Here is a 56,042-nt window from a genome sequence, read left to right on the forward strand (position 1 = left end):
CTCATCGACGGACAGGACGTGCGCGATGTGAACCAGGAATCGCTGCGCCGGTCGATTGGCATGGTGACCCAGGATCCGTCCTTGCTGCATCGTTCGATCCGCGAGAACATCCTCTATGGCCGTACGTCGGCCAGTGAAGAAGAGTTGCTGGAGGCGACGCGCAAGGCCCACGCCTTCGGTTTCATTCAGAGGCTGGAAGACAGGCGCGGCCGCAAGGGGTTCGACGCCTTTGTCGGTGAGCGTGGTGTCAAACTGTCCGGCGGGCAGCGTCAGCGCATTGCAATCGCGCGTGTGCTCCTGAAAGACGCCCCGATCCTCGTTCTGGACGAAGCGACCTCGGCCCTCGATTCGGAAGTCGAGGCCGCCATTCAGGAGAACCTGCAAGGATTGATGACAGGCAAGACCGTGATCGCGATCGCACACCGCCTGTCGACCATCGCGGCCATGGACCGACTGATTGTCATGAACAGGGGGCGGATCGTTCAGCAGGGGACACACGAGACGCTCCTGGAAGATGCAGACGGCCTTTATGCGCAGCTCTGGCACCGCCAGTCCGGCGGATTTCTGGAACCGGAAAGCGAATTCGCCTGAGTTGAAGTTCGCCGCAGCAGCTCAGCTCAATTCCTGCTGATCCAGTGCCTTTGCCGAGGCGTAGAACCGACGAAACAAGGCAGTGCAAAACCAGGGGGCCAATCTTGAAATACGTCACGGCATACATCGCAACAGTGCTCGTTTTTCTTGCCGTGGACTACGTCTGGCTGACGCAGGTATCCACCCGGTTCTACCTTGATCGCATTGGCCACCTGATGATGGAAAAGCCCAACATCGCTGCCGCGAGTGTTTTCTATCTGGTGTATGTCGTCGGCATAGTGATCTTCGCGGTTGCCCCCGCGCTCAAGGCAGACAGCCTCACGACCGCCATTGTTTTTGGAGCGCTGTTCGGGTTTTTCACCTACGGCACTTACGACGTCACCAACTACGCAACGCTCAGGGAGTGGCCGGTTTCCGTTGTTCTCGTCGACGTTGCCTGGGGGACGGTCCTGTCCGCGGTTTCGGCTGGTGCGGGCATCACGATCACCCGGCTGATGTCCTGATCTGCTAGACGCGAAACGCAGCGCACAACAGTCTCGTCAAAAATATCAAGACTACGTAGTTCTCCGAGGACTGGCCGTTACTGAATTTTTACGTGCAGAGCGGTAGTGTTTCATCTTGCGATAACGGCGCTGATCAACAGCGGCCGTAAGCGGGGCTGAAAAATTACTGTCGGGGTTTCCACGTGACGCTTTCAATCAAGGGCCGGTTCGTCGCCATGGTTCTGACGGCTGCCGCCATCATGATGGCCGGTACCGCATTTGCTTTCTATACCTTCCGCCAGGCCTTCATGGAAAAGATCGGCACACCCGCCGGTGCGCAAGACTTTCTGACAGGCAATGTTGCCGGCAAGATCGACGGGCTTATCCTGGATCAGATGATCACCATCGGTTTGGTCGTGCTGCCGGTCGGTCTGGCCTTTCTGGCATTTGCCGTCATTCTGGCCGTGGGGCTCGCCCGGCCGATGAACCGGTTGCAGACTGGTCTCGACATGCTGTCCGAAGGCAATCTCGATATCCAGATCGACGGTGCCCATCGGAGCGACGAAATCGGAGCCATTGCAAGGTCCGTGACCGCTTTCCGGGCCAACCTCGCCGAACGGGCCAAAGAGCAGGCGAGGCAGGAACTTGCCCACCAGGAAGCCCTCAGCGAAGAGCGCAAGGCGCTGATGCAGGATGTCGCCGATGATTTCGAGAAGTCCGTCATCGGTGTGGTGTCTGCCTTGTCGACGGCAGCCAGAAGCGTTGAAGGCAATTCGGCGGATCTGAACAGGGCGGTGAACTCGTCCATGCAGGCCGTCCAGGAAGTACATCAGGCAACATCGGAAGCCAGCAGTTCCGTCGCTTTCGTGACGAGTTCGGCTGACCGGCTGTCCGGTTCGCTGAGCCGTGTGCGCGAGGACGTCGACCAGGCAACGGACATTGCCAGCACCGCGGTGGCGGAAGCCCGGAAAACCGACGAGATTGTCGGTCGGCTTGCGGAAACGGGCCGTGCCATCGGCGAAATCGTCGAGTTGATCAGCCAGATCGCGAGCCAGACCAATCTGCTCGCGCTCAATGCGACCATCGAGGCCGCAAGGGCTGGCGAAGCCGGGCGGGGATTTGCCGTCGTTGCGAATGAGGTGAAGGCCCTTGCCGAACAGACGACCAGGGCGACCGAAGACATCTCCGCGCAGGTGACAGCGGTGCAGGAAGTCGCGGAGCTTTCCGAAACCGCCATCCGTTCGATCGCGGAAACCATTGGCCGCGTCAGCGAGATTTCCGGAAAAATCCGCGAAGCGGTCGAGGAACAGACAACGGCCACCCACGAGATCAGCAGCAATGCACTGACGGCGCGGACCAGTTCCGATCAGGTGGCCGAAAACGTCGACACCTTGAGCGATGTTATGGAAACCAGCCGGACGGCTACCGATGAAATGAACGGTGCTGCTGCCGAACTGGGGCAATTGTCAAACAGCCTGCAAGAACAGGTTCGGCAATTTCTGCAAAGCGTGCGGGCTGCCTGAGAGGGCGCCGCGGAACGCTTTGTGTATTGGTATAAATGACAGTAACCCAATAAAATAACTTGCAGTTTAGAGATTGGTTCAGTTTTGCTCCCGTAGAGTAAGCGTAACGAATATCTTGGCTGAAGACGGAATATGGCAGAATTCTTAGCGAATGTGCCGGGTCAACATCTCCTGCTCGCATTGGGAGCCGCTCTGGTTCTCATGGCCGTATGCTATTTATGCGGCCGAAAGCAGCGGGACGGCTCGGCTCCTTCCAACGTTTCCAGATTTGGCAATGATGCCGCAATCCTTCAGCTTGTCGTGGAGCATGCCCATGAAGGACTGGTCATGCAGGACATCGACGGGCACATCGAATGGACGAACCCGGCCTATTCACGCATCACCGGTTTCAGCGCTGAGGAAATTCGCGGCCGGCGGCCTCAGGAATTCATCTTGCCGCCGGAAAACCAGCTCTCCCCGGACGAGATCGAAAACTTCCGCTACGACCTGACGAAGTTCCGGTCGGGAACCGAAGAGCTGATCCTCAACCGGCGCAAGAACGGCGAATTGTTCTGGAACCAGCTGACCTTTGCTGTCGTCGAGGGAAAGACGCTGGAAGAAACCAAGATCATTCTGATTTGCCGGGATGTAACCAGCCAGGTTGAGCATGTGAAGGAGCTGGAGAACGCGCGCATCCGTTTGAAACATCAGGCGGAGCATGACGACCTGACCGGCGTTGCCAACCGGGCCAAGCTGAATGCCTACCTGAAGGAGCGCGTTGCAGAAGGTACGGCCGGCAACGCTCAGATCGGGATCATTCATTTTGATCTGGACCACTTCAAGGACATCAACGACAGCCATGGACACGGAGCAGGCGATGCCGTGCTGCGCCATGTGGCCATGGTGATGAGCCGTGTGCTGGGCGACAAGGGGGTGGTCGCACGTATCGGCGGGGATGAATTCGTCGCGGTGGTCGCGGACCCGTCCGGACCAGGCGAAATGGAAGATCTGGGCAACCGGATCCTTGAGGGACTGGCCAAGCCGGTGAGAGTGGACCGTCACGAGTTGCGGGTTGCCGGCAGTGTCGGGCTAGTGCTGGCGAAAACGGCGACTGCGAGTGCGTCGGAGCTGATCAATTGTGCCGATATTGCTCTTTATGCCGCCAAACGTTCGGGCCGTAGCCAGATCTCCTGGTACACGGATGCGCTTGGAGCGGCACATCGCCACCGGCGCATGATCCAGGCACAGCTGGACGAGGATCTTGAAAACGGCGGTCTGTCTTTGATGATGATACCGCAGTACGACCTGGAGAGCCGGCGGATCATCGGATACGAAGTTACTGCCTGCTGGCTGCATCCTTCCGAAGGGCTCGTGGACCCGGTCAGCCTTCTGTCGACGCACGAAGATGCCAAGAGAATCGCCCAGATCGAGCGTTTCGCGCTGCTGGAGGGGCTTTCCCAGGTCAGGCGACTTCGAGAGCTCTCGAATACGGCGTTCTTCCTGTCGGTGAACCTGAGCGGAGCCAGCCTGAAGGAAAAGGGCTTTATTGAACAGCTTCATCAGGCTACCTGTGAGGCCGGTTTCAGGACCGACGACATCGTGGTCGAGCTGGACGAAAAAATCATCCGTTTCGACGAACCGGACGGCCTCGCCGGATCCGTCGACCTTCTGAGGGAAATCGGCTGCAGGGTTGCCCTGGACAAGTTCGGCGGCGGACATGGCGGCGCCGGTCAGCTTATCTATCTGAACGCGGATCAATTGAAGCTGTGCCCGATGCTCATCGCGGGGCTTGAGGACAGCAAGGAAAAACGGCAGCTGGTTCAGTCGGTCATCCGGCTTGCCGGCAATCTGGGGCTGAAGATTTCCGCGGCGGGTGTCGATACGACAAAGCAGGTCGATCTGCTCAAGCAATTCGGCTGCACGACGGTGCAGGGCAAGGTCATTGCAGATCCGTTGTCGCCGCATGAAGCGGAAATTCACATGCGCGAGTTCGAGCTGCTGGAGTATCAGTCCTAACCTCTCTGCCGCGGGGAGAGGTTTGGGGGTTCTGTGGCCGATGGGCAACAGATCGATATTTCGTGCTGCAATTTGACGCATTTTTGCTTTTCAAGTTCTCCGAAAGCAGGTACCAACATCCCCAGTCAACTCATGGTGGTTGGCTTTGTTTCCCCAGCAGCCGCCCGGCTGCGCAACCAGGAGGGCACTAAATGACAGATCGCTGCATGATCCACCCATATGCCGCTCTCCAGGCTTGCCCAGGTATCACTGTCCGCTTCCGCTAGGAAGCCACAGACCTTCTTCAAATTCCTGACTTTTGCGGTGACCGGCTGAAGCCGTTCCCATTGAGCTGCATGCGTTGCCGCGCATGTCTGCCGTCACCACGTTTACGATCCCATTTCGGAGATGATCCGATGTCATTCCATTTCACGCCGGACCTGTCCCCAGCGACAGGCCGTCCGGATATTGAAGTGTCTTTACCAGAAGAGCCACGACAGGCTTTTCCCCGCCGTGCGATGCGTGCCGCTGTCGCCGCCGGCGTCTTTCTGGGAACCACTTTTGCGATCGCCGTCGTGTTCTTCATTCCGGTCATCGTCTTCAATCTGAGCCCGATCGAGGCTCTGGAAATCGCCGGCCGTCATATTCCGGTGACGCAGTTCGCCGATGAACTCGGCGCGCTTTTCTGGGGCACCTTCATCGTGGCTCTCGCCTTTACAAGTTTCATCGCCAGTCTGCTGCTGTTCGCGACTGGCCGCATAATTCGCCCGCATAGAAAACCTGTGCGCACTGACGATGCCCTGGTGCATCTCAATGTGTTACGGTTGAGCGGGGCCGAGAGGTAATCATGTTCGAGCGTTTCGAAAAACTCGTGGACCCCTTCGAGAAGACTGTTCTCGAAGTGCCCCCGAAGGGCTTCTGGGCCTTCTGTTGGTACTACACCAAACCTGTCTGGCCGATCCTGGCCGGTGTGTCGCTACTCGGCACGCTGGTTGCGATCGTGGAAGTCTATATCTTCACGTTCCTGGGCGACCTGGTCACCTGGCTGGAAAAATCCGATCCGGATACATTCGTCAGTCAGAACTGGCGCACGCTCCTCTTCATGCTGGTGATCCTGCTGGTGCTGCGCCCGCTGCTGGAGGTTATCTGGCAGCTGCTGTTTCACCAGGGACTGATGGGCAACTATCCCATGTCCATCCGCTGGCGGGTGCATCGATACCTGCTGCGCCAGAGCGTGTCGTTCTATCAGAACGATTTCGCGGGCCGGATCGCAACGAAACTGATGCAGACGGCGCTTGGCGTGCGTGAAGTCGTCTCGCGCATGGCCGATATCATGGTCTATGTCGCGGTCTATTTCACCGCGGCCGTGATCGTGGTCGCGGGAGCCAATATCTGGCTCAGCCTGCCGTTCCTGGTGTGGATCTCTGCTTATCTGCTCACGATCCGCTTCTTCATTCCAAAGTTGCGGGACGTGTCGAAGGAGCAGGCCGATGCGCGCTCCCTGATGACCGGTCACGTGGTTGATGCCTATACCAACATCACCACGGTGAAGCTGTTCTCCCATGCTGAGCGCGAAGAAGCCTATGCGCGTACGTCGATGCTTGGCTTCCTGAAGACGGTCTTCCTGCAGATGCGGCTGGTGACGGGACTGAATATCGTCCTGGTGTTCATCAACATGCTGCTGCTGACCTCCATCGGTGGTCTTTCGATCATTCTGTGGCAGGCCGGCACTGTGACCATCGGCGAAGTCACCATTGCGGTTGCCTTCGTGCTGCGTCTTCAGGGGATGTCCCACTGGATCCTGTGGGAGCTTGCAGGATTGTTCGAGAACATCGGCACCGTGCAGGATGGCATCTCCACCATTTCGCGGGAACGCGAGGTGATGGACGTCAAGAACGCCAAGGCGCTCGAGGTCGGGCAGGGCGAGATCCGTTTCGATCGCATCCGGTTCCATTATGGCAAGGAAGCCGGCGTGATCGAGGACCTCAGCCTGACGATCCATCCGGGTGAGAAGATCGGTCTGATCGGCCGGTCGGGTGCAGGCAAGTCGACGCTGGTCAACCTGATCCTGCGCTTCTACGACCTGGAAGGCGGCCGGATCCTGATCGATGGCCAGGACATCGCCAATGTCCGTCAGGACGACATCCGGGCCGAGGTTGGCGTGGTGACGCAGGATACATCGCTGCTGCATCGGTCGATCTTCGACAACGTGGCCTATGGCCGTCCGGATGCGACGCGGGAAGAGGTGCTGGCAGCGCTTGAAAAAGCACATGCACTGTCCTTCGTCGACGAACTGGAGGACATGGAGGGCCGCAAGGGTCTCGATGCCCATGTCGGCGAACGGGGCGTCAAGCTGTCCGGTGGTCAGCGCCAGCGGGTGGCCATTGCCCGAACCCTGCTGAAGGATGCACCGATCCTGGCTCTCGACGAGGCGACATCCGCTCTCGACAGTGAAGTGGAGCTGGCCATTCAGGAGAGCCTGTTCGATCTGATGCAGGGCAAGACGGTGATTGCGATTGCCCACCGTCTGTCCACGATCGCGGCCATGGACCGGCTGATCGTGATGGACAAGGGTCGAATCATCGAGGAGGGGTCCCATCAGGAACTTCTGGAGCGAGGCGGACTTTACGCACAGCTCTGGGAGCACCAGTCGGGGGGCTTTCTGTCCTCGGTTCAGGCCGCCTAAATCCAAAGACCAATGGCAAGAGCGGGATTCAATCGGATTCCGCTCTTGCACTCATTCCCCAAAAAAGGGCAGAAAAGCGGCGCGGCGGTTGTTTTGCCTGCGACATATGCGTTTCGAGGCGTTTGTTGAACTGGACAAGCGTTTCGAAGGGTGCAAAAAGACAAGCCGCTTGGCCGGTGCGGAATAGCCCGTATCCGGCCCCCGATGAGCCCGGCATGGTTCCGTTCCCTTCTTGGGCAAAGAAGGGGTCCCGGACGTGATGCGGGCTTTCGGTACAGGTTGAACAGGTTTCGAGAGGACGCGACCTTGGCACATACGGATCAGGCGGAACCGACCCGCCGCGATTTCCTCTATATTGCGACCGGCGCCATGGGCGTCGTTGGCGCTGGCGCGCTGGCATGGCCGTTCATCGATCAGATGAACCCTGATGCCTCCGCATTGGCTCTGGCTTCCATCGAGGTGGATATCTCTGCCGTGGAAGAGGGGCAGTCGATTACAGTCAAATGGCGCGGTAAGCCGGTATTCATCCGCAACCGTACCGAAACGGAAGTGGAAGAAGCCAAGGCTGTTCCCCTGACTGATCTTCCCGACCCGCTTGCACGAAATTCTAACCTGCCGGCGGACGCGGAAGCGTCTGACGCCAACCGTGGCGTCGAAGGCAACGAGAAATGGCTCGTCCAGGTTGGTATCTGTACCCACCTCGGCTGTGTGCCGATCGGCAGCTCCGGCGACTTCGGCGGCTGGTTCTGCCCGTGCCATGGGTCTCACTACGACACCGCCGGCCGTATCCGTAAGGGCCCGGCTCCCGAGAATTTGCTGATTCCGCCGCTCGAGTTCGTCAGCGACTCGACGATCAAGATCGGCTAACGGCATAGATTTTTAGGAGACAGCCATGGCTGGACATTCAAACTATGTACCGCAGAGCGCTCCGGCAAAGTGGCTGGAAAGCCGCCTGCCGGTCATCTCGCTCGTTCGCGGCTCTTTTGTTGATTTCCCGACGCCGAAGAACCTGAACTACTGGTGGACCTTCGGTGGCATCCTGTTCTTCGTGCTGATCTCGCAGATCATCACCGGAATCGTGCTGGCGATGCACTACACGCCAAGCACCACTGCAGCCTTCAACAGCGTCGAGCACATCATGCGCGACGTGAACTTCGGCTGGATGCTGCGTTACCTGCATGCAAACGGCGCGTCGATGTTCTTCATCGCCGTGTACATCCACATCTTCCGTGGTCTTTATTACGGTTCCTACAAGGCACCGCGCGAGATCTCCTGGATCCTCGGCGTGATCATCTTCCTGATCATGATGGGCACCGCCTTCATGGGTTACGTGCTGCCGTGGGGCCAGATGTCCTTCTGGGGCGCAACGGTTATCACCAACCTGTTCTCGGCCATTCCGCTGGTCGGCGAAGAAATCCGCACCTGGCTGTGGGGTGGTTTTGCGGTCGACAACCCGACCCTGAACCGCTTCTTCTCGCTGCACTACCTGCTGCCGTTCATGATCTTCGGTGTCGTTATCCTGCACGTGTGGGCGTTCCACACCACGGGTAACAACAACCCGTCGGGCGTTCAGCCGAAGACCAAGCAGGACACGGTTCCGTTCCACCCGTACTACACGATCAAGGATCTGTTCGCGATCATCGTGTTCATGATCCTGTTCGCATGGTTCGTCTTCTACGTGCCGAACTACATGGGTCACCCGGACAACTACATCGAAGCAAACCCGCTCGTGACCCCGGCGCACATCGTTCCGGAATGGTACTTCCTGCCGTTCTACGCGATCCTGCGCGCTGTCCCGGACAAGCTCGGTGGTGTTGTTGCCATGTTCGGTGCCATCGCGATCCTGTTCGTCCTGCCCTGGCTGGACACGTCCAAGGTTCGCTCCGGCACCTACCGCCCGCTGTTCAAGCAGTTCTTCTGGATCTTCGCTGCCAACGCCGTTGCGCTTGGCTACCTCGGCGCCATGCCGGCCGAAGGCACCTATGTTCTGCTCGCCCGGGTCTGCACCGTCTACTACTTCGCCCACTTCCTGATCATCCTGCCGATGCTCGGGTTCCTGGAAAAGCCGCGGCCATTGCCGGCCTCGATTTCCGAAGCGGTTCTGAAGGGCGGAGCCGGCAAACCGGCTGGTGCGACTTCAGCACCGGAAACGAAGTAACGCGGCCCGGATCAGGAGTTAATTGAGACAATGAGCACCATGATCAAAATGGTTCGTTCCTTCGCTGCGGTGGCGGCTGTCGCCATCGCGACCCCGGTCTTTGCAGCAGGCAACGCTCCGCACATCGAGCGGCAGCAGTGGTCCTTCTCGGGTCCGTTCGGTTTCTACGACCGTGGCCAGCTGCAACGCGGCTTCAGGGTTTACCGGGAAGTCTGCGCTTCCTGTCACGGCCTGAAGCAGGTTGCCTTCCGCAACCTTGCCGAATTCGGCGGCCCAAGCTTCACCGAAGATCAGGCAAAGCAGATCGCATCCGAGTACACTGTCGTTGACGGTCCGAACGACGACGGCGACATGTATGAGCGTCCGGGTATCCTGGCGGACAAGTTCCCGTCTCCGTTCCCGAACGAGCAGGCTGCACGCGCCTCCAACGGCGGCGCTTACCCGCCGGACTTCTCGCTGCTGGCAAAGGCCCGTGCGGCGCACCGCGGTTTCCCGTGGTTCGTCTTCGACGCCTTCACCCAGTATCAGGAGCAGGGGCCGGATTACATCTACGCGCTTCTCACCAGCTATCCGGAAGAAAACCCGGCATGTCTGGGTGAGGACTTCACCGGCAACTTCAACCCGGCATTCCTGGGTGGTTCCGTTACCGCTGAAGCTTGTGCGCACGAGCATCTGACAGGTGGTCCGATCGGCATGGCCGCACCGCTGTCCGACGAGCTGGTCGAATACACCGACGGCACTCCCATGACTGTCGACCAGTATGCGCGTGACGTTTCCGCATTCATGATGTGGGCCGCCGAGCCGCATCTGGAAGAGCGCAAGAAGATCGGCTTCCGGGTCATGATCTTCCTGATCGTCTTCGCCGGTATGCTCTACTTCACGAAGAAGAAACTGTGGCGCAACGTTGAGCATTGATTGATTGCCGCCTAAGTGCATGATGAAAGCCGCCGGACCTTCCGGCGGCTTTTTCTTTGAGGGGTAATGCAATGCGCCGCGCATTGATGTTTCTGGCAATTGTCCTGCTTCCTGTCCCCGCAAATTCGCAATCGGCCGCAACCCACATGGTCGAGGTTCTGGACATGCATCTAGCCATGCGCGCCGCACTGCGCGCGGTCGAGGTCTGCAACGAGGCCGGTTTTCAGGCTGGAGCTTCCGTGGTGGACCGTTTCGGCGTCGAGCAGGTGACACTGCGCAGCAACATGGGCGGTGCGCATGTTGCCGAAACCGCCCGTCGCAAGGCCTGGACCGCCGCTTCTTTCAATCTGCCCAGTTCGGAACTTGGTTCGCTCGCCGGACCGGGCGAAGAGACCAGTCTTGCAGCTATTCCCGGAGCGTTGCCTCTGGCTGGGGGGCTGCCCATCGTCTCGGCCACCGGAATGCTTCTCGGAGCGATTGGCGTTGCCGGGGGTGGTGGCGGTGAGAACGAGGCGAAATGCGCCAAGGCCGGGCTTGACGCCATCGCGGATCAATTGAAATAAACCATCGCTGATGCGGGCCTGTGTCCCGCAGGAATTGATTTTGAACCTGTTTGGAGTGGTTATGGCAGACGCAGTATTGGGCATTATCGGCGGGTCTGGAATCTACGACCTTCCGGGTCTGGAAAACTCCGAATGGATCGCCGTCAACAGCCCGTGGGGCACGCCGTCCGATGAAGTGCGCATCGGCACCATTGACGGTCTCAAGGTGGTTTTCCTGCCTCGCCATGGGCGCGGACACGTCTATTCGCCGACAACCATCAACTACCGCGCCAACATCGACGTGATGAAGCGCTGCGGTGTCACCGATCTTCTGTCTGTCTCTGCCTGCGGATCGCTCAAGGAAGAACATGCTCCGGGCACCTTCGTATTGGTGGACCAGTTCATCGACCGGACGTTTGCGCGGGAGAAGAGTTTCTTCGGTACCGGCTGTGTCGCGCATGTGTCCATGGCGACCCCGGTCAGCCCGAAGCTGGTTGATGCAGTGGCGGCAGCCGCGCAAGCGGAAGGCCTCGCCTATGCCAAGGGCGGCACCTATCTGGCCATGGAAGGCCCGCAGTTCTCTTCTCTTGCGGAAAGCCAGCTCTACCGGTCCTGGGGCTGCGACGTCATCGGCATGACCAACATGCCGGAAGCAAAGCTTGCCCGCGAGGCCGAGATTTCCTACGCCACCATCGCGATGGTCACCGACTATGACAGCTGGCACCCGGACCACGGCGAAGTCGATATTCAGGCCATCATCAAGGTTCTTCACGAGAACGCGGAAAATGCCCAGAGGCTTGTTGCCCGTGTCGCAAGGGATCTGCCGCGCGAACATCAGTCCTGCCCGGCCGGGTCGGATACTGCGCTGGAGTTTGCCATGATGACCGCACCGGACAAGCGCGACCCGGCGCTGGTGGCGAAGCTCGACGCTGTCGCTGGACGGATCCTGAACCGGACCTAATCGGATTGCCGGCCGAAAGAGCTGCCGGCATAACCCCTTGAGACAAAGCGAAATTGCTTCGACCGGCAGGTCAAACTTGCTATAACCACCGGCCGGGGCAGATGCCTGGAACTATTTTAACAGAGAGATATCCCGATGACCGCACAGACCATTCAGGATGAACTTGTCAGTGCTATCCGCACGATCAAGGACTATCCGAAAGAGGGCATCCTGTTCCGGGATATCACGACACTGCTCGGCGATGCCCGTGCGTTCCGCCGGGCGGTCGATGCCCTGGTACAGCCCTGGGCCGGCTCCAAGGTCGATCAGATTGCGGGCATCGAGGCGCGCGGTTTCATTCTCGGGGGCGCGGTGGCGCACCAGGTGTCCGCGGGCTTTGTGCCGATCAGGAAGAAGGGCAAGCTCCCGCACGAAACCGTCCGGATCGCCTATTCCCTGGAATATGGCCTGGATGAGATGGAAATGCACAAGGATGCGATCAAGCCGGGTGACCGCGTCATCCTGGTTGACGACCTGATTGCTACCGGAGGCACGGCAGAGGCTGCCTGCAAACTGTTGCGGTCCATGGGGGCCAACATCGAGTCGGCGTGCTTTATCGTCGATCTACCAGATCTCGGCGGGCGCAAGAAACTGGAAGCGATGAACGTTCCAGTGCGCACCCTCGTGGAATTTCCGGGTCACTAGGTCTGTCATGGCGGGAGGAGCCGAGGGCAGGGACGCGATACCGGACTTTTCAGAGAAATTTCAGAAGGATTTCGAGACCCTTCTGAAATGGCGACGGGACGTGCGCCGTTTCAAACAGGAGCCGTTGCCGGAAGGTGCTCTCGACCATCTTCTGCAACTGGCGGACCTCGCGCCCTCTGTCGGCAACAGTCAGCCCTGGCGAATTGTTGTCGTCGACAGTGCTGAGGCGCGCGGACGGATCATCGCGAGCTTCGAAGCCGAAAATGAAGAAGCCGCCAGGACCTACAGTGACGACAAGGCGCTTGCGTATCGCCAGCTCAAGCTGGCGGGGCTGAAGGAAGCCCCCGTGCATCTGGCGATTTTCTGCGACGACGACCCGGAACAGGGCCACGGACTGGGCCGGCTGACCATGCCGGAGACGCTGGCCTATTCCACGGTCAGCATGATCCATACATTCTGGCTGGCGGCTCGTGCCGAAGGTGTCGGGGTTGGCTGGGTGTCGATCCTTGATCCGGACGCGGTGACAGAGGCACTGCAGGTTGACGCCGGTTGGCGCCTCGTGGCTTATCTATGCGTCGGTTATCCGGAAGAAGAGCATGTCGATCCGGAGCTGGAGCGAGCGCGTTGGCAGGCGCGCACGCCTCTGGCATCCCGCGTCATTCACCGATAGGGCATCCTGCGGCCAGACGACCGCAGAAAGGATGCTCGCAAATTATGGAAGCGATCGGCAGATGGCTGTTCAATTGGCGACGATTGAATGGCGGCTGATCTGGAGGCAGGGCAGACCATGAGCGTGATCATCCGACGGATCAACGATGAAGACAAGGAAGCTGTGTTCCAGCTTCTGGCGGACCGATGGGCAGGGCCCGAAATGCTATTGGACGGCGAGATCGTCGATGCGTCGAGCCTGCCGGGGTATGTTGCCTACGCAGGCAATGATCTTGTGGGGCTCGTCACGCTGATCAAGCGGGAAAGCGAATGGGAAATCCTCACGCTGGACTCGCTCAGCCGCTGGGGTGGCACCGGAACACTGCTGCTGAACGCGGTGGTCGATGAAGCAAAGGCGTCCGGCATCAACCGGTTGACCGTCCGCACATCCAACGACAACCTCGACGCCTTCCGCTTCTATCAACGGCGCGGTTTCCGTCTGGAGCGGATCGCGCAAGGTGTCATCGACGCCGAGCGCGAAAAGAAGCCGGAAATCCCGCTGCGTGGCGACTACGGTATCGAAATCCGCGACGAAGTCCTGTTTGCCCGCAGCCTTTGAGGGGCTAGCGACATTCCCTTTCCTTTCCACCTTTTCAGCATCAGTCTTGCCAGCCCGAACACTCGTCCGTGCTTCCTGTTATTGCCGGACGATCGAGCCGACAGCGTTGACCAAAAGTCTTGAGGCGGTCAGCGCAGTGAGGCCGTCGATATCGTTCGGCGGGTAGAATTCGACCAGGTCAAACCCAACAATCCTTGCGCGCCTGCCCAGGCCCGCAATCAGATCGATCACCTGCGTGTAGGTGAGGCCGCCGGGCGTGCGCGCGGCCACGCCGGGCATGATGGCCGGGTCGAGGCCGTCACAGTCCAGCGTGACGACGCAGCGCGCACCTTGTGGAATATGCTTCAACGCGGCCGAGATACCTTCTGCGTGGACCTCGCGCGCTGTGACAAAGCGGCTGCCGTAGGTTTGTGCAGCCTCGATTTCGTTTTTGCCGGCACTGCCGACGGCACGCAGGCCAACTTGAACGAGGCCTGCAACATGCGACATCTCGCTGATGCGGCGCATCGGGCTGGAGTAGCCGTAGCGCTCGCCGTCGACCTCGTCGCGCCAGTCGATATGGGCATCTATCTGCAGTACCCATAGGGGCCCCTGATCAGCGAAGGCGGCAAGGAAGGGGATCGGTAGGGAATCATCACCGCCAAGCAGGATCGGAACGGCTGGCAGTGCCAGGATCGAGCGTGTTTGTGCCTCGATCCGTGCCCGGTTGCCTGCGTTGTCATGCAGCCGGGTGTCGATATTGCCGATGTCGATGCAGCATACCGGGTGACCTTCGAAAAGCGGTCCGCCGAGATCGAAGTCCCAGTGGCCGACGAGACCGGCATCTTCCTGACTGGCTGCGCGAATGGCATCGGCTGCCCCGGTGTACCCGCTGCTGTCCTTGCCCGGGTAAGTGCTGCCATGTTCGGCACCGAAGATCACAGCACGCGGTGTCCGGTTCTCCGGAAGCTGTGCGGGAAAGTCGAGAAAAGGCACTCGGTCGGTCCTGTTCGGTTTCTTGCGGGCGGTATGCTGCAGAAAGGTAAATTGCCAGGCGTTTGAGAACGCTTTCGATGCCTTACAGCATCGGCCTCAGCTTAATCGAAGACCGGGTTCTGCCAAAGTTCAAGGACAAAAACCGGCTCCCGCGCCAGCTCTCGCCGGATGGGGAGCGGAATTTGCATTGCGGCGCACAATAGTTATACTTGCTCATTCCCAAGTTCATTTTTCCTGAACGGAAAAATTCCGCACATTTGTGCTCAGAATTCCTGAGGAGGATAATTTATGCCCGTCGCCAGGTCCTTGGAAACGGCTGAGGAAATTTCAGATATTGCTTTCGGATTTATGGGCTCAAAGGCTCTTTTTTCTGCACTTCATGTAGATTTGTTTTCACTGCTTTCCGAAAAGACCTTGACGCCGCAGCAAGTTGCTGAAGAAAGCGAGCTTGATCTTGATCGCGCCACAACACTGTTGACCGCGCTTACGAGCCTCGGGCTGGTGCGCCGGGAGGGAGCAGGCTTCACCAATTCGCCCGCAGCGGAGGCGTTTCTGGTGAAAGGACGGAAGTATGATTTCGGCGACTATCTGCGGTTTCAGATCGACAAGCAGATGTACCCCTTCATGACACAGCTCAACGACGCCCTGACGGATAGTCTTGAGGACGACCAGGTTGCTTCCTACGAGACCTGGTTCAGCGACCCGGAGGAAGCACGGCTTTATTCCCGGTCCCAGCATGCAGGCTCGCTTGGGCCCGGGCGAGGACTTGCCAAGCTTGTGGATCTGTCCGCTGCCAAGCAGTTGCTGGACGTTGGCGGTGGTACCGGGGCCTTCTCGATTTCGCTTTGCAAGGCGTATCCGGGACTGCGATCAACCGTTCTGGATTTTCCGAATGTCGCCAAGGTGGGTGAAGAGTTCATTGCCGAAGAAGGCCTGCAGGACCGCATCCGCTATGCGCCGGGCAATGCCCTGAAGGACACATGGCCGGACAGCGCGGACGCAGTGCTGATGTCCTATCTCTTCTCCGGTGTCCCGGGCACGGCCATTCCCGGGCTTGTGCGCAAGGCGTTCGAGGTTCTGACACCGGGCGGCGACTTCATGGTGCATGACTTCATGGTCGACGAAAACCGCGACGGGCCGAAGCTGGCCGCGCTCTGGCAGCTTCAGCACACCGCCTTCAACCCTGAAGCCCGTTCGATCACGAGTTCCTACGTTGCCGGCCTGATGGAAGCGGCCGGCTTCACGGATATCGCGGTTGAAGTGATGATCCCGGGAATGACGATGCTGGTGCACGGCCGCAAGCCGGAATAGCATCACGCGGCAAACTGCGGCAAACTGCGGCAAATGGGCATGATGTCCGTTTGCCGCAGTGCCTGGAACAGGCAAACGGATTAGGGACAAAGTCTACGTGTTTTCCCTAAGATCCGGAGAAGAGATGTCTGCTTCATCTGCCCCCAAGGAAGTCCTGGTGCTACGGCTGCTTCTGGCCGTGCCCGTCTTGAACCTGTTTCTCAAGGAAGCGCTTTATGGCGCGGAAGATGCCAAATACTGGTTCATCGCCAATCTCGCGATGATCTGGGCGGTGTCGATCTATGCTTTCGGATACCCGGCGATCATCCTGCCGGCGCTGACCATGGTGCCGATGGCCTTCTTGTGGATCCTGGACGTCTGCCGCTGAGGCACAGCTCGCATGCGAGTCACGGCAAGACAGGATTACCGCAAAGCGTGCTGCCGTCTTGAGGACGCAGCACGCTTTTGCGCTTTAACAGGGCCGGCTGATTGTCCGGTTAGCGCTTGCGACGTTCGACGAAGACCGTGCCCTTGAAGGAGAACACCAGCGTGCCGTCCTGATTGAAGGCCTGCATGTCGGAATGAACCAGACCCCAGTCCGGACGGGTCCGGCTTTCGGTCTTGCCGGTGACGACACGCCGGTAGCGCAGGGTGTCACCAACAAAGACCGGCCTGATCCACTTGAGATCCTCGAACCCGGGCGAGGGGCCGATATTGGCTGGTGTTTGCCCTGCTGCCAGCGCTTCTTCCTGAAGAGCCTTATGCCTTGCGACCCAAAGCTTCATGAACACCGCTGCGGTGTGCCAACCGGAAGCGCACAGGCGACCGAAATGGGTCTGCGCGGCGGCCTCCTCGCTGAGGTGAAAGGCCTGCGGATCGTATTTTTCCGCAAAACGCACGATGTCTTCCCGGGTGAAGGTGTGTTCCCCGAGGTCAAGCGTGTCACCCACTTCAATGTCTTCGAAAAAGGCACTCACCGGGCGATCTCCCGTCTCGCGAACAGGTTCGGATTTTCCCAGACGAGCACTTCAATACCCTTCTGGTTCTTGGCCGTCACGCGAATGTTGACGAGCCCAAGGTCCGGTTTCGACCGCAAGTCTCTCGTGTCGAGTATTTCGACCTGGGCCGTTAGGCAGTCACCTGGATGAACGGGACGCTTCCACTGCAGCTTGGTGATACCCGGTGAGCCACGGCCGCTTGTCCTGGTCAGGAGATTTTCGGCAAGCAGGCGCATCACCATCGAACCTGTATGCCAGCCGGAGGCGGCGAGCCCGCCCAGGATGGATGCTGTGCCGGCCTCTTCGTCGAGGTGGAAAGGCTGCGGATCGAACTCGGCAGCGAAATCGATGATTTCGTCCCTGCTGACGGTGAGGGAGCCCAGCTCGAAGACCTGACCAGGTTGGAAGTCTTCAAAATAAAGGAGATCGGTCATGAATTCCGGTGGTGTTGGCACTCCGCGGAAACGCGATGCTCCGCGTTCCCGCCTTGAGATTGGAAGAAAAGATCAGTCGTAATAGATCTCGTTATCATCCATGTAGACGTTGCTGGCTTCGCAGATATCGATGTCGATCGGATCGTCGAGAACTTCGGTATCGTCGTCGGCCAGCCAGCCGACCTGGAAGGTCTGCGCACAGTTGCCGGTGTCGGCGGCGAACTCGGCTTTCGCGCTTTCACCCGGCGAAAGCGGTCCGGACAGCCAGTTGTCCGACCAGCCGTCGCCGTCGTTGGTGTAGAAGCCGACGACAACGTTGTCTTCGGTGTTGTTGTAGATCTGGAAGTACCCTTGCGAGCCGGTTCCCTGTGCGACGGCTGCAGTCGCAGACGCCAGGAGGGCAAGGCCGAGAGTGGCAGATTTCAGTAGCTTCATGGCACGTTTCCCAGGTGGGCAGACTTGCTGCCCGACAGTGTTGCGTTCAGAAGCTAGTCCCAGCCGTATCGGAAGTAAAACTAAATCCGCCAGCCTTCGTTCCTGCCTGGATCGCCGGTTATACGGTCACGTATTTGCGCCAGTTGTGCTCTTCCTGGAAGCCCAGAACCTCGCGGATCTTGCGGTTCGAAAACAGGGCCTCATGCTCGCCGAGTTCCCGGCTCAGCGGCACGTCGGGGAAGAAGCGCTTGAGGATTTCCGCATTCGGAATATCGACGGAATTCGTGTCGTTGCCGGCGTTGAAGACCTGGTAGCCGAGCCCGTCCTTTTCGAGGCAGCGGTCGACGATCTGACCGAGGTCGCGGGCGTCGATATAGCAGAAGATGTTTCTGCGGCGCTGTGAAGGATTGGCAAAGAAATCCGGGAACCGGTCGTATTCGTGCGGCTCGATGACATTGCCGATCCGCAGCGCATAGATATCGAAGCCGGACCGGCGCTGGAAGGCGCGGGCGGTCTGTTCGTTGACCACCTTGGAAAGCCCGTAACTGTCCATCGGGTCGACGTCATAATCCTCTTCCACGGGCAGCACCTTCGGGTCGACCACGCCATCGGCGAAACAGACGCCGTAGGTGGTTTCCGAAGAGGCGATCACGATCTTGCGAATGCCGAGCTTCACGGCGGCTTCAATGACGTTGTATGTGCCGATCGTATTGACTTCGAAGGTTCTGTTGTCCGGATGAATGAGAATGCGCGGCACGGCCGCGAAATGGACCACTGCGTCGAAAGTTGGCACCCCGTTGCCCGGTTCCAGTTCATCGAAATTGGCGTAGCTGGTCATGACGTTGAACATTTCACCCGATGAGGTGATGTCGGCAATGAGGTTGTCGACACCGGGATGATCGAGCGGTTTCAGGTCGACATTGACGACGCGATGTCCCTGCGCCAGCAGGTAGGGAATGACGTGCCGTCCGGCCTTGCCGGAACCGCCGGTGAACAGAATGCGTTTCTGGGTGGTCATGGTTCAACTCCCCTGTTTTTGAGTTGCGTACATCATGGCCATTCCGACGCCGGAGGCCAGTGCCTGTTTTGTCTTTCTGGAAGAAAGACCTTGTCCTTCCGGAATGTGCCGGTGTGAGGGGGGGGAAGTCAGCAAGATTTATCAAAAAGCATGGTGCTAGGGTCCCATCAATCGAACGGGGCCAAGACCATGACCAATCACGAAAAGCTCACACTCTCACCGCGGGACAACGGCTATGTCCGCCGTTTCACAAGGGTGATCGAATATATCTACGCCAACCTCGACGAGGATCCCGATCTGGCGACGCTTGCCGAGGTGGCGGCCCTTTCCCCCTCACACTGGCACAGGGTCTGGCAGTCGACCTATGGCGAATCCATCTTCGCGACGGTCAAGCGTCTGCGCCTTCACCGTGCCGCGGGAGACCTTGCCTATACGGACCTGGCCTTGCCCGTCGTCGCAAAGCGGGCCGGTTACGGCAGCCTTGAGGCCTTTTCACGCAGCTTCAAACAGGCTTACGGCCAGCCCCCGACCGCCTACCGCTCCTCCGTTTTCTCGCGCCGGGTTCAGCCGGCCAACGGTGGTGCACCACTTCCCAAACAGAAAGGACCAGCTCCAATGCATGACGTTTCCGTCAAAACCCTTCCGTCCGAAACCCTGGCCGTGCTGCCTCACCGAGGCGCCTACATGGAGATCGGCAAGGCGTTTGAGACACTTTTCGGCATTCTGGTGAGCCGTCAGCTGGTCGACCGGATCGGTGCGATGAAGGCGCTCTATTATTCCGACCCGACCCATGTTGCCGAAGATGATCTGCAGTCGGCTGCCGGAGCGGTCATAAACGATAGCTTCCCGGTCGATGCTCCGCTCGAAAAGCGGGAAACGCGTGCCGGTGACTACGCGGTGCTGCGTTACAAGGGACCCTACGCCGACATGAAATGGGCCTACGAGTGGCTTTACGGCGAGTGGCTGACGCAGTCTGGTCGTGAACCGGACGATGCGCCCTGTCTGGAAGTCTATCTCAACAACCCGCGCGACACGGCGCCGGCGGACCTTCTGACCGACATCTGCCTGCCTCTGAAGCCTGCTGCCTGAGCTCTGTTTCAGAGCGGCCAGAACAGCAGGATTGCCGGGATGCTGACGGTCAGGACGAGGAGCTCGAGCGGCAGGCCCATGCGCCAGTAGTCGCCAAAGCGATAGCCGCCCGGGCCCATGATGATGGTGTTGTTCTTGTGGCCGATCGGCGTCAGGAACGCACAGGACGACGCAACTGCCACCGCCATCAGAAACGGATCGGAGTTCACCTGAAGGGAATTGGCGATCTGGACCGAGATGGGCGCTGCAATCAGGCAGGTGGCAACGTTGTTCAGGAAGTCGGAAAGGGTCATCGTCACCACCATCAGGATGGCGAGGGTGACCCAGGCCGGAGCCGTTGAGGTGAGGGCGAGAATACCGTCGGCGATCAGCTGTGCGTTTCCTGCTTCCTCGAATGCCTGTCCAAGGGGGATCAACGAGCCGAGCAACACGATCACCTTCCACTCCACGGACTGATAAACCTCCGATCCGCTGATCAGGCCGGCGGCGGCATAGAAAATCACACAGGCAGCCAGGGCCACCGGGAGATAGGCAAGGCCGGCAACGGCTGCTGCAATCGCAACGGCAAAGCCTGCAATGGCCAGCCAGGCCTTGTTGCGCTGCATGACGCCCGTCTTGCGTCCTTCCAGAGGCAGAACACCAAGCCAGGCGCAGGCACTTTCCAGCCGCTCCGGGGTGCCCAGCAGCAGGAGCACATCACCCGGGCGTATCTCTTCGTGGCGAACGCGTTTCTGTACGCGGCGACCCTGCCTGGAAATGCCGAGCAAGGTAACGCTGTGGCCGTAAAGGAGACGCATGTCGAAACTCGACCGGCCGATGATCCGGGCATTGTCCGGCGCGATTGCCTCGATCAGTGACAGGGCGTCGTTGTTCAGGCCGCCCTTGTGCTGTTCTGAGCCGGCGAATTCCAGCTTGGCGGCGCCCATGAAGGCTTCGATGGCCTTGGGGTCGCCTTCCACGAACAGGTAATCTCCGGATTTGATCGCCTCGCGGCGGGCAAACCCGCGTACACGTCGGCCATTGCGGATGAGGCCGATGATGGCGACATCCTTCTCGTCGGCAACGGGGTAAAGATCGCCGACGGTAAGCGGCTTTTCTTCCGAGATTTCCCCGACCTTCAGTTCGGCCGCATAAAGGCTTTCGGCAAAGCCCTCCTGTTTCGGCTTGTCCCGGAAATGGCGGGGCAGCAGGCGCCAGCCGAACAGGGCAACAAAGGCAATGCCTGTCACTGCGACCACGAGGCCGACAGGGGCAAAATCGAACATCGAAAAGGGCGCGCCAAAGGCATCAGAACGATACTGTGCGATGACGATGTTTGGCGGTGTTCCGATCAGGGTGATCATGCCACCGAGGATGGTTGCGAAAGACAAGGGCATCAGGGAGAGGCCGGGCGAACGTTCCGCCTTCTTGGCTGCCTCCATATCGAGCGGCATGAGCAATGCCAGCGCGGCGACGTTATTGATGATTGCCGACAGACTGGCCCCGACAATGGCCATGAGACCGATATGCCGCGACAGACCTCTGGACGCGGAAATCACCACGCCCGCAATCAATTCCACAGCGCCTGAGTTCATCAGCCCGCGCGAGACGACCAGCACGAGGGCAATGATCATGACAGCGGAATGGCCGAAGCCGGAGAAGATTTCCTCGGAAGGGACGAGACCCAGGAACGCACCCAGGATCAACGCGCCAAAGGCAATGAGATCGAAGCGGATACGGCCCCAGACCAGCAGTGCGAAGACAGTGCCGAAGAGGACGAACAGGGCAATCTGGTCAAATGTCACGAACAGGCTCCGGCAACGACTTCAAAATCCGGGTTCGACCTGAACATGGCCGACCCGCAATCTCAAGACCACTTAAAGGACTTGGTCCGTCTTCCTTTGCATTTCCGGCCGAACGGAGCTGGACAGCGCCGTTGTCGGAGAAACCGGGACCACGACTTCTAAACACGGATTGCCACTAAAAGGTTCCGCAGCTTTCAAGGGCGTGAGAAGGCCAATAAGATCGGGCCTGGAAAGTGGCTGCTTTCCGGGCCCTTGCAAAGCGGCAAAACCGGGGATTTCAACGCGAGCGCGCCCACGCCCACCCGGGCCTGTCAAATGACCCTGACGGTCAGCTCCGGCAAGCCGTCGATGGTCGCCAGCATGAGGTCGCCGCGCTGGACGGACCCGACACCCGCGGGAGTTCCGGTCAGGATGACGTCGCCCGCACCAAGCTGGAACAGCTCTGACAGCTTGGCGATGATTTCCGGTATTTTCCAGATCAATTGATTGAGGTCGCCTTCCTGGCGAAGCTCTCCGTTCACGCTGAGAGCAATCCGGCCCTGGTCGAGGAAGCCGCTGTCTGCCGCCGGCATGATCCGGCCGATAGGGGCAGAGCGTTCAAAAGCCTTGGCGGCTTCCCACGGGCGCCCCGCCTTCTTGGCCTCGGCCTGCAGGTCGCGGCGGGTCATGTCGAGGGCAACGGCGTAGCCGTAAACATGTTCAAGTGCACTGGCTGCCGGGATGCTGCGCTTGCCGGACTTCAGAACGACCGCAAGTTCGACCTCGTGATGCACGTCGCTGGATAGGGGCGGATAGGGAAATTCGCCGGAAGGATCGAGGTTGTCCGGGTTCTTCTGGAAGAAGAACGGCGCTTCCCTGTTCGGATCGTGGCCCATCTCCACGGCATGAGCGGCATAGTTTCGACCGACACAATAGACCCGGCGGACCGGAAAACCCTTCTGGCTTTCGCTGACGGGCAGGATCGTGGGGAAGGGAGCCGGAATGACGGTCGACATCGCAGACACTTTCGAGAATTGACGAAAGCCTGCTTGTACCGGGTTCGGCAGCATCCTGTCGAGCAGGAGTTGTGTTCGACCCGGTGGAGCCAGCCTATGCCGCGTGATTTGTTGGGCACACCAGAGGCGGTCAGGCCGGAATGCAGGCGGTCCTGTTGCCTTGAACTAATTTGGAGCCGGCTCCGCTTCTTCGTCCTGGCTGATACTACCGTCCTCCGAAGGCATGAACCAGATGACCACGAAGGCCAGCAGGCCGGCAGCGATCATGTAGAACGCCGGCGCGAGCTGCAGGTGGGTCTTGTCGATCAGATAGGTGGCAAACAGCGGTGCCGTGCCGCCAAAGAGCGCCAGCGGGATGTTGTACCCTATGGAATAGCCGGTCACGCGCACGGACACCGGGAACAGGCCGACCATGGAGGCCATGAGCGGGGCAAAGAAGGCGGTTAGAATAACGGCCATGCCGAGCTGGCCCAGAATGACCATGACCGGATCCGGATGATGCACCAGCCAGAACATCGGCAGGGCAAAGAGGGCGACACCGCCCGATCCGAACAGCAGTATGGTTCTTCGGTCGATCCTGTCGGCGAGATAGCCGACAATAGGCAACAGCAGCATGAAGACGACCATCACGCTGGTATTGATCGTCAGGGCCCGGCTTTCCGTGAACTTGACGTAGTCGACCAGGTAGGACGTGAGATAGACGAACGTCAGATAGAAGCCGACGCCGTTCAGGATGTTGCACGCTATCGTCCGCAGCAGGGCAGGCCGGTGGTTGCGCAGGACCTCGCCAACCGGAGCGCTGACAGGATCGTGCGAGGAGGGCGGTTGATCCCTTTCTTCTGACTTGGTGCCGCTGCGGATCATGAAACCGGTCAGGCCGACCAGCAGGCCGAAGGCGAAGGGAATGCGCCATCCCCAACTTCCCAGATCGTCCGCCGGCAGGAGGCCGGTTGCCAGTGCCGCCACGCCGGAACCGAGCAGAATGCCGAATGTTGCCCCGACCAGGGCCCAGGAAACCGTGAAACACCGGCGCTTGGGCGGGGCGATCTCGTAAAGGTAGACGGTTGAACCGGTGTATTCCCCGCCGACGGAAAGCCCCTGCAGCAACCGCAGCAGCGTCAGCAGCACGGGTGCGGCAATGCCAATCTGGTCGTAGGTCGGCAAGAAGGCGATCAGCGTTGTCGGAATGGCCATCAGGGCGACCGACAGCAGAAGGGCCCGGCTGCGGCCGGTGTTGTCGGCAATATGGCCGAGCAGCAGACTGCCGATGGGACGCATGAGGAAGCCTGCCGCAAAGACACCGAAGGTGCTGATCAGGCTGACGGTCGGATCGTCACTCGGGAAAAACTGTTGCGCAAGGATGGGGGCAAGATAGCCGTAGACGGCGAAATCATACCATTCCAGCGTGTTTCCCACCGTTCCCGCAATGATCTTGCGGATCCTGGTGTCGCTTCGTCCCGCCATATTGGCCCCTCCTGCAGGTCGAATTCCCGTTTGTCCGGGTAACCCTAGAGGGGATGTCTTTATCTTCCGTTTCCGTGCCTTCTGAGGCAGGCGGCTGACCGGGAGGTGGAAGCGGACGGGAAACGCGCAGGCGGCGCCTGGCTGCCTGCGCGGGATTTCGTCAGGTGTTGAATTTGAAGAGCAGGACGTCGCCGTCCTTGACGACATATTCCTTGCCTTCGTCGCGTGCCTTGCCCGCTTCCTTGGCTGCGGTTTCACCGCCAAGACCGACGTAATCGTCGTAGGCAATGGTCTGCGCGCGGATGAAGCCGCGTTCGAAATCCGTATGGATCACGCCGGCTGCGCCCGGGGCCTTGGTGCCTTCGGTGATGGTCCAGGCGCGGGTTTCCTTCGGGCCTGCCGTGAAATAGGTGATCAGGCCCAGCAGGCCGTAGCCCGCGCGGATCAGCCGGTCGAGGCCCGGCTCTTCAAGCCCGATGGTCTCCAGGAACTCTTCCTGTTCTTCCTTGTCGAGCTGGGAGATTTCCGCCTCGATGGCAGCGGAAATCACGACGGCGGCAGCACCCTCTGCCTTCGCCTTTTCGGCGACCTTGGCGGAGAGGGCATTGCCTTCGCCTGCGGATGCCTCGTCGACGTTGCAAACGTAGAGAACCGGCTTTGCAGTCAGGAGGTTCAGACCCTTCAGGATCTTCTCTTCATCCGGACCGGACGCTTCAAGAACGCGTGCCGGCTTGCCGTCCTGCAGCAAGGCCAGGGCGGCTTCCATGACGGGCAGCACAGCCTTGGCTTCCTTGTCGCCGCCGGAGGCCTTTTTCTTCAGCGGCGCAATGCGGCGTTCAAGGCTTTCCATGTCGGCGACCATGAGTTCGGTCTCGACCGTTTCGGCATCGGCGATCGGGTCGACGGTTCCTTCCACATGGGTGATGTCGTCGTCTTCAAAACAGCGCAGCACGTGTGCGATGGCATCGACTTCGCGAATGTTGGCCAGGAACTGGTTGCCGAGGCCTTCGCCCTTGGAGGCGCCGCGCACGAGCCCGGCGATGTCGACAAAGGTGATGCGCGTCGGAATGACTTCCTTGGACCCTGCGACTTGACGGATTGCATAGAGGCGCGGATCCGGAACGGCAACTTCGCCCGTATTCGGCTCGATGGTGCAGAACGGATAGTTGGCAGCCTGTGCAGCTGCCGTCTTGGTGAGCGCGTTGAAGAGTGTGGACTTGCCGACATTCGGCAGTCCGACAATGCCGCACTGGAAACCCATGGGAGTTCGCTTTCGGTTGGTCTTGAGACTTTGCAGCGCTAAATGCCCGAGCCGGGTCAAGAGGTCAAGGCTTTGGCGGACTGCGGGCGGGTGTTTGTCAAGAGCATGTCAGGATGAAGCGACAAAAGGAAAGGCGTCCGGCGATGTGATTGGGCTGAAAGCTTCCCTCCGGTTGTTTATCGGTTATAGTCGTGTGGGTGTTTTGGGCGATTGTTTTGGGAATTGGGACGCGATGATTTTCAGTCGCAAGAAACACGGGTTTCTGTGTGCATTTTCCGGCAGCCTGTTTGCCACCCTGGCTGCCGTCACCACTTGTGCCACTGTCTTCTCGGCAAGTCCGGCATCGGCTCAAAGCTTCAATCCACGTGATCTGACGGGCCTTCTGGGCGATGCGCCGATCGATCCTGCGCTGCTGGAAGGCGTCGGACAGGTAAATGTCACGCGGGCCTATATCCCCGACGCGATCGACCTGTCGCCAATGATGCCACCACCCTTGCTGCAGACATACGGCAGCTGTGTTTCCTATGCCATCGGGTATGCCATGCGCGGCTATTACGCTGCGCTTGAAAACAACGTGGAACCCGGCAATCGCACCTTCACGCCAAGTCCGGCGTTTCTCCATTCGCAGATCCGCAACCGGCAGGAGGCCTGTGAAACCGCCGGAAGTCATGCGCTTCTGGCGATGGCCTATTTCAAGGGCAACGGCTCTCCCGACCAGGACGACATTCCGGACGCCGCCATGTGTTCGGAACGGGTGGAAACCGCAACGATGGCCCCCGACAGGTTCCGCATTCGAGACTTCCTGTTCGTGTTCGACAAGGGCCGCCAGCGCCGCAACGCGACGGACCGGGATCTGGATGCGATCAAGCAGCAGCTGGCGGCGGGGAACCCCGTGGCCACGGGGTTCCTGATGGTCGGCGTGGTGCCGTCCTCCCAGACGCCGGACGGGGTGACGCTGCAATATCTGAAATCGGGAGAGATCTACCAGGGATCGCTCGGGCGTCACAGCGGGGCCGCCGGAGGACACCAGATGGTGTTCGTCGGGTACGATGAACGGCGTCAGGCATTCCTCGTCCAGAACTCCTGGGGGCCTTACTGGTCCGGAGACGGGTATGGCTGGATCAGCTACGAAGCAACGAAGGCCGACATGCACAACGCGTCGATCATGCGCACGTCCATCGTGCCGCCGCGGCCGGTGCCCGGGCTGACCAGAACCGACCGGGACAATGAGGTGGCCTTTGCGGGGGATAGCTGCAGCAGCCTTTACGTGAGCGAAGATACGCCGGACGGCATGCCGCTACTCGCAGGTTTCGTGAGCACTCAGGAAGCGCTCCGGAAACTGGAAGCGGAGTTTCCACCCGAGCAGCTTCAGAAAATCGATGTCAGGCCCTGGCCCGTGTGTGAAGCCCTGAAGACCCTTGCCCGGCCACTGGCGGAACCTTCGCGCCCGCGCATTCGGCTCCTGGGTGGCAGCGCGGATCTACGCTACGGAGATTCGCTGGCCTTCGAGGTAACTGCGCCGGACTTCGCCTCGTTTCTCTACATCGTCTATCTGCAGGCCGACGGCACTGTGGTGAACCTCTTGCCGCGTCGCGGTCCGGTGCGCCAGCAGGTGCAATTCGGCGACCGTTTCGTCTACGGCGACGGCCGGCAGGGGCGTCAGAAGTTCACCGTGCAGCCACCTGCCGGATCGGAAGCCATTATCGTGATTGCAGCTCATAGCCCTGTCATCCAACTGGAAGAGCTGGAAAACGGCGGCTCCGGGCAATTCTCCATGCCAGTGAGCGCTGAAGGCGGCGCCGGTACCGCGGACGACAGATATTTCCTGACGGCATTGCGGGCAGGGATGGCGGACCGGCCGGACGAAATGAGCCTGCCACGTGAGATTTCTGCAGCCGTCCTTCATTTGACGATCCGGGAAGAGTGACACTCAAAGGTTTCGACATGCGCTTTCTTATCGAATTTGCGACCGCCCGCCTGGCATTGGCACCCGTTCTGGCACTGCTGGTCCCCTTGATGCTGCCAGCCGGCGTTTCCGCCCAGTCCGTCACGCCGGATCAGATCATCAACGCGTTGTTGCCTGACGCCGGCGCGCCGAAATCCCGGTCCATGCGAAAGCAGGAACCGCACCCGTTTCGCGGGATCAGCATAGAAGGCCAGTTGCCGCCGGAAGTGGAGCTGCCGCGCATCAATCTGACGGTCAATTTCGAGTTCGATTCCGCCTCACTGACCAACGACGGCATTCTGACGTTGCAGGCGCTTGGACAGGCCTTGCAGGATCCGCGGCTCAGGAACATGCGTTTCCAGATCGCCGGGCACACGGACCTGCGCGGCACGACGGCCTATAATCTGGACCTGTCGAAACGAAGGGCCTTCATGGTCGCGGAGTTTCTGGCTGCCTTTTATACAATCCCACGTGAACGGCTTGTGCCGGTGGGCTACGGCGAAAGCCGTCCTGTCGATCCGGGTGATCCGGCCAGCGGCCGCAACAGGCGTGTGGAGATCATCAACGTTCAGCCGCTGTCCTGACCGCCAAATGCAGGCAGCCCGGTTGCGCTGGTGTTCGTGGAGGGAACTGCCTCAGTCGCCGCCGCCGAGCAGCTTTTTCAGCATGTCAGCCATGGGCCCTGACTTGGGCAAGTTGACTGACTTGCCTTGCCGGGCCTGGCGGATATGGCTCTGGCCCTTGGGTTTGGCTGGTGCGGGGGTGCCCTGTCCGGGAGCAACGGCCTTGGCGGCTCCGGTTGTGCCGTCCTTTGCCTTGCCCTCCTGGCTCTTGCCCTTGCGCTGTGCCTTTTCCGGCTCCAGGGCCAGGGTCAACTTGTTGGCAAACTGGCTGTCCTTGCCTTCGGCCAGCAACGGAGCCTGATCGGCGACTTCCGTCAGGAGCGGTTCCAGCCAGTCCCGATCGGCCTTTGCGAAATCACCCAGCACGTAGTTGGACACCAGCTTCTTGTCGCCCGGATGACCGATGCCGAGGCGCAGCCGGCGGTAGCTTTCGCCGATATGCGCCGTGATTGATCTCAGACCGTTGTGGCCGCCGTGGCCGCCGCCGATCTTCATGCGGAATTTCGCGGGCGGCAGGTCGAGTTCGTCGTAGATGACGACAATGTCTGCCGGCTCGATCTTGTAGAACCGCATGGCTTCGCCGACAGAGCGGCCGGATTCGTTCATGTAGGTGCTGGGTTTCAGCAGCAGGACCTTTTCCGAGCCGAGGCGGCCTTCGGAAACCTGACCTTGGAAACGGGCTTTCCAGGGCTGGAAGCCGGAGTGGCGGCGATGGATCTCATCAACGGCCATGAAACCGATATTGTGCCGATTGCCTTCGTATTTGGCGCCCGGATTGCCCAGGCCGACGATCAATTTCATGGTGTGCCTTTCAAGGTAGAGCGTGCTGCATGTAGCGCAATGCAGACCGGCTGGCTAATCCTGAAACAAAAAAGCAGCCGATGGCGGCTGCTCTGCAAGTTTTCCCGCAAGGGGAAGGGAGGCGGAGGCCGCCTCCCGATTTTTAAAGCAAGGCTGCAGCTTATTCAGCTTCGCCTTCACCTTCTTCTGCTTCAGCTTCGTCGTCGGTCTCTTTCATACCGGCCGGAGCAGCGATCGTGGCGATGGTGAAATCGCGATCGGTGATGGTCGGCTGGCAGCCTTCCGGCAGCTTCACTGCGGAAATGTGCAGGCTGTCGCCCGGCTGTGCCTTGGCCAGGTCGATTTCGAGAGCTTCCGGAATGTTGTCGGCCGGAACGGTCATTTCGACGGTGTGGCGAACAATGTTCAGGACGCCGCCCTTCTTGATGCCCGGGCAGGTTTCTTCGTTCAGGAAGTGAACCGGAACTTCAACCGTCAGCGTGGAGCCCTTGGCAACGCGCAGGAAGTCGACGTGCATGACGTCGTCGCGTACCGGGTGCAGCTGGAAATCCTTGGCAATAACCTGATGCTTTTCGCCGTCCACATCGATGATGCCGATGTGTGTAAGGAAACCACCCTTGTGCAGGGTAATGGTGGTTTCTTTCACCGGAATGGTGATCGGCAGTGCCTGTTTCTTGTCGCCGTAGATCACGGCAGGGAGAAGGCCTTCGCGACGCAGTGCCCGTGCGGCCCCCTTGCCCACCCGGTCCCGTGCCGACGCCTTCAGCTCATAGCTGGCAGCCATGGCAAAACTCCTTCGAGTGTATAGGTAACGGACCGGCGAACCACCGTGCCAGAAGACTCATGTTGTCCGGGATCGGTCCAGAAGCGCCTCCTCCAGGGGTGCAGGCGCGAGCGCGGATATACCCAAAGCGCAAGGAAAGTGCAAGTCCGCAGTCGCTCGTTTGTCGCAGGGAACTGCGGAAATTTCAAGCTGGTCACCTGCAAACCGGTCTGTAACACAGATTTGCTGAACCTTCCGGTTGACCGATTGGCTCATCCGGAAGAGGCTGCGATCCTCTGTGCGGTTGTGTCTCCCGCTGTCCGAACCCGTTTTCCTGTCCTTCCCTGTCTGAAAGAATCGACCCAATGGCCATCGATGAAGACCTCAACGACCGCTTGCGCGAGGCGCTTGGAAACAGGGCAGGCATCAGCGAAAAAAGGATGATGGGCGCAATGTGCTTTCTGCTGCACGGCCACATGATCGCGGGTGCCGACCGCACCAGGGAGGGCGAACGGCGTTTCATCTTCCGTCTTGGCAAGTCCAGCCATGCTGCCGGGCTGGCACTGCCGGGTGCTGAACCGATCGTACAGGGCGGGCGCACGTTGAGTGGCATGTTCTTCGTCGGTGAGGACGATTGCACCGACGAAGTTCTGCAAAACTGGCTGGATCTTGCCATCGCCAATGCTTTGACACTGCCGCCGAAAGGTGCCTGACCTATCCGTTGAGCCTTTTCGATGTGTCTTCCTGAAAGGCCGGATCGGCCTTTTTTGCGAAGGAGACACGCCAGGGTTCAGCCAGCTCTTCGAGTTCAGACAGGGCCTTTGCCACCGCCGGATCCAACCGAGGGTTGAACCGTGCGTGGATGACCTCGCGCAGGTTCCAGTCCGGGCAGGGGCGTTCAACGACGGTCAACTCGTCGCCTGCCTGAAACGACCCTTCCTGCAGCACCCGGAAATACCAGCCGGTTCGGCCTGTCTTCTGGAAATGGGCTGCCTGCGTGGGGTTGTCTGTATGCATGTTCAGCTTCCAGCAGGGCTGCCGGCCCTGGGAAATCTGCATGCGGACCGTGCCCGCCGACAGGATGTCGCCGATGCACAGGTCTTCCTCGGTAAAGCCTTCTGAAGCGATGTTCTCGCCGAAACCGCCTGGCTGATAGATTTCCGCCTTTTCCGGAAAGGTGTCCCGCCAGTGGGCATAATGCTCCGAGGGATAGATATGCAGTGCCTTTTCCGGTCCGCCATGAACGGAAAGATCCGCCTGACGGTCGGTGGTGATGCCGGTGGAGGTGACCTGCAGGATACCATCTGCGCGGGTCTTTCGGATGGCAGACGGCTCCTTGCCCTCCCAACGGTGTTCTGGTTCCCCGGTGAAGAGGGAGACGATACGGGCTTTGGCGGTCATGGCTGATGGCTTTCGGCTGGTGTGTGTTCGTGGCAGAGCTGTGCGGCATCGACCGGCGAGAGCGGCACGTTGAGCAGCTGGCAATAGCCCCCCGTTTCCCTTGCCTCGTGATGGCGGCAGGTGCGGCAGAGACCGAACGAGCGGCCACCCCGCTGGTGCAGCATCGTCAGGACAAGTGCTTTCAGGGACGAGGCCAGAGACGCAGCGACGTCCGGCGGCAAGGCGTCGATGACTTTCTCCAGAGACGAAGGGTCCTGCAACAGGTCACGACCAGCCTGGGTGACGTCATAACGAATGCTGCGCTTGTCTTCGTCCGAGCGCGTTTCGGCAATCAGCTCCTTGCGGGAAAGCGCCTTGAGTGTCTGCGAAGCCGTGCCGCGAGTCGTTGCCAGAAAATCGGCGACATGCGAGGGCGCGCGTGAGAAGCGGTTTGCCCGGGCAAGATAGTTGAGCGCAGCAAACTGTGACGGGTTCAAAGGCCCGTTCCATTCCTCGGCAGCGGCAAGACGCGTCAACCGGTCGATCAGGTCGCGAAGGGTCTGTGTATCGGTTGGAGCAAACATGCTCTCTATGTAGCGAGTCGAAATTAAATTTGCAATAGTTTCGACTCGCTACTAATAAGGTTGCATCCTCAATCAAGGAGAAAGCCGATGTACAAATCCATTTCCCAAGCTGTTTTGATTGCCGGAGTGTCGGCAATTGCCCTGCCGACTGTGGCATTTGCAGGCGGCAGTCATGCGCTTCACCAGACGGGAGCAATCCTGTCGCCGGACAACCCGGAGATCGACCCGAATTTCGACATCCTGGCCGCCCATGTGCACCGCAAGGGGCGTGTCGTAACCTTCCACATGACACTGAAGGGAACGGCCGGTGCGAGCGTGCCGGAGGCAAACGGTGCGGTCGCAGGGGCGCCGGTGCAGTCCTATGTCTGGCCAACGTCACTGAAGCCGGAAACGGTCGGGTTTGAAGGGGGGGACGGCATCCTTGCGCTGGTGGCTACCAGCCATCCGGATTTCGATGACACACCGCTTTTTGATGAAGATGGCGACGGCGACCTTCTGAACGATGGCGCGAAATGGCACTCGCACTGGGTGGTGCTGACACCGAACGAGGCCTGCGGTGCCGGCGCACTCTCCGTGCAGGATATTCCCGATGGCACCAACCCGAAGATGCCGGCCACCTGGCCGGGCCTGCCGATCTACATCGACAGCCCTGGATTTTCACCCGTGTTGGAGGCAGAGGAAATTACCCTCAACGTGGCCTTTGCCGATGAAAGCACTGTTGAGCCCCTGTCGTATGACGGCGTCACGTCGGCCCTGCGGGTGAACCAGAACGTCCACGCCCCACTGCTGTGCGTCGTCGACGTCTTCGACGTTGCCTCCGGCGATCTCAGCCTGCCGGGAAAATTGACCGGGAACTGAGCCGTATCAGCACCAACCACTCACCGCGTTATTGCCGGGCTTGTCCCGGCAATCCATGCCGCGACCGGGCCGGGTCCCTAGGTTGTGTCTGGGGCAGGGAAACGGCATGGATGCCATGGTCGAGCCATGGCATGACGGAGTGTGTGGGGGCTCCGAGGGGCAGGGGCCGAACTTGGAAAGACCGTCAGCCCTCGTGCGGAGCGTAGGAGGCCGGGTCGACCTGGGCCGGACGTCCGGGGAGGGTGAGTTGCGCCTGCCGGGCCGGGGTTGTTGCGATCACCTTGCCGGACTTGACGACTGCAAGACGCGTTGCCTTCAGGCGAATGGCCTCGATCGTGTCGCGGGCCTGCAGCAGCACGAAATCCGCCTTGCAGCCTTTGTCCAGGCCGTACCCTTCCAGGTTCATCGCCTTGGCCGGGTGCGCGGTGACGCAGTCGTAGCAGTAGCGGATGGCGTCGCGGCTGGTCATCTGGGCAACGTGTAGTCCCATGGAGGCGACCTCCAGCATGTCGCCGGAGCCCATCGAGTACCAGGGGTCCATCACGCAGTCGTGGCCGAAGGCGACATTGATGCCGTAGGACCGCATCTCCGGAACACGGGTCTGGCCGCGGCGCTTGGGATACGTGTCGTGGCGGCCCTGCAGCGTGATGTTGATCAGCGGGTTCGCAATGGCATGCACTTCCGCTTCGGCGATCAGCGGCAGCAGCTTGGAGACGTAGTAATTGTCCATGGAATGCATGGACGTCAGATGCGATCCGGCAACGCGACCCTGCAGCCCGAGGCGCTGGGTCTGATAGGCGAGCGTCTCGATATGGCGCGACATCGGATCGTCGGTCTCGTCGCAGTGCATGTCGACCATCAGCCCGCGTTCGGCCGCGATTTCGCACAGCCGCGCGACCGATCGGGCGCCGTCGTCCATGGTGCGTTCGAAATGCGGAATGCCGCCGACGACGTCGACGCCCATGTCAAGTGCCGTCAGAAGGTTCTTCTCGGCGCTGGCAGAGCGGTAAAGCCCGTCCTGGGGGAAGGCGACCAGTTGCAGGTCGATGTAGTCCTTCACCTTCTCGCGCACTTCCAGCAGGCCTTTGACGCCGGTCAGCTTGTCGTCGCAGACATCCACATGGGTGCGGATTGCCAGCAGTCCCTGCGAGACGGCCAGATCGCAATATCTGAGGGCCCGCTCGACAACGGCATCTACCGTCAGGATCTCCTTCAGTTCTCCCCAAAGCGCGATGCCTTCCAGCAGCGTGCCGCTGCGGTTCATGCGCGGCAGGCCGAGCGACAGCGTCGCATCCATGTGGAAGTGGCTGTCGACAAACGGCGGGGAAACAAGGTGTCCGCCAGCATCGATCACCTGGCCGGCGTCCGCCGTGATCCCGGCTTCCACAGCCTCGATACGGCCGTTCCGGCAGGCAATGTCGAGGCCGTGGCGGCCGTCTGGCAGGTTGGCGTTCTTGACGAGGAGATCGAAACTCATGGAATTGTCTCAGCGTTGACCACGGAAGTAGGGCACAAGAAGAGCCCTTGGATAGTCTGCCCGGCGGGCAACGACAATCAGCGCGGCGATGGAAAGCAGATACGGCATCATCAGGAACACCTGGCCGGGAATGAAGCTGCCGACCTCGGTCTGAAGACGCACCTGGAAGGCATCAAAAGCCCCGAAGAGCAGAGCGCCGATCAGGGCCTTGCCGGGTCGCCAGGAGGCGAACACCGTCAGGGCGATGCAGATCCAGCCACGGCCGTTGACCATGCCGAAGAAAAACGCGTCGAAGGCCGACATGGTCAGGAACGCGCCGCCGAGCGCCATGATCGCGGAGCCGGCAACCACAGTCCCGATGCGGATCGCATAAACGGAGAGGCCCTGTGATTCCACGGCAGCCGGATTGTCGCCGACCGCCTGAATGGCCAGGCCGAGCGGGGTCCGGTAGAGCACATAGGCCGTAACCGCGACCAACAGCAGGGCGAGGAAGGTCAGGGGCGTTTGTTGGAACAGGGCCGGCCCGAGGAACGGCAGGTCGCTCAGGCCCGGAATGTCGAGCGGCTTGAAAGCCTCGATCCGGGGCGGTGACGAGACATCCGGCAGGGCCGTCCGGTAGATGAAATAACTGAGCGAGGTGGCAAACAGCGTCACGCCAATGCCCGAGACATGCTGCGAGAGCCCGAGAGGCACGGTCAGAATGGCGTGGATCAGTCCGAAGAAGGCGCCGGCCATCGCCGCGACCAGAACGCCGCCCCACAGGCCTGCGCCAAGCCAGACCGCCATCCAGCCGGCCATGGCGCCGGCTGTGAAAATGCCTTCGATGCCGAGGTTGAGGACGCCGGCACGTTCGCAAACAAGCGCTCCGATGACACCGAAGATCAGCGGGGTCGCGATGCGGAGCGCGGCGGCCCAGAAGTTGGCGGAGATGAGAATGTCGAGGACTTCGGTCATTCTGCTGCCTCCGGGTTTGCCTGGCTGCCGACGAAGCGGATCTTGAAGCGCAGGAAAAGACCGGAGACCAGGACGCACAGCAGCGCCATGGCGACGATCAGGTCCGCCAGATAGTTGGAGACGCCGGTGGCACGGGACATGGAATCGGCCCCTACAAAGATGCTCGCGATGAAGAGAGCCGCCAGAACGACACCGGCCGGGGAAAGCCCGGCAAGCATGGCGACAACGATGCCGGAATAGCCGAAACCGGGCGAAAGGTCAGCGGTCAGATAGCCCTTCAGACCGGCAACTTCGCCGACGCCGGCAAGCCCTGCCAGCGCGCCGGACAGAAGACCGACGCGGATGAAGGTTGCCGTGACCGGAATACCGGCGTGGCGGGCGGCGGCCGCGTTCTCGCCGACCGCGCGGATTTCGAAACCCCAGACGGTGCGTTTCAAGAGGAAATAGACGCCGAGCGACGAAACGAGGGCGATGACAAGGCCCCAGTGAATGCGCATCCGGTCCATCAGCTTGGGTAGGGCCGCTTCATCGAGAATGGGTTCCGATTGTGGCCAGCCCATGCCCATGGGGTCCTTCATCGGGCCTTCCAGCATCATCTGCACGAAAAGCAGGATGATGAAGTTCAGCAGCAAGGTGGTGACGACTTCATCGACGCCAAGCCGGGTTTTCAAAAGGGTTGGACCAAGCATGACCAGCCCGCCGGCGAGCGCGCCGGCAACGATCACCATGGGAATGAGAAGGTAGGGCGGTGCGGAAATGACACCGGTGCCGACGGCAACCGCCGCAAGTGCGCCGGCATAAAGCTGGCCTTCCGCGCCGATGTTCCAGAGCTTTGCCCGGAAGGCGACGGCAGCCGCCAGGCCGGTGAGGATCAGCGGTGTCGCCCTTGTCAGCATTTCGGTGAAGGCAAAGAGTGAGCCGAAGGCGCCCTTGGCCATGAGGCTGTAGGCCTCGAACACCGACAGGCCCGCAAAGGCCATGGGGATGGCGGCAAGCACCAGCGCGGCAACGGCGGCGGCGATCGATACGCCCAGCATACGGGAAACGGAGGAGGGGCCACGCGGTTCGAAGCGGATCATGCTGCGTCCTCCGCATTGTGGCCGGCCATCCTGAGGCCGAGAGAGCCGCGGTCCAGCGTCTCGCTCGGTTCTGCTGCGGACAGATGTCCGCGGTGGATCACGGCGATCCTGTCGGAAAGGCGCATGAGTTCGTCGAGATCCTCCGAGATCAGGATGACACCGGCCCCGCGGTCGCGAGCCGCCAGCAGGCGCTTGTGAACATCGGACGTGGCGCCGACATCCAGCCCGCGCGACGGCTGGGCGGCCAGCACCACCTTTGGAACGGTTTCAAGGGTTCTGGCCAGCACGATCTTCTGGATATTGCCACCGGACAACAGCCGCGCCGGACTGTCCTCGCTCTGACACCGGATATCGTAGGCCTTGATCAGGTTGCGCGCCCGCTCCCGCATGGCGGAAAACCGCAGCAGACCAAGGCGCTGGTTTTCCGGTTTGCGAATGGCTTCGATGGCAAGATTTTCCGAAACGCTCATCGCCCCGACAATGCCGTCGTGGTGACGGTCTTCGGGAATGCGGGCAAGGCCGTTGTCGATCATGGTTCGGGCACTTGCGTGGCCGATCACCGTGCCTTCCAGCGTCATGGATCCTTGGGTGAGCGGTTCCAGACCGGAAATGACCCGTGCAAGCGTCGTCTGGCCGTTGCCCGAAACCCCGGCAATGCCGAGGATTTCGCCGGATTTCAGCGTGAGATCGACCGCGTGCAAGGCATCGCGGCCATGTCCGGCGGAAGCCTTGTTCAAGACGAAAAGCGGTGCGCCCGGTGTGCCTGGGGACCGCATTGTCTCGACAATTGCATGGCCGACCATCAACTCGGCCAGCTTTCGCCGGTCGCATTCCGCTGTCGGCAGGTCGGCGACCTTGCGGCCACCGCGCAGCACGGCGACCCGGTGCGAAGAGGCAAGGACTTCCGCCAGCTTGTGCGAGATGAAGATGATGCCGAGCCCGTCGTCGGCCAGCTTTTTCAAGGTCGCGAACAGAGTGTCGGATTCCTGGGGCGTCAGCACAGCGGTCGGTTCGTCCAGAACCAGCACGCGGGCATCGCGGTAGAGAGCCTTCAGGATTTCCACCCGCTGTTTTTCGCCGACGGAAAGCTGGGAAATGCGGGCGTCGAGGGAAACCGTCAGGCCGGAGCGGGCCATCAGCTCTTCCAGTTTGCGGCGGGCAGGCGCCCGGGAAGAGGAAAGCGCGGCAAGCCGTTCCGTGCCCAGAAGGATGTTGTCGAGCGCGCTCAGGTTTTCGGCAAGGGTGAAGTGCTGGTGCACCATGCCAATGCCGGCCTGGAGTGCGGCATACGGCGAGCCTGGTTCCAGTTCGCTCAAGCCGGAGCCGTCCGGCGAAACCATGACCCGGCCTTCGTCGGCCACGTAGTGCCCGAAAAGGATGTTCATCAAGGTGGTCTTGCCGGCGCCGTTCTCGCCGAGAAGGGCAAGGATCTCGCCCTGTTTCAAATCGAGCGATACGTCGCCATTGGCCGTCAGAGCGCCGAAGCGCTTGGTGATGCCGTCCAATCGCAGCACGACACCAGCGTCCTGTGCCGGACCTGCCATATGATCCCCCCGGGAAAAGAATGAATGCCGCGCTTGACCCCGCGGCCGGGAATCGCCGGCGGTCATTGTGACCGCCGGACGTGGCAGGCGAAAGCCTACATGGTGGATTTCGGTTCGCTGTCGTTCACATTGACGCGGAACAGGCCGTCGAGGATTTCCTGCTCCTTGGCCTTTGCCGCGGAAACCGCGTCGGCAGGAGCAAGGCTTTCGTCAACAACGAAGCTGCCTCCGCCGTAGGACATGAAGCTGTAGGGGCCGAAATCGGCGGGTTCAAAGGTGTCGCTGGCAACAAGGCCGATCGCCTTGTCGATGGTCGGTTCCATGTGCCACAGCGCGGAGGACAGGATGGTGCCCGGATAGTCGCTTGCCGTGTCGATCACGTTGCCGATCGCCAGAATGCCTTTTTCCTTGGCCGCATCGGAAACGCCGAAGCGCTCTGCGTAGAGAATGTCCGCACCCTTGTCGATCATCGCGAAGGCAGCTTCCTTGGCCTTGGGCGGGTCGTACCAGGAGTTGATGAAGGTCACGAGGAACTTCACGTCCGGGTTCACGGAGGTTGCGCCTTCCATGAAGGCGTTCATCAGGCGGTTCACTTCCGGAATGGCGTAGCCGCCGACCATGCCGATGACATTCGACTTGGTGGTGGCGCCGGCGATCATGCCGGAGAGATAGCTCGGCTCATGGATCCAGTTGTCGAAGACGGCAAAGTTCGGCTGAGCCGGTCCGAAGGACGACCCCATCAGGAAAGCCGTGTCCGGATATTCTGCAGCCACCTTGCGGGCGGCGCGCTCGACGGCGAATGCTTCGCCAACCACCAGATCCATGCCCTGTTCGGCGTATTCGCGCATGACACGCTCATAGTCGGTGTTGGCAACGTTTTCGGAGAAGGTGTAGGTGATTTCGCCGCGTTCCTGGGCGGCTTTCAGCGCCTTGTCGATGCGGCTGACCCACTGCTGTTCGACCGGAACGGTGTAGATCGCTGCGACCTTGACCGGGTCGGCGGCATTGGCGGAAGGAACGGACAGTCCTGCCGATACTGTGACAGCCAGAGCGGCCGTCAACATGGCCCTGCGGGCCCTGGAAAATGGTTTGGAAGTGAGCATCTGAAATCCCCTGGAAAAGACCTTGTGCAGACTTAGATGACCACAAAATATGCGTGCTCACAAGCTAGGCAGGAGCTTCGGCGGCAAATTTTTTGAACAATTGGGAAAATTTGTGAAGCTTGGCGCGGACTGGTTGTGAGGGGTGGAAACTACCCGTTCGGTGTTGGCGTGAATGTGGCCTGAAGGGGCGGTTACAAGGTCCCGGCTGCAAAACCTGTGGGGGCCGGCTTCCAGCTCCGATTCCCTCCTGCCGGGTCGGGCCTGGGCCCAATTTTACGGCAGCGGGCAATACGGCAATCTTGGAAAAGGCAAGTTTCGCAGAAAGATATGGCCTGAACGCAAAAACGCCCGGCATGGGCCGGGCGTCATGAGCAGTCGACTGTTTCGGCGATCAGCTGAAGAGACTGGAAACCGACTTTTCCAGTGCCGTGCGGTTGATTGCTTCTCCGATCAGCGGGGCAATCGAGATTGCACGGATGTTGGCTGCAGCCGTGATGGCGGCAGTCGGTTCGATGGAGTTGGTGATGACCAGCTCCTTCAGCTTGGAAGAGGTCACGCGGGCGACGGCACCACCGGACAGAACGCCGTGAGTGATATAGGCCGTTACCGACTGTGCGCCCTTGGACAACAGGGCTTCGGCAGCGTTGCAGAGCGTGCCGCCACTGTCGACGATGTCGTCGACCAGGATGCAGTCATAGCCCTTGACGTCACCGATGATGTTCATGACTTCCGATTCCCCGGGCTTGTCGCGACGCTTGTCGACGATGGAGAGCGGAGCTTCGATGCGTTTGGCAAGTGCGCGGGCGCGCACCACGCCGCCGACATCCGGAGACACGACCATGACATTGTCGGTCGCGTAGCGTTCCTTGATGTCGCGCGTCATGACGGGCGCTGCGAACAGGTTGTCTGTCGGGATATCGAAAAAACCCTGGATCTGACCGGCGTGGAGATCCAGGGTTAGAATGCGGTCGGCACCGGCTTCGGTAATGAGATTGGCCACCAGCTTTGCCGAGATCGGGGTTCGGCCGGATGCGCGGCGATCCTGCCGGGCGTAGCCGAAATACGGAATGACCGCGGTGATGCGGCGGGCAGAGGACCGGCGGAGCGCATCGATGATGATGAGCAGCTCCATCAGGTGGTCGTTTGCCGGGTAGCTGGTCGGCTGGACGACGAATACATCTTCGCCGCGTACGTTTTCCTGGATTTCTACGAAGATTTCCTGGTCGGCAAACCGCCGGACCTGGCATTTGGCGAGAGGGGCATCCAGATATTTGGATATTTCCTCAGCCAGGGCTCGGTTGGAATTGCCCGCGACGATCTTCATGAGCCGCAAGTCCTTCTGGTGCGACGGCGGTTTTGCAGACAGGTTGTGCCTTGCAAACACGCGGAAAGGCCTAGGTCTTAAGTCATGTGCCGGGTGCCGGGAGCCTCGCTCGGAAACCCTCGGCAGGCGGCGGCGTTGTAACAACCAAGCAACCGGACCACAACAGGCGTTCGTGCCTGACGCCCGCTTTTTTTTATTTTTTGTGACGCCACGCCGGAATTACCCGGCAAAGCAATTCATTATCGGTTGAGCCAGGCCTTGATTTCCACCATCGAGCGATTGGCAATGCGCGACAGCGTGCCGGAGCTGACAGCCTGCCATGGGTCGCCCGAGGCTCCGCCGGTATCTTCCGTTCCGGAGATTCGCTTCACCCGGCGACCAGAGCTGTCGACGATGTCGAAAACGTAGAAGACCGTGCCATTGGAAGGCTGCCCGGTGGCCGACAGATAGCCATTGACCCGGTAGGTAGCGGCCGCGCCGGTGCGGCGTACCAGCGTGATGCCCTGTTTGCGGGCTTCGGAGCCGATCATTTCGGACAGCTCGTCGGCAATGTTGCCCGGTGCACCGGTAAACGGTTCGAACGCGAAAGTGATGCCTTCTTCCGGGTCGACCTGACCGGCGATCGTCGGCGCGGTGACAGTGGTCGAGATCGGAGTAGGGGGCTGCGGAGCAGCCTGACAGGCTGCAAGCCCCGCTCCAAGCAGTAGAACCGCCAACAGGCGCCGGGAAGAAATGGATTGTTGGGTGGTCTTGTCTGTCATGGAGACGCTTGGCTCTCGCGGTCGATATCGTCGTGGCAGCGGCCCTGCCGGAAACGCGAAACGCAAACCGGGCCGCAAGGTTGAAACTGGTTTAGCCTGACTTGACCGGCAGGTCGAGAGGCAGCTTGGACAAGCACTCTGGCGTTCCGGTCGTGGTCAGATAGGTCTGGCCGAGGGTCATGGCGGTTCCGGAGTTGGAATCCATCAGGATCATATGCATGAAGATGACCATGTCGGGCTTTACCTCGGCCGGATTGGCCCGGTACGCCATGGGCATGTCCATCCAGCTTGGCGTGAACCTGGCACCGAGTGAATAACCGCAGGCGTTCAGCCGGTGCGGCATCAGGCCATGAGCGTCCACCCGTTCCGCATGAGCGTCGAAAACATCGCCGAAAGTCTTGCCGGGAACGAGCTGTGTTTCGACGGCGGCCAGTGCTTCACGTGCGGCGGTGTACATCTCCAGATGCCTGTCCGTCGGCGTGCCGATCACCACCGTGCGCATCAGTGCGGCATGGTAGTGGCGGTAGGCGCCTGCCCATTCCAGTGTCAGCTGGTCCTGTTCGGACAGGTTCCGGCGACCTGCCTTGTAACGGCACAGGAGAGCATCGCGGTCGGAGCCGATGATGAACTCGTTGCCGGGGTAATCGCCGCCACCTTCAAAAATGGCTCCCTGCATCGCAGCCAGGATGCGGCCCTCGTCGGCTCCGGGGTGGATTTCATCCATTGCCGCATAAAAGGCCTTGTCCGCCAGCTCCGCGGCCTTGCGAACATAAACGATTTCCTCGGCGCTTTTCACCGCACGAAGTTCGGGGATCAGGGGCGAGGCATCGCTGACATCGGCGAAACTTGCGAGTTCCTCGTTCAGCTTCAGGGCTATTTTGCCGGTCATGCCCTGTGTGTCGTATTCAACGCCCAGCTTGCAGCCGAGCAGGTCCATGTCGAACAGCAGTTCCTTCAACTGCAGCACCGGGCTGGCGGAGCCGCGGTCGATCCAGATGCGGATGTCCTCGATGTTCGAGGTGTGCTTGGCCTGGCGCTCGTCGGCAGATCGGGTGAGGAGCACCCGGCGTCCTTCCTTCGTCACCACGAGGCACTGGAAGAAGCAGAAACCGAAGGTGTCGTAGCCGGTCAGCCAGTACATGCTCTCCTGGGCGAAGAGCAGCATGGCATCCAGCTTCTGCGCCTCCATGGCGGCTTTCAGCTTGTCAAAGCGGCTTTCAAACTCGGCATCGGAAAAATGAAGTGCCATGGGTGGTCCTCACAAAAGTGCAATCGCGCTGATCTGGCGGCCGTAGTCCGGTTCCTTGCGATGGGTCGTCCGGCGGTAGGAGAAGAAGCGGTCTTCATCGGCATAGGTGCACAGTGCCAGGTCGGCAACGGCCCCCAGTCCAAGAGCCTGCAGCTTGTCCGTAATGAAGGCGGGCAGGTCGAACATGAAGTGCTCTGCCCGTTCCGAAGGCTTGAAGTAGCGGGTGTTGTCCGGGTGCTCCTGAAGGAAACGTTCCTTGAATTCGGGGCCGACCTCATAGGCGCCCTGCGAAATCGTCGGACCCAGCACCGCCGTGATGTTGGTTCTGGTCGCGCCGAGAGCCTCCATGGCGGCAACCGTATTCTGCAAGATGCCGGTAACGGCGCCTTTCCAGCCCGAATGAGCAGCGCCGATGACACCCGCCTTGGTATCCGCAAACAGAAGCGGGCCGCAATCGGCCGTGGCGATGCCTATGGCAAGGCCCGGTGTGGCCGTGACCAGGGCATCGGCCTTGCGGTCCGCATCCTGTGCGAACGGCGCGCTGACGGTGATCACGTCGGCGGAGTGGATCTGATAGGGGGACACCAGGCGATCGGCACCAATGCCGAGCTGGTCGGCAACACGTCCGCGGTTTTCAAGAACGCTGCTGCGCTCATCGTCGGAACCGAGACCGATGTTGAGGCTGGTGTAGATGCCGCCGGAAACGCCGCCCTGGCGGGTGAAGAAGCCGTGCCGGATGCCATCCAGCTTCAAGACGTCTGCTTCAATTTTCATTCAGGGCTCCTGAGGGGGAGGGGATTCGCCACGCCAGCGACTGATCCTTGGGGTGTTCAGGACGCACTGTCAAACGGGGGAAACGAATTTCCGGAATTCGTCACAGCGAGCACCTTGAAAAGATCCCCCATCTGGTCAGGCGCGGCCAGCCGTTCGACGGCATCGCGGATCGCCTCCTGTTCGCTGTGGGTTTTGCCCGCACCAAGGGCACCTGCCCGTTCCAGAAGACCGGTGCGAAGCAGGAATTCACCCTGGGTCAGCGGCGCAAGAGCGCGGGCACCTGCCCGGACAGCCGCCGCCGCCAATGCCTCGAAATTGACATGGGCGGTCAGATCCGCTTCTCCCGGATGAGCCAGGACGTCGTCATAGGCGTGCCTGTAAAGTGCTTGCAGCGTGTCGCCGGCAGCAGTCTTCAGATAGCCGTAGTCAATGACGAGTGCTGCACCGCCATTGTCTGCAATCCTTTGGCCGATTTCTTCGGCGATCGCATTGGCTGCGGGCTGGGTTTCGAAGATCGTGCCGTCCGGTGCAGTGGAAAGGCCAGCGGGCACAGCGTCATCGGGCAGACGGGCGGTGCCAACACCGAAGATCAGCTCTCCGTGCTGCGACAGCCCGATCTGGCGTTCCTGCCAGCCGTGTTCGGTCTTGACGAACTGATGGATTGGCAAGGCGTCGAAAAACTCGTTGGCAACCAGGATCAGCGGACCGTCCGGAACGTCCTGGAACCGGTCGTGAAACTGCGGTTTCAACGGACCGCGCCTCAAAGCCGCTGACTGCATGTCCCTCAGGCGCTGGCTGGTCTCAACCAGGTTCAGGCGAGCCGCGTTCACAAAGGCTGGACGCAGGGCTGCCATCCGCAGGAGGTCGGACATCAGCGTGCCGCGACCGGGCCCAAGTTCGACGAGCTGAAATTCCGCGGGCTCGCCCAGTGCCTGCCAGGCGGACAGGCAGGCTGCCCCGACGAGTTCGCCGAACATCTGGCTGACTTCCGGCGCTGTGACGAAATCGCCTGCGGTGCCGAACGGTTCGCGCGTCATGTAGTAGCCGGCGTCCGGGTCCCCGAGGCAAACGGACATGTATTGTGCGACCGAAAGCGGGCCCTCGGTTTCGATCCGTGCCTTGATCCTGTCTTTCAGTCCCGTCACGCCGCGGTTGCTCCGGTCCGGCGCCGGGCGGCCCAGATCATGGTTGCGAGACCCGCCAGGATCATCGGTACGGACAGGAGTATGCCCATGGTGAGAAAACCGCTCAGATAGCCGATGTGGGCATCCGGTACCCTGTAGAGTTCTGCTATCGACCGGGCGATGCCGTAGCCGAAGGCAAAGGCACCGGCAAGAAAGCCGGGCTTTTGCAAAAGCTTGAAGCGCCGGCTGAGCACCATCAGAACCAGAAACAGCACGATGCCTTCGAGCGCGGCTTCATAGAGCTGGCTTGGATGACGGGGATCCGGTCCGCCGTTCGGAAACACCACGGCCCAGGGTACATCCGTCGGCCGGCCCCAGAGCTCGGAATTGATGAAATTGGCGATACGGCCGAAGAACAGGCCGATTGGGGCAGCGCAACCGGCAAGGTCGAACAGGGTCCAGATCGACAGGCCGCGTTTCCAGGCAAACAGGATCATCGCGATGACGGTGCCGGCAAAGCCGCCGTGGAAGGACATGCCACCGGTCCATATCTCGAGCGCTTCGGCCGGGTGGGCGAAGTAATAGGCCGGATTGTAGAACAGCACGTAGCCGAGGCGCCCACCGATGATGATACCGAGCGTTCCCCACAGCACGAAGTCGTCGATCTCGAGCTGTGTGGGACGGGCAGTACCACCCCACAGCCGGTCGTTGGCCACCAGCAGACGCATGTAGCGCCAGGCCAGCAGTATGCCGACGATATAGGCAAGCGCGTACCAGCGCAGGGCAAAGGGCCCGAATTCGACGAGTACAGGATCGATTGCGGGAAAGGGCATAACCAGAACAGGCGGCACGGCAGAACCTTCCGATGGTGCGCGGGCGGGTTTCGGGCTGAACGCTTGCGCGATCTTGTCCGCCTCGTCAAGCCGACACGGGTTTGTCAGGCTGGTGGGGCGCTACCCGCAGGAGGGTTCGGGAGATTACTCCTATTGATTGTGAATTCGGCTGCGGCGGAATTGGTCCTTGAAGTTCCCGCCATTCCCTCATACCTGTCTCCCATCGCATGTTTTTCCGATCAAGGAGGGTCCGATGACCCAAGGCCCGAACCGTCTTCTCGATGATTTTGCCAAGCTGATGACCGATGCCGCCGGTGTTGCCCAGGGTGCTCGCCGCGAGGTGGAGACCGCCTTCCGTGCGCAGGCCGAGCGTTTCCTGTCCGACATGGACGTGGTTTCGCGCGAAGAGCACGAAGCGGTCAAAGAGATGGCAGTGCGCGCTCTGGACCGGATCGACGAGCTCGAATCGCGGATCGCCAAACTCGAAAATCCGGAATCCGGCGCTGCTGGAGACGCTTAACCCGATTTGTTGACGTCGATGTGAGCGTTTTCTGTTAATAGTTGATGACAGAATTACGACGCGTGAACATGGCGGGTTTGCGTTGATTTTGGGCAGTGTGATGAAAAATACCGCTGAGTCGTCCACAAGTTTCGGCTTTTTTCGCTCAATTGGTATGTATCGCTTAAATCAATCCTGCTCCTATACTGAAAGATAACAGGGATTCGTCGGAGCAAGACGGAACCGGTTCCCTTCTAAAGGGCCGTAACAGGACGCGTTTTGCTCCTCCGGCATGGGACTTTTCCCGGCGGCCCGCCCGGTTATCGTGATCGGGTTCCAGGCCCCCGGCTCAGAAGGGGAGTAGGCACATGAGCCTCATCGAGCTTGAACTCGAGCGACCTGGTAATCCCGTTGACACCATCGAGACGTTCGCCGCCTTGAACGACTGGACGTTCGAAAGGTCGGACGAAGACGAGATCACCATATCCCTGGAGGGGAGCTGGTGTGATTACCACGTCTCCTTCTCGTGGATGGAGGAAGTCGAAGCCCTTCATCTTGCCTGCGCTTTTGACCTCAAGGTCACCGAATTGCGCAAGACGGAAGTTGTCCGTCTGCTCGCACTGGTCAATGAACAGCTCTGGATGGGCCACTTCGATCTCTGGAACAAGGAGAACGTGGTGATGTTCCGGCAGTCGCTGCTTCTTGCGGGCGGAGCGGAGGCCTCCTCGGCACAGATCGAGGGAATGCTGACAAATGCCCTTGAAAACTGCGAACGTTTCTATCAAGCCTTTCAATTCGTCGTCTGGGCCGGTCATTCGGCAGCCGAGGCGTTGAATACGGCCTTGTTTGAAACCGCAGGAGAAGCATGAGCTTTTCAAAGGAACGGCCTTTCCTTCTTGTCGGAGCCGGCAAGATGGGCGGGGCAATGTTATCAGGCTGGATGGCGGAAGGGATCGATCCCGCCGCCATCGTGGTCAGCGACCCGCGTCTTTCCGAAGAGATGGACGCCCTCCTCAAGAAACACGGCATCCGCCATGTGACTTCGGTCCCGGATGACCTCACGGGTGGCATCGTACTGGTGGCGATCAAGCCACAACTCATGGACCAGGTCCTGCCCGGGCTGAAGTCTGCCATTGCTGCCGACACGCTGGTGCTGTCGATTGCGGCGGGTACTCCGGTTGCCAAATTCGAGGAATACTTCGGCAAGGTGCCGATCTGCCGCTGCATGCCGAACACACCGGCCATGGTCAAACGCGGCATCACGGCGGTGTATCCGACTGAGGCAGTTTCCCCTTCTTCCCGCGAAGATGTCACCAAGCTTCTGTCGGCGGTCGGAAAGGTGGTCTGGCTCGAAAGCGAAGACCAGATCGATCTGGTGACCGGTGTCAGTGGTTCGGGCCCAGCCTATGTTTTCTTCCTCGCAGAAGCCTTGAGCGAAGCGGGCAAGCAGGCCGGGCTTCCGGAAGAGATAGCTCATGAGCTGGCCGTCGCCACGGTGTGCGGGGCAGGGGAGCTTATGCACCAGTCCGGTGAACATCCCTCCATCCTGCGCCAGAACGTTACCAGCCCGAACGGCACGACGGCTGCTGCGCTTGACGTGCTGATGCACGCCGAAGGATTGCAGCCGGTGATGAGCGAGGCGGTTGCCGCCGCCGTCAAACGCGCGCGCGAACTGGCCGGCTGAAGTCATCCCGGCAACACGGGTTTAATCAGACAAAAGGCCGCCGGAACTCCGGCGGCCTTTTGGTTCTCTGGCCCGAAAGCCGAGGGGCCTTCGAGCAGCATGGTGCGGTTACTGCGCGTTGATGGTCGAAACGGCAAGATTGGTCAGCTTGCTGTTTGCCGCTTTTTCCTGATCGAGAATGCCGGTCAGCAGGTCGTGGGCCTCATCGTGGCCGAGGACCTTCGCCCATTCGCGCAGCGTCCCGTAGCGGGCGATCTCATAATGCTCGACCGCCTGGCAGGCAGCCAGCAATGCTGCGTTCTTGGCCGCGCCGCTCGCCTCGCTGATGATGCCGTCGGTTTCCTTGATCAGGCCTTCAATGGCATCGCACTTCTCGCCTTCCGGCTTCTTTCCGAGCGACTTGAAGACCTGTTCCAGAACCTTGACCTGGGATTTCGTTTCTTCCAGATGCTCACCGATCGCATCCTTCAGTTTCTTGCCGTTTGCAGCTTCCTGCAGTTTCGGCATGGTCTTGGTCATGGTTTTTTCGGCGTAGTAGATGTCCTGAAGCGTATGCTCGAAAGCATCGGCAAGCGTTTTCATGGGGCGTCCTTTCACAAGATGCACTTGGCCCGGGGCGGGGCTCGGCAAAGGTCTGTCAAAGCCACCCGGAGACGACCGGCGCGACGCACCGTCTCAACGGGGCTTCGCGTGGGGGAACCGATCGCTCGGGCGGAACAGGTCATGAGAAAGGTGACCGGTCGTCCTTCCGGACAATCCGTACACGGTCTCAGGCCCGTCAGTTCAGGAAACGCCGTGCCAGTCGATTTGGTTCCTGTCCGGTGCCTGCATTTGCCTGAGATCCGCGTTCCTGGAGGGGCGCTCCGACAGCCTGTGGCAGCGGGCCGCCCTTTTCTGCAAGCGCGTGCGATCCTATGTTGTGGGCAGCAAACACACAGGAGGGCCAGCAATGGCGACCGCGAAGACCAAGCAGAAGATCCTGAAGACCTTTCTCGATCTGTTGTCGGAACATCCTTATGAAGACGTCTCGCTGCCGTTGATCGCCGAGACGGCCAAGGTCAAGCTTTCCGAAATGCGCAGCGCCTATGCCTCCAAGCTGATGCTGGTTGCCGCCTTCCTGGAACAGATCGACACCGCTGTTCTGGACGAACGCGACGAGGATATGGGCGACCAGCCCCCGCGCGATCGCCTGTTCGACATCCTGATGAGCCGCATCGACGCCATGGCCGAACACAAGGAAGCCGTGCGTGCGCTCCACAAGGCGGCGCGAAAGGATCCCGCCCTCGCGCTTGACTTCAACTCCCTTGAAGTGCGCTCGCAGAAATGGATGCTGATCGCTGCCGGGATCGATGTTTCCGGGGTCAAGGCAACCGTCGTTGCCCAGGGTCTCTCCGTTGCCTTTGCCCGTGTCGTCGGCGTATGGCTGGACGAGGAAGACGAAGGCATGCCGCGCACGATGGCGCGCCTCGACAAGGAACTGGACAAGGGCACGTCCTTCATGAAGCGGCTGAACAAGCTGGACGGCGTCGCGAAGGGCATCCGCTCGTTCTTCCGCAAGGCATCGGAACGCTCTGGCCGCCGCGGTGACAGGGCGGAAAGTGGCCGGGAAGACACAGACCTCGGCGGAGAAGCCCCGGCAGGCGCCTGAGCGCTGCCCGGGCCTTGCGAACAGTCATCTGACCGTCCATGGTCGCTCGCGGAACAAAAGGAATGTTTTCGTGAGCGATCAGATCAGTTTTGACGATTTCCTGAAAGTGGATGTGCGTGTCGGCCGGGTTATCAAGGCCGAGGAATTTCCCGAAGCACGCAAGCCCGCCTACAAGATGCAGATCGATTTTGGTCCGGAAATCGGCATCAAGAAAACCTCTGCACAGATCACCAAACACTACACACCGGAAACGTTGGTCGGAAAGCTGGTGATGGCGGTGGTCAACTTCCCGCCGCGCCAGATTGGCCCCGTCATGTCCGAAGTGCTGACGCTCGGCGTTCCGGATGCTGATGGCGAAGTGGTGCTTTTGTCGCCGACCAAGGACGTTCCGATCGGCGGTCGGCTTTACTGAACCTGCGCACCTGGCCCCGTCTCCAGGGACAAGTCCGTTTCAGCGTTGCAGATTTCGCGCAAGCCGGTTCTGGCGTTCGATCACCCTCGGCAGGTCGATCGTGGTGATCTGGCCGTCGTTGACGACCTGACGACCTTCCACGAACAGGTGTTTGACGCGTGTCGGACCGGCGAGCAGCAGGGCCGCCGGATCCCAGCTGCCCGCGCTTTCTATGCCGGAAACATCCCACAGTGCGATATCGGCACGTTTGCCGAGGGCGAGCCGGCCGCAATCCGGCCGGTTAAGCACATCGGCGCCGCCACGGGTAGCGATTTCCAGGGCTTCGCGGGCAGACATGGCATCCGCACCGTTGGCCACCCGTTGCAGCAGCATCGACTGGCGCGCTTCCAGAACCAGGTTGCCGGCATCGTTGCTGGCCGAACCGTCAACACCAAGGCCAACCTTCACCCGGGCGTCGCGCATTGCGCGTACAGGGGCAATGCCGCTGCCAAGCCGGCAGTTGGAGCAGGGGCAATGGGCAACGCCGGTGCCGCTGCCGGCGAACAGCCGGATTTCCCGATCATCCAGCTTGACGCAATGGGCGTGCCAGACATCCGGCCCGGTCCAGCCGAGATCCTCGGCGTATTGACCCGGTCGGCAGCCGAATTTTTCCTGCGAGTAGGCAATGTCCTCATCGTTTTCCGCAAGATGGGTATGAAGCATAACCTTCTTGTCGCGGGCTAACAGAGCCGCATCGCGCATCAGGTCCCGGCTGACAGAGAAGGGTGAGCAAGGCGCAAGGCCGACACGAACCATCGCGCCTTCTGACGGGTCGTGAAAGGCATCCACGACGCGAATGGAATCTTCCAGAATGCTGGCTTCCCGTTCAACAAGACTGTCGGGCGGAAGGCCGCCGTCGCTTTCGCCGATACTCATGGCGCCGCGGGTCGGGTGAAAGCGAAGGCCGATCTCTCTTGCGGCGGCGATGGTGTCATCAAGCCGCGACCCGTTGGGATAGAGGTAGAGATGATCGGAGCTGAGCGTACATCCGGAAAGTGCCAGTTCGGCAAGTCCGGTCTGCGCGGAAAAGAACATTTCCTCCGGGCCGAAGCGGGACCAGATCGGGTACAGGGTCTGCAGCCAGCCGAAAAGCAGGGCGTCCTGGCCACCGGGAACAGCTCTGGTCAAGCTCTGGTAAAGATGATGGTGCGTGTTCACAAGGCCGGGTGTCACGACGCAGCCACGAGCGGACAGCGTTTCGCCGGAGGTCTCCAAATCTTTGCCGATTTCCGCAATCACGCCATCACGCAGACGAATGTCGACGGCTGACAGTTCCCGGCGGTCGTCATCCATCGTGAGGACGGTGTCGGCATTTTTCAGGAGAATTTCAGGCATGGTGCATTCCTCAAGTCCCCGTCTCATCGGAATGCGCTCGGCTGGTGGAAAACGGGGGCAAGAACCAGCAAGCCATTTGGTAGAAAATTGATGTTTGCCCAGTCAACCGGAAATTGGGTGGCGATTGTGTTTGATCGCCTTGAAAGACTTTCAAATGAAACAAATTGCTGGCTGAAAAGGCAAGTCTCTCGGCCAGATTGGCAGCGAATTCCTGCCTGGAGAGTAAAGTTTTCCTAAGCCGGGATACGCAGCCGTGCCCGCAAGCCGCCCATTGGACTGTCTTCGAGATAGAGGTCGCCACCATGGGCACGGGCAATGTCACGGGCGATGGCAAGGCCGAGACCGCTGCCGGTTTCATCCATGTTGCGAGCAAGATCCAGCCGGTGGAAGGCCCTGAAGGCAATCTCGCGCTGGTCTTCGGGAATGCCCGGGCCGTCGTCGTCGACGGTGATGGTGATCCAGCCTCTGTCGACCCGGCCGAGTACCTCGACCCGGTTTCCGTATTTGCAGCCGTTGGTGACCAGGTTGGAGAGGCAGCGCTTCATCGACAGGCGCCGGATCTCGACTTCCGGGGAGCCTTCGAACCGGGTCCTTACATCGTGGCCCGAGATCTCCGCTTCTTCTTCCAGTTCCTCCAGAAGAAGCGAAAGGTCGGTCTTCTGGATGTCCTCATCGCCATCGCCACTGGCAAAGGCCAGATAATCCTCGAGCATGTGGCTCATCTCGTCGACATCCTTGCGCATCGCCTCGCTTTCCTGCGAGCCGCCGAGGAACGCGAGTTGCAGCCTGAGACGCGTCAAAATGGTCCTGAGATCGTGGCTGACACCTGCAAGCATGGTGGTGCGCTGCTCGATCTGCCGCTCGATGCGCCGTCGCATGTCGATAAAGGCAAGGCTTGCCTGGCGAACTTCGCGTGCGCCGCTGGCCCGAAAATTCTCTACCGGCCGGCCCCTGCCGAAGGCCTCCGCCGCATTGGCAAGGCGCACGATCGGGCGGATCTGATTGCGCAGGAACAACAGGGCGATGATCACCAGAACCAGCGACGTGGAGAACATCCAGACCAGGAAGATGTGCGAATTGGAGGCGTAGGTCTGGCTGCGCCTTGTGAAGACGCGCAGAATGGAATCCTTCAACTGGATGCGGATTTCGACGAAGCGGGACCTGCCGACCGTGTCGATCCAGAACGGCTTGCCGATGCGCTGTCCGATCGCCTGGCTCAGTTCCTGGTCGATGACGTCGAAAAACGGCTTGGGCGTGGGAGGCGGCAAGGGCTCAAGTGGTGTCACGGTCATGGACATGCCGAGTGCCCGCGAGGCGAGTTCCTCGATGTTGGCGTAGTCCGGGTCCTGCGGATAGTTCTCCAGAACATAGACCACGGCCGCAATCTCGCGCACCACGGCTTCCGACATCCTGCGCGAGACCAACTGGTAGTGCCGCTCCATGAACACGAAGACGAGCACCGACTGCAGGATCACGATGGGGGCGACAATAATCAGGAAGGTCCGGGTGAACAGGCCCTTCGGCATGACCCGGTACATGAGCCTGGCGACCTGACGATAGACTGCCATCAGCGGTTTCAGGGGAACCGTCAGGGGCACGCGCCGGAAGAAGCTGTCGAGTCTCGCCATTTGTTTCCGGCTCAGTCGCACGCGAGCCTGTATCCGATGCCGCGCACCGTCTGCAGGTAGATCGGGTTCCCCGGATCCGTTTCGATCTTGCGGCGCAGCCGGTTGATCTGGACGTCGACCGTCCGTTCGCCCAGGCCGCTATCATCACCGACGATCTTGTGGCGAGGAACGGTTGCGCCCGGTTGCTCGGCGAAAATCGACAGGATCTGCTTTTCCCTGTCGGTCAGGCGCACCATGGCCTCGCCGTTCTTGAGTTCACCCCGGGCAGAATTGAACGAAAACGGGCCGAAGCGAATTTCTTCGCTGACAATGACCGGCTGCTGGTTGCCACGGCGCAGGATCGCGGCAATGCGCAGCATCAGTTCGCGCGGTTCGAACGGCTTGGAAAGGTAATCATCAACGCCGGCTTCCAGTCCGGCGATCCGGTCCGGGGCCTCGGAGCGCGCGGTGAGCATCAGGATCGGGACGGAGGAGTCCTCGCGCAGGGAAACGGCAAGTTCCAGACCGGTTTCGCCCGGCATCATGACATCGAGGATGATCAGGTCGAACTCCAGCCCGGACAGACACGTGCGGGCTTCGGCCGCATGGGCGGCCGCAGTCACACGATAGCCGTTCTCCTTGAGCAACCTGGACAGAAGGTCCCTGATGCGCTTGTCGTCGTCGACCAGGAGAATGTGGTTGGCGTTGTCGTCAGGCACCTGGGCATTCATGTCGGCTTTGTCGTCCTTTTGTGACCTCTGCCGGTCAATCCTTCAGATCGTAGAGACTGCGTATCAGCTGCAGGATCTGAGGCCGCGCTTCGGGGTCGATCATTCGGAGCAGAAACCTGCGGATAATTTCGTCGCTGCCATCTGGCAATCCAATTAGGGCGCGTTCAAGGCGCTTTTGCTGCAGGCTGGTGAGGTCCACAGCAAGGGCGTGCCCGCGTTCGGTGGTATAGAGCAGTCTCTGCCGCCTGTCATGATGACCTTCGCGCTGCTCGATGATGCCGGCGTCCACCAGTTGCTTGAGCACCCGGCCAAGGCTCTGCTTCGTGATCCGGAGAATGCCGAGCAGGTCAGTGACCATGATCCCCGGATTGCGGTCCACAAAATGCAGAACACGGTGGTGTGCGCGGCCGAACTCGTACTTGGCCAGTACGTCGTCCGGATCACCGGTGAAGTCGCGATATGCGAAAAAAAGAAGCTCGATAAGGTCGTAGGACAGCGCGTCTGCGCCATCCGTATCGTCCCCTTCGGGCTGCCTGGGCCGAACCTCGTCCGTATCCCGTCTGAGGGGCGGTCGGTCCGGTTTGAAATTTACGTCAGTCATATTGACTTAATTCTGGTCGATTGTTACTTCTATCCGGTCGCGAACGAAATGATCGGTCTTTTTGATGCATTTTCACGCATCAGATGATAAACGAATCCTATCATCGTCGCCGCGGCCATCAGGATACCGATAGTTGGCGTGCTGTGCAAAAAATACAGCGGTAAAAAAGGCGCAAGTCTTTGGCGTCATTTGCCTCTGTTAAAGAGAAAACAAAACAACGCTCATAGAGCGAGCGGGAGATGAAAAATGGCTGGAACGCCTTTTGATCAGCTCAGTGGTGATATCTGGTACGACGGCACTTTCGTGCCTTGGTCGGAAGCCAAACTGCATGTTCTCAGCCACGGACTGCACTACGGCAGCAGCGTGTTCGAAGGCGAGCGTGCTTATGGCGGCCGGATCTTCAAGTCCGAAGAGCATACGGAGCGCCTGCTTGCATCGGCGCGCATGCTCGGTTTCGAGATCCCGTACACTGCTGAACAGATCAACGCTGCCAAGGAAGAAACCCTGGCGCGCATGAACCTGACCGATGCCTATATCCGCCCCGTCGCCTGGCGCGGCAGCGAGATGATGGGTATTTCGGCTCAGCACAACACCATTCACCTGGCGATCGCCACCTGGGAATGGCCGAGCTATTTCAAGCCGGAAGAGCGCCTGAAGGGCATTCGCCTGGATATGGCCGAATATCGCCGTCCGGCGCCTGCAACGGCACCGTTCAAGGCGAAGGCCGCCGGTCTCTACATGATCTGCACCATCTCCAAGCATGCCGCGGAAGCCAAGGGTTACACCGATGCGCTGATGCTGGACTGGCGCGGCCAGGTGGCAGAGGCGACCGGCGCCAACGTGTTCTTCGTCAAGGACGGCAAGATCCATACGCCGACGCCTGACTGCTTCCTGAACGGCATTACCCGCCAGACGGTGATCGGTCTGGCACGCGACCGCGGTATCGAGGTTGTCGAGCGCGTGATCATGCCGGAAGAGCTGCCGGAATTCGAACAGTGCTTCGTTACCGGAACAGCCGCTGAAGTGACGCCGGTTTCCGAGATCGCCGGAAATACCTATCAGGTCGGCGACATCATCAAGACCCTGATGCAGGACTATGATGCCGCTGTGCGTCCGCAAACCCCGGCCCTGCAGGCCGCAGCAGGCTGATAGAACAGCCGCAAGGCAATAATCGGAAAGGCGGGCATTGGCCCGCCTTTTATTTTGCGGTTATGTCGGAATGCGCCGTCATAAGAAGCTTGCCGAGTAACTTGGCGCGTTCCACCGACCGGTCGCCATGAAGCGGCCAGGTCTGCGTCAAACCTTCCAGAAGAAGCGAGAGTTCGATCTCACGGCCGACAAGTCCCGTTGTGCTGGCGGCGAGGCCGGCCACCTGTGTTTTGTGTTCCTTCAGGAGATCAAACAGCTTCTCGTCATGGGGAGCAGATGCCACAGCGGCATGGAACAGGCAGCCTCTCGTGGTTTCGGTTTCCATCCAGCTGGCGACCCGGTCGAGGATTTCTCCAAGAGCTTGTTCCGGATCGGCCGGCAAGTCGCCAAACACAAGTTTCAGGTAGCGCTGGTGCCGATGCTCCAGGGCCGCGTAGACCATGTCTTCCCGCGACGGCAAGTATTTGTACAGCGTGCGAAGGCTTACGCCCGCCGCATCTCTCAAATCTCCCACGCTTGGCGAGGCAAAGCCGTTTTCGGCAAATGCCCGCTCAAGGCCCGAAGCGATCCTGGTCATGGTGTCGGTCATGCTTGACTATGTAGAATGATCGTTCTACACGTGGCAAGTAGAACGATCATTCTACCTAAGGAAAGCGTATGGCGATCCCCGAAAAGATGAGCGGTGTCGTGCTGACGGGGCACGGCGGACTTGAGAAGTTGGTCTGGCGGACGGACCTGCCGGTATCCGTGGCCGGGAAGAACGAGGTTCTGATCCGTGTCGGAGCGTCTTCGGTCAATAATACCGATGTGAACACCCGAACAGGGTGGTACTCCAAGGCCGTGCGTGGCGACACCGCCTCCGGCGCGGCTGACGGATATTTGGCCGACACCGGAGCGGATGGCAGTTGGTCCGGCAAGCCTTTGACCTTCCCGCATATTCAGGGCGCCGATTGTTGTGGTGAAATCGTTGCGGTTGGCGACGGCGTCCCGGCGAGCCGGATCGGCGAACGGGTTCTGGTGCGGGCGCTCCAAACTGTCGAAGCAGATGGCCAGGAACCTGCAATCTGGACCTTCGGGTCAGAGACAAACGGTGGATTTGCACAATACGCAACGGCAAGATCTCACGATGCGCTTGCGATAAACTCCCGTCTGAGTGACGTCGAACTTGCTTCGTTTCCCTGCGCCTTTTCGACGGCTGAAGGAATGATGCAACGTGCTGGTGTCAAGGCTGAGCGTGTGCTGATCACAGGAGCGTCCGGCGGGGTCGGCTCTGCGGCGATCCAGCTTGCCAAGCGCCGGGGAGCGCATGTCACGGCGGTTACCAGCGGGGAAAAAGCAGCCGACTTGCGGCTTCTTGGAGCCGACGACACACTGGATCGGAACGCGGTTCCGCCCGAACAGTCCTTTGACGTCGTGCTGGATCTTGTTGGCGGCCCTTCCTGGGGCAAGCTGATCGATGCGCTTTGCAACAGAGGGCGCTACGTCACATCGGGTGCGATAGCCGGGCCGATTGTGGAACTGGATCTTCGGACGCTTTACCTGCGTGACCTTACGCTTCTTGGAAGCACCTATCAGCCGGACAACGTCTTTCAGGATCTGGTGAGCTACATCGAAGCGGGTGAGATCCGGCCGGTG

58 protein-coding genes (2 of these 58 running past the window's edge) are annotated in these 56,042 nt (G+C 60.3%); 28 read left to right on the plus strand and 30 right to left on the minus strand.

The features are described from left to right. The 14 genes from FIV03_RS13145 to FIV03_RS13210 all read left to right on the plus strand — a co-directional run. On the plus strand, positions 1–591 hold the 3' portion of the coding sequence (locus tag FIV03_RS13145; protein WP_152511923.1) for an ABC transporter ATP-binding protein. Its footprint begins 1,197 nt before the window's first position; the window shows 591 of its 1,788 coding nt (coding positions 1,198–1,788); the start codon falls outside the window, past its left edge; it ends in the stop codon at positions 589–591. 104 nt (positions 592–695) lie between these two features. Beyond that, positions 696–1,094 (plus strand): DUF2177 family protein, encoded by a 399-nt coding sequence (locus tag FIV03_RS13150; RefSeq protein ID WP_152509859.1) that lies wholly within the window; start codon positions 696–698, stop codon positions 1,092–1,094. Between the two features lie 182 nt (positions 1,095–1,276). Next, the gene (locus tag FIV03_RS13155) at positions 1,277–2,596 is read left to right on the plus strand and encodes a methyl-accepting chemotaxis protein (protein WP_152505760.1); all 1,320 of its coding nucleotides are present in this window, start codon (positions 1,277–1,279) and stop codon (positions 2,594–2,596) included. A 132-nt stretch (positions 2,597–2,728) separates the two neighbouring features. After that, positions 2,729–4,591 (plus strand): EAL domain-containing protein, encoded by a 1,863-nt coding sequence (locus FIV03_RS13160; protein WP_152509860.1) that lies wholly within the window; start codon positions 2,729–2,731, stop codon positions 4,589–4,591. A 395-nt stretch (positions 4,592–4,986) separates the two neighbouring features. After that, positions 4,987–5,415: a hypothetical protein gene (locus tag FIV03_RS13165; RefSeq protein WP_152509861.1), complete on the plus strand. Its 429-nt coding sequence runs from the start codon at positions 4,987–4,989 to the stop codon at positions 5,413–5,415. A gap of 2 nt (positions 5,416–5,417) precedes the next feature. Then, positions 5,418–7,256: an ABC transporter ATP-binding protein gene (locus FIV03_RS13170; protein WP_062487611.1), complete on the plus strand. Its 1,839-nt coding sequence runs from the start codon at positions 5,418–5,420 to the stop codon at positions 7,254–7,256. A gap of 306 nt (positions 7,257–7,562) precedes the next feature. Continuing rightward, a complete protein-coding gene (petA, locus tag FIV03_RS13175; RefSeq protein ID WP_152509862.1) occupies positions 7,563–8,123 on the plus strand; it encodes a ubiquinol-cytochrome c reductase iron-sulfur subunit in 561 nt (186 codons plus the stop codon). Positions 8,124–8,148: 25 nt separating this feature from the next. Then, the gene (locus FIV03_RS13180) at positions 8,149–9,414 is read left to right on the plus strand and encodes a cytochrome b/b6 (RefSeq protein WP_152509863.1); all 1,266 of its coding nucleotides are present in this window, start codon (positions 8,149–8,151) and stop codon (positions 9,412–9,414) included. A 30-nt stretch (positions 9,415–9,444) separates the two neighbouring features. After that, positions 9,445–10,329, plus strand: coding sequence for a cytochrome c1 (locus FIV03_RS13185; protein ID WP_152509864.1), 885 nt, complete (start codon positions 9,445–9,447; stop codon positions 10,327–10,329). A gap of 71 nt (positions 10,330–10,400) precedes the next feature. After that, positions 10,401–10,892: a heme-binding protein gene (locus FIV03_RS13190; protein WP_152509865.1), complete on the plus strand. Its 492-nt coding sequence runs from the start codon at positions 10,401–10,403 to the stop codon at positions 10,890–10,892. Positions 10,893–10,953: 61 nt separating this feature from the next. Continuing rightward, complete coding sequence (locus FIV03_RS13195; protein ID WP_055655925.1) at positions 10,954–11,832, plus strand: S-methyl-5'-thioadenosine phosphorylase; 879 nt, start codon at positions 10,954–10,956, stop codon at positions 11,830–11,832. Between the two features lie 135 nt (positions 11,833–11,967). After that, positions 11,968–12,516, plus strand: coding sequence for an adenine phosphoribosyltransferase (locus tag FIV03_RS13200; protein WP_152509866.1), 549 nt, complete (start codon positions 11,968–11,970; stop codon positions 12,514–12,516). Positions 12,517–12,523: 7 nt separating this feature from the next. Then, positions 12,524–13,186: a 5,6-dimethylbenzimidazole synthase gene (gene bluB, locus FIV03_RS13205; RefSeq protein ID WP_152509867.1), complete on the plus strand. Its 663-nt coding sequence runs from the start codon at positions 12,524–12,526 to the stop codon at positions 13,184–13,186. Positions 13,187–13,273: 87 nt separating this feature from the next. After that, the gene (locus FIV03_RS13210; RefSeq protein ID WP_208984227.1) at positions 13,274–13,783 is read left to right on the plus strand and encodes a GNAT family N-acetyltransferase; all 510 of its coding nucleotides are present in this window, start codon (positions 13,274–13,276) and stop codon (positions 13,781–13,783) included. Between the two features lie 78 nt (positions 13,784–13,861). Here FIV03_RS13210 and FIV03_RS13215 read toward each other — a convergent pair whose 3' ends face one another. After that, positions 13,862–14,758 (minus strand): agmatinase, encoded by an 897-nt coding sequence (locus FIV03_RS13215; protein WP_152509868.1) that lies wholly within the window; start codon positions 14,756–14,758, stop codon positions 13,862–13,864. 348 nt (positions 14,759–15,106) lie between these two features. On the opposite strand from FIV03_RS13215, the gene FIV03_RS13220 reads away from it, so the two are divergent. Both FIV03_RS13220 and FIV03_RS13225 read left to right on the plus strand, forming a co-directional pair. Next, on the plus strand, positions 15,107–16,069 hold the full coding sequence (locus FIV03_RS13220) for an acetylserotonin O-methyltransferase (protein WP_228932880.1): 963 nt from the start codon (positions 15,107–15,109) through the stop codon (positions 16,067–16,069). A gap of 124 nt (positions 16,070–16,193) precedes the next feature. Beyond that, positions 16,194–16,436, plus strand: a complete 243-nt coding sequence (locus FIV03_RS13225; protein WP_055655914.1) for a hypothetical protein — start codon at positions 16,194–16,196, stop codon at positions 16,434–16,436. A gap of 109 nt (positions 16,437–16,545) precedes the next feature. Here FIV03_RS13225 and FIV03_RS13230 read toward each other — a convergent pair whose 3' ends face one another. From FIV03_RS13230 to FIV03_RS13245, 4 genes are all read right to left on the minus strand, one after another. Then, positions 16,546–17,025, minus strand: a complete 480-nt coding sequence (locus FIV03_RS13230) for a MaoC family dehydratase (RefSeq protein WP_055655912.1) — start codon at positions 17,023–17,025, stop codon at positions 16,546–16,548. Beyond that, positions 17,022–17,480 (minus strand): MaoC family dehydratase, encoded by a 459-nt coding sequence (locus tag FIV03_RS13235; RefSeq protein WP_152509869.1) that lies wholly within the window; start codon positions 17,478–17,480, stop codon positions 17,022–17,024. The genes FIV03_RS13230 and FIV03_RS13235 overlap by 4 nt, the downstream gene beginning before the upstream one ends. A gap of 72 nt (positions 17,481–17,552) precedes the next feature. Next, entirely contained in the window at positions 17,553–17,915 is a 363-nt protein-coding gene (locus tag FIV03_RS13240) for a hypothetical protein (protein WP_022998109.1), read from the minus strand. Positions 17,916–18,033: 118 nt separating this feature from the next. Beyond that, complete coding sequence (locus FIV03_RS13245; RefSeq protein WP_152509870.1) at positions 18,034–18,933, minus strand: NAD(P)-dependent oxidoreductase; 900 nt, start codon at positions 18,931–18,933, stop codon at positions 18,034–18,036. 189 nt (positions 18,934–19,122) lie between these two features. Between FIV03_RS13245 and FIV03_RS13250 the strand changes: the two genes are divergently transcribed. Beyond that, complete coding sequence (locus FIV03_RS13250; protein ID WP_152509871.1) at positions 19,123–20,022, plus strand: AraC family transcriptional regulator; 900 nt, start codon at positions 19,123–19,125, stop codon at positions 20,020–20,022. An 8-nt stretch (positions 20,023–20,030) separates the two neighbouring features. On the opposite strand, the gene FIV03_RS13255 is transcribed toward FIV03_RS13250, so the two are convergent. The 4 genes from FIV03_RS13255 to ychF form a co-directional block, all read right to left on the minus strand. After that, positions 20,031–21,806, minus strand: a complete 1,776-nt coding sequence (locus FIV03_RS13255) for an SLC13 family permease (protein ID WP_152509872.1) — start codon at positions 21,804–21,806, stop codon at positions 20,031–20,033. Positions 21,807–22,117: 311 nt separating this feature from the next. Further along, a complete protein-coding gene (locus FIV03_RS13260) occupies positions 22,118–22,801 on the minus strand; it encodes a fumarylacetoacetate hydrolase family protein (protein WP_022998105.1) in 684 nt (227 codons plus the stop codon). A gap of 165 nt (positions 22,802–22,966) precedes the next feature. Further along, a complete protein-coding gene (locus FIV03_RS13265) occupies positions 22,967–24,265 on the minus strand; it encodes an MFS transporter (protein ID WP_152509873.1) in 1,299 nt (432 codons plus the stop codon). A gap of 160 nt (positions 24,266–24,425) precedes the next feature. After that, positions 24,426–25,526 (minus strand): redox-regulated ATPase YchF, encoded by a 1,101-nt coding sequence (gene ychF / locus FIV03_RS13270; protein WP_152509874.1) that lies wholly within the window; start codon positions 25,524–25,526, stop codon positions 24,426–24,428. 232 nt (positions 25,527–25,758) lie between these two features. Here ychF and FIV03_RS13275 point away from each other — a divergent pair, with 232 nt between their 5' ends. After that, positions 25,759–27,453, plus strand: a complete 1,695-nt coding sequence (locus FIV03_RS13275) for a DUF4384 domain-containing protein (RefSeq protein WP_173013835.1) — start codon at positions 25,759–25,761, stop codon at positions 27,451–27,453. Beyond that, positions 27,450–28,055: an OmpA family protein gene (locus tag FIV03_RS13280; protein WP_152509876.1), complete on the plus strand. Its 606-nt coding sequence runs from the start codon at positions 27,450–27,452 to the stop codon at positions 28,053–28,055. Before FIV03_RS13275 ends, FIV03_RS13280 begins: the two co-directional genes overlap by 4 nt. Before the next feature lie 51 nt (positions 28,056–28,106). Here FIV03_RS13280 and pth read toward each other — a convergent pair whose 3' ends face one another. Together pth and FIV03_RS13290 are read right to left on the minus strand one after the other, a co-directional pair. Further along, entirely contained in the window at positions 28,107–28,895 is a 789-nt protein-coding gene (pth, locus tag FIV03_RS13285; protein ID WP_152509877.1) for an aminoacyl-tRNA hydrolase, read from the minus strand. 160 nt (positions 28,896–29,055) lie between these two features. Beyond that, positions 29,056–29,679 (minus strand): 50S ribosomal protein L25/general stress protein Ctc, encoded by a 624-nt coding sequence (locus tag FIV03_RS13290; protein ID WP_022998099.1) that lies wholly within the window; start codon positions 29,677–29,679, stop codon positions 29,056–29,058. Positions 29,680–30,023: 344 nt separating this feature from the next. Between FIV03_RS13290 and FIV03_RS13295 the strand changes: the two genes are divergently transcribed. Then, on the plus strand, positions 30,024–30,371 hold the full coding sequence (locus FIV03_RS13295; protein ID WP_022998098.1) for a hypothetical protein: 348 nt from the start codon (positions 30,024–30,026) through the stop codon (positions 30,369–30,371). A gap of 1 nt (position 30,372) precedes the next feature. Here FIV03_RS13295 and FIV03_RS13300 read toward each other — a convergent pair whose 3' ends face one another. Together FIV03_RS13300 and FIV03_RS13305 are read right to left on the minus strand one after the other, a co-directional pair. Continuing rightward, on the minus strand, positions 30,373–31,059 hold the full coding sequence (locus FIV03_RS13300) for an MOSC domain-containing protein (protein ID WP_152509878.1): 687 nt from the start codon (positions 31,057–31,059) through the stop codon (positions 30,373–30,375). Next, complete coding sequence (locus FIV03_RS13305; protein ID WP_152509879.1) at positions 31,056–31,622, minus strand: MarR family transcriptional regulator; 567 nt, start codon at positions 31,620–31,622, stop codon at positions 31,056–31,058. Before FIV03_RS13305 ends, FIV03_RS13300 begins: the two co-directional genes overlap by 4 nt. A gap of 87 nt (positions 31,623–31,709) precedes the next feature. Here FIV03_RS13305 and FIV03_RS13310 point away from each other — a divergent pair, with 87 nt between their 5' ends. Next, positions 31,710–32,480 (plus strand): hypothetical protein, encoded by a 771-nt coding sequence (locus FIV03_RS13310; protein WP_152509880.1) that lies wholly within the window; start codon positions 31,710–31,712, stop codon positions 32,478–32,480. Between the two features lie 184 nt (positions 32,481–32,664). Here FIV03_RS13310 and FIV03_RS13315 read toward each other — a convergent pair whose 3' ends face one another. The 11 genes from FIV03_RS13315 to lgt form a co-directional block, all read right to left on the minus strand. After that, positions 32,665–33,957 carry an amidohydrolase family protein gene (locus tag FIV03_RS13315; protein WP_152509881.1) on the minus strand — a complete coding sequence of 431 codons (1,293 nt, stop codon included), beginning with the start codon at positions 33,955–33,957 and terminating at the stop codon, positions 32,665–32,667. A 9-nt stretch (positions 33,958–33,966) separates the two neighbouring features. Then, complete coding sequence (locus tag FIV03_RS13320) at positions 33,967–34,911, minus strand: ABC transporter permease (protein WP_152509882.1); 945 nt, start codon at positions 34,909–34,911, stop codon at positions 33,967–33,969. Next, positions 34,908–35,990, minus strand: coding sequence for an ABC transporter permease (locus tag FIV03_RS13325; RefSeq protein WP_062487649.1), 1,083 nt, complete (start codon positions 35,988–35,990; stop codon positions 34,908–34,910). Before FIV03_RS13325 ends, FIV03_RS13320 begins: the two co-directional genes overlap by 4 nt. Further along, positions 35,987–37,534 (minus strand): ABC transporter ATP-binding protein, encoded by a 1,548-nt coding sequence (locus FIV03_RS13330; RefSeq protein ID WP_152509883.1) that lies wholly within the window; start codon positions 37,532–37,534, stop codon positions 35,987–35,989. The genes FIV03_RS13325 and FIV03_RS13330 overlap by 4 nt, the downstream gene beginning before the upstream one ends. A 95-nt stretch (positions 37,535–37,629) precedes the next feature. Beyond that, positions 37,630–38,637, minus strand: coding sequence for a BMP family protein (locus FIV03_RS13335; protein ID WP_031268255.1), 1,008 nt, complete (start codon positions 38,635–38,637; stop codon positions 37,630–37,632). Positions 38,638–39,028: 391 nt separating this feature from the next. Then, the gene (locus tag FIV03_RS13340; protein WP_031268253.1) at positions 39,029–39,961 is read right to left on the minus strand and encodes a ribose-phosphate pyrophosphokinase; all 933 of its coding nucleotides are present in this window, start codon (positions 39,959–39,961) and stop codon (positions 39,029–39,031) included. A gap of 239 nt (positions 39,962–40,200) precedes the next feature. Then, entirely contained in the window at positions 40,201–40,722 is a 522-nt protein-coding gene (locus FIV03_RS13345; protein WP_152509884.1) for a hypothetical protein, read from the minus strand. 91 nt (positions 40,723–40,813) lie between these two features. Then, a complete protein-coding gene (locus FIV03_RS13350; RefSeq protein ID WP_152509885.1) occupies positions 40,814–41,971 on the minus strand; it encodes a Xaa-Pro peptidase family protein in 1,158 nt (385 codons plus the stop codon). A gap of 9 nt (positions 41,972–41,980) precedes the next feature. After that, a complete protein-coding gene (pgeF, locus tag FIV03_RS13355) occupies positions 41,981–42,745 on the minus strand; it encodes a peptidoglycan editing factor PgeF (RefSeq protein ID WP_152509886.1) in 765 nt (254 codons plus the stop codon). Positions 42,746–42,801: 56 nt separating this feature from the next. Continuing rightward, positions 42,802–43,890 carry a class I SAM-dependent methyltransferase gene (locus tag FIV03_RS13360; RefSeq protein WP_152509887.1) on the minus strand — a complete coding sequence of 363 codons (1,089 nt, stop codon included), beginning with the start codon at positions 43,888–43,890 and terminating at the stop codon, positions 42,802–42,804. Then, complete coding sequence (gene lgt, locus FIV03_RS13365) at positions 43,887–44,702, minus strand: prolipoprotein diacylglyceryl transferase (protein WP_152511924.1); 816 nt, start codon at positions 44,700–44,702, stop codon at positions 43,887–43,889. Before lgt ends, FIV03_RS13360 begins: the two co-directional genes overlap by 4 nt. Positions 44,703–44,955: 253 nt before the next feature. On the opposite strand from lgt, the gene FIV03_RS13370 reads away from it, so the two are divergent. The 3 genes from FIV03_RS13370 (at position 44,956) to proC (ending at position 46,885) form a co-directional block, all read left to right on the plus strand. Beyond that, the gene (locus tag FIV03_RS13370) at positions 44,956–45,222 is read left to right on the plus strand and encodes an accessory factor UbiK family protein (protein ID WP_022998083.1); all 267 of its coding nucleotides are present in this window, start codon (positions 44,956–44,958) and stop codon (positions 45,220–45,222) included. A 347-nt stretch (positions 45,223–45,569) separates the two neighbouring features. Further along, the gene (locus FIV03_RS13375) at positions 45,570–46,070 is read left to right on the plus strand and encodes a YbjN domain-containing protein (protein WP_022998082.1); all 501 of its coding nucleotides are present in this window, start codon (positions 45,570–45,572) and stop codon (positions 46,068–46,070) included. Then, the gene (gene proC, locus FIV03_RS13380; RefSeq protein WP_152509888.1) at positions 46,067–46,885 is read left to right on the plus strand and encodes a pyrroline-5-carboxylate reductase; all 819 of its coding nucleotides are present in this window, start codon (positions 46,067–46,069) and stop codon (positions 46,883–46,885) included. The genes FIV03_RS13375 and proC overlap by 4 nt, the downstream gene beginning before the upstream one ends. 108 nt (positions 46,886–46,993) lie before the next feature. Here the strand turns inward: proC and FIV03_RS13385 are convergent, their stop codons facing one another. Further along, positions 46,994–47,467, minus strand: a complete 474-nt coding sequence (locus tag FIV03_RS13385; protein ID WP_055655871.1) for a ferritin-like domain-containing protein — start codon at positions 47,465–47,467, stop codon at positions 46,994–46,996. Between the two features lie 367 nt (positions 47,468–47,834). Between FIV03_RS13385 and FIV03_RS13390 the strand changes: the two genes are divergently transcribed. Both FIV03_RS13390 and FIV03_RS13395 read left to right on the plus strand, forming a co-directional pair. Next, the gene (locus tag FIV03_RS13390; protein WP_152509889.1) at positions 47,835–48,533 is read left to right on the plus strand and encodes a TetR/AcrR family transcriptional regulator; all 699 of its coding nucleotides are present in this window, start codon (positions 47,835–47,837) and stop codon (positions 48,531–48,533) included. A 70-nt stretch (positions 48,534–48,603) separates the two neighbouring features. After that, positions 48,604–48,945: a tRNA-binding protein gene (locus FIV03_RS13395; protein ID WP_022998077.1), complete on the plus strand. Its 342-nt coding sequence runs from the start codon at positions 48,604–48,606 to the stop codon at positions 48,943–48,945. Positions 48,946–48,984: 39 nt separating this feature from the next. Here the strand turns inward: FIV03_RS13395 and FIV03_RS13400 are convergent, their stop codons facing one another. The 4 genes from FIV03_RS13400 to FIV03_RS13415 form a co-directional block, all read right to left on the minus strand. After that, on the minus strand, positions 48,985–50,319 hold the full coding sequence (locus tag FIV03_RS13400) for an 8-oxoguanine deaminase (protein WP_152509890.1): 1,335 nt from the start codon (positions 50,317–50,319) through the stop codon (positions 48,985–48,987). A 233-nt stretch (positions 50,320–50,552) separates the two neighbouring features. Continuing rightward, a complete protein-coding gene (locus FIV03_RS13405; RefSeq protein WP_208997892.1) occupies positions 50,553–51,887 on the minus strand; it encodes an ATP-binding protein in 1,335 nt (444 codons plus the stop codon). Positions 51,888–51,958: 71 nt separating this feature from the next. After that, positions 51,959–52,657 (minus strand): response regulator transcription factor, encoded by a 699-nt coding sequence (locus FIV03_RS13410; RefSeq protein ID WP_077292134.1) that lies wholly within the window; start codon positions 52,655–52,657, stop codon positions 51,959–51,961. A gap of 34 nt (positions 52,658–52,691) precedes the next feature. After that, positions 52,692–53,258, minus strand: coding sequence for a MarR family winged helix-turn-helix transcriptional regulator (locus FIV03_RS13415; RefSeq protein ID WP_173013836.1), 567 nt, complete (start codon positions 53,256–53,258; stop codon positions 52,692–52,694). A 246-nt stretch (positions 53,259–53,504) separates the two neighbouring features. Between FIV03_RS13415 and FIV03_RS13420 the strand changes: the two genes are divergently transcribed. Next, the gene (locus FIV03_RS13420) at positions 53,505–54,407 is read left to right on the plus strand and encodes a branched-chain amino acid aminotransferase (protein ID WP_022998071.1); all 903 of its coding nucleotides are present in this window, start codon (positions 53,505–53,507) and stop codon (positions 54,405–54,407) included. Between the two features lie 49 nt (positions 54,408–54,456). Here the strand turns inward: FIV03_RS13420 and FIV03_RS13425 are convergent, their stop codons facing one another. After that, positions 54,457–54,984 (minus strand): TetR/AcrR family transcriptional regulator, encoded by a 528-nt coding sequence (locus FIV03_RS13425; protein ID WP_286202291.1) that lies wholly within the window; start codon positions 54,982–54,984, stop codon positions 54,457–54,459. Positions 54,985–55,064: 80 nt separating this feature from the next. Between FIV03_RS13425 and FIV03_RS13430 the strand changes: the two genes are divergently transcribed. After that, a protein-coding gene (locus FIV03_RS13430) for an alcohol dehydrogenase family protein (protein WP_152509892.1) crosses the window boundary here: on the plus strand, positions 55,065–56,042 show its 5' portion. It continues 99 nt past the right edge of the window; only the first 978 of its 1,077 coding nucleotides appear in the window; the start codon lies at positions 55,065–55,067; its stop codon lies beyond the right edge, outside the window.

The organism is Labrenzia sp. THAF187b, from assembly GCF_009363375.1.
Taxonomy (GTDB): Bacteria; Pseudomonadota; Alphaproteobacteria; order Rhizobiales; family Stappiaceae; genus Roseibium; species Roseibium algicola.

Bases quoted from the DNA above. Each gene is read 5' to 3' on its own strand.
- FIV03_RS13160 (WP_152509860.1), top strand. From the start codon at position 2,729: ATGGCAGAATTCTTAGCGAATGTGCCGGGTCAACATCTCCTGCTCGCA.
- FIV03_RS13165 (WP_152509861.1), top strand. From the start codon at position 4,987: ATGTCATTCCATTTCACGCCGGACCTGTCCCCAGCGACAGGCCGTCCG.
- FIV03_RS13170 (WP_062487611.1), top strand. From the start codon at position 5,418: ATGTTCGAGCGTTTCGAAAAACTCGTGGACCCCTTCGAGAAGACTGTT.
- FIV03_RS13180 (WP_152509863.1), top strand. From the start codon at position 8,149: ATGGCTGGACATTCAAACTATGTACCGCAGAGCGCTCCGGCAAAGTGG.
- FIV03_RS13185 (WP_152509864.1), top strand. From the start codon at position 9,445: ATGAGCACCATGATCAAAATGGTTCGTTCCTTCGCTGCGGTGGCGGCT.
- FIV03_RS13190 (WP_152509865.1), top strand. From the start codon at position 10,401: ATGCGCCGCGCATTGATGTTTCTGGCAATTGTCCTGCTTCCTGTCCCC.
- FIV03_RS13195 (WP_055655925.1), top strand. From the start codon at position 10,954: ATGGCAGACGCAGTATTGGGCATTATCGGCGGGTCTGGAATCTACGAC.
- FIV03_RS13200 (WP_152509866.1), top strand. From the start codon at position 11,968: ATGACCGCACAGACCATTCAGGATGAACTTGTCAGTGCTATCCGCACG.
- bluB (WP_152509867.1), top strand. From the start codon at position 12,524: ATGGCGGGAGGAGCCGAGGGCAGGGACGCGATACCGGACTTTTCAGAG.
- FIV03_RS13210 (WP_208984227.1), top strand. From the start codon at position 13,274: ATGGCGGCTGATCTGGAGGCAGGGCAGACCATGAGCGTGATCATCCGA.
- FIV03_RS13220 (WP_228932880.1), top strand. From the start codon at position 15,107: ATGGGCTCAAAGGCTCTTTTTTCTGCACTTCATGTAGATTTGTTTTCA.
- FIV03_RS13225 (WP_055655914.1), top strand. From the start codon at position 16,194: ATGTCTGCTTCATCTGCCCCCAAGGAAGTCCTGGTGCTACGGCTGCTT.
- FIV03_RS13235 (WP_152509869.1), bottom strand. From the start codon at position 17,480: ATGACCGATCTCCTTTATTTTGAAGACTTCCAACCTGGTCAGGTCTTC.
- FIV03_RS13240 (WP_022998109.1), bottom strand. From the start codon at position 17,915: ATGAAGCTACTGAAATCTGCCACTCTCGGCCTTGCCCTCCTGGCGTCT.
- FIV03_RS13245 (WP_152509870.1), bottom strand. From the start codon at position 18,933: ATGACCACCCAGAAACGCATTCTGTTCACCGGCGGTTCCGGCAAGGCC.
- FIV03_RS13250 (WP_152509871.1), top strand. From the start codon at position 19,123: ATGACCAATCACGAAAAGCTCACACTCTCACCGCGGGACAACGGCTAT.
- FIV03_RS13260 (WP_022998105.1), bottom strand. From the start codon at position 22,801: ATGTCGACCGTCATTCCGGCTCCCTTCCCCACGATCCTGCCCGTCAGC.
- FIV03_RS13265 (WP_152509873.1), bottom strand. From the start codon at position 24,265: ATGGCGGGACGAAGCGACACCAGGATCCGCAAGATCATTGCGGGAACG.
- ychF (WP_152509874.1), bottom strand. From the start codon at position 25,526: ATGGGTTTCCAGTGCGGCATTGTCGGACTGCCGAATGTCGGCAAGTCC.
- FIV03_RS13275 (WP_173013835.1), top strand. From the start codon at position 25,759: ATGATTTTCAGTCGCAAGAAACACGGGTTTCTGTGTGCATTTTCCGGC.
- pth (WP_152509877.1), bottom strand. From the start codon at position 28,895: ATGAAATTGATCGTCGGCCTGGGCAATCCGGGCGCCAAATACGAAGGC.
- FIV03_RS13290 (WP_022998099.1), bottom strand. From the start codon at position 29,679: ATGGCTGCCAGCTATGAGCTGAAGGCGTCGGCACGGGACCGGGTGGGC.
- FIV03_RS13295 (WP_022998098.1), top strand. From the start codon at position 30,024: ATGGCCATCGATGAAGACCTCAACGACCGCTTGCGCGAGGCGCTTGGA.
- FIV03_RS13300 (WP_152509878.1), bottom strand. From the start codon at position 31,059: ATGACCGCCAAAGCCCGTATCGTCTCCCTCTTCACCGGGGAACCAGAA.
- FIV03_RS13305 (WP_152509879.1), bottom strand. From the start codon at position 31,622: ATGTTTGCTCCAACCGATACACAGACCCTTCGCGACCTGATCGACCGG.
- FIV03_RS13310 (WP_152509880.1), top strand. From the start codon at position 31,710: ATGTACAAATCCATTTCCCAAGCTGTTTTGATTGCCGGAGTGTCGGCA.
- FIV03_RS13315 (WP_152509881.1), bottom strand. From the start codon at position 33,957: ATGAGTTTCGATCTCCTCGTCAAGAACGCCAACCTGCCAGACGGCCGC.
- FIV03_RS13320 (WP_152509882.1), bottom strand. From the start codon at position 34,911: ATGACCGAAGTCCTCGACATTCTCATCTCCGCCAACTTCTGGGCCGCC.
- FIV03_RS13325 (WP_062487649.1), bottom strand. From the start codon at position 35,990: ATGATCCGCTTCGAACCGCGTGGCCCCTCCTCCGTTTCCCGTATGCTG.
- FIV03_RS13330 (WP_152509883.1), bottom strand. From the start codon at position 37,534: ATGGCAGGTCCGGCACAGGACGCTGGTGTCGTGCTGCGATTGGACGGC.
- FIV03_RS13335 (WP_031268255.1), bottom strand. From the start codon at position 38,637: ATGCTCACTTCCAAACCATTTTCCAGGGCCCGCAGGGCCATGTTGACG.
- FIV03_RS13340 (WP_031268253.1), bottom strand. From the start codon at position 39,961: ATGAAGATCGTCGCGGGCAATTCCAACCGAGCCCTGGCTGAGGAAATA.
- FIV03_RS13345 (WP_152509884.1), bottom strand. From the start codon at position 40,722: ATGACAGACAAGACCACCCAACAATCCATTTCTTCCCGGCGCCTGTTG.
- FIV03_RS13350 (WP_152509885.1), bottom strand. From the start codon at position 41,971: ATGGCACTTCATTTTTCCGATGCCGAGTTTGAAAGCCGCTTTGACAAG.
- pgeF (WP_152509886.1), bottom strand. From the start codon at position 42,745: ATGAAAATTGAAGCAGACGTCTTGAAGCTGGATGGCATCCGGCACGGC.
- lgt (WP_152511924.1), bottom strand. From the start codon at position 44,702: ATGCCCTTTCCCGCAATCGATCCTGTACTCGTCGAATTCGGGCCCTTT.
- FIV03_RS13370 (WP_022998083.1), top strand. From the start codon at position 44,956: ATGACCCAAGGCCCGAACCGTCTTCTCGATGATTTTGCCAAGCTGATG.
- FIV03_RS13375 (WP_022998082.1), top strand. From the start codon at position 45,570: ATGAGCCTCATCGAGCTTGAACTCGAGCGACCTGGTAATCCCGTTGAC.
- proC (WP_152509888.1), top strand. From the start codon at position 46,067: ATGAGCTTTTCAAAGGAACGGCCTTTCCTTCTTGTCGGAGCCGGCAAG.
- FIV03_RS13385 (WP_055655871.1), bottom strand. From the start codon at position 47,467: ATGAAAACGCTTGCCGATGCTTTCGAGCATACGCTTCAGGACATCTAC.
- FIV03_RS13390 (WP_152509889.1), top strand. From the start codon at position 47,835: ATGGCGACCGCGAAGACCAAGCAGAAGATCCTGAAGACCTTTCTCGAT.
- FIV03_RS13400 (WP_152509890.1), bottom strand. From the start codon at position 50,319: ATGCCTGAAATTCTCCTGAAAAATGCCGACACCGTCCTCACGATGGAT.
- FIV03_RS13405 (WP_208997892.1), bottom strand. From the start codon at position 51,887: ATGGCAGTCTATCGTCAGGTCGCCAGGCTCATGTACCGGGTCATGCCG.
- FIV03_RS13410 (WP_077292134.1), bottom strand. From the start codon at position 52,657: ATGAATGCCCAGGTGCCTGACGACAACGCCAACCACATTCTCCTGGTC.
- FIV03_RS13415 (WP_173013836.1), bottom strand. From the start codon at position 53,258: ATGACTGACGTAAATTTCAAACCGGACCGACCGCCCCTCAGACGGGAT.
- FIV03_RS13420 (WP_022998071.1), top strand. From the start codon at position 53,505: ATGGCTGGAACGCCTTTTGATCAGCTCAGTGGTGATATCTGGTACGAC.
- FIV03_RS13425 (WP_286202291.1), bottom strand. From the start codon at position 54,984: ATGACCAGGATCGCTTCGGGCCTTGAGCGGGCATTTGCCGAAAACGGC.